The 56,326-nt window shown below is 71.5% G+C and carries 51 protein-coding genes, 2 pseudogenes and 1 riboswitch (2 of these 54 running past the window's edge); of the genes and pseudogenes, 28 read left to right on the top strand and 25 right to left on the bottom strand.

Features of this window, described 5'->3' with window-relative positions; translation table 11 throughout:
- Positions 1–164 carry the 5' portion of an RNB domain-containing ribonuclease gene (locus ACOKM3_RS28685; protein ID WP_426903905.1) on the bottom strand. Its footprint begins 1,279 nt before the window's first position, so 164 of the gene's 1,443 nt are visible here — the first part of the coding sequence; it begins with the start codon at positions 162–164; its stop codon lies beyond the left edge, outside the window.
- A 99-nt stretch (positions 165–263) separates the two neighbouring features.
- On the opposite strand from ACOKM3_RS28685, the gene yaaA reads away from it, so the two are divergent.
- Positions 264–1,055, top strand: coding sequence for a peroxide stress protein YaaA (gene yaaA / locus ACOKM3_RS28680; protein ID WP_426903904.1), 792 nt, complete (start codon positions 264–266; stop codon positions 1,053–1,055).
- Between the two features lie 106 nt (positions 1,056–1,161).
- Positions 1,162–1,815, top strand: coding sequence for a bifunctional 4-hydroxy-2-oxoglutarate aldolase/2-dehydro-3-deoxy-phosphogluconate aldolase (gene eda, locus ACOKM3_RS28675; protein ID WP_426903903.1), 654 nt, complete (start codon positions 1,162–1,164; stop codon positions 1,813–1,815).
- A 10-nt stretch (positions 1,816–1,825) separates the two neighbouring features.
- Here the strand turns inward: eda and ACOKM3_RS28670 are convergent.
- The 3 genes and pseudogenes from ACOKM3_RS28670 to ACOKM3_RS28660 form a co-directional block, all read right to left on the bottom strand.
- Positions 1,826–2,464 (bottom strand): annotated as a pseudogene (locus ACOKM3_RS28670) (histidine phosphatase family protein); the annotation flags it as partial.
- Between the two features lie 67 nt (positions 2,465–2,531).
- Positions 2,532–3,275, bottom strand: coding sequence for a zinc ribbon domain-containing protein (locus ACOKM3_RS28665; protein WP_426906920.1), 744 nt, complete (start codon positions 3,273–3,275; stop codon positions 2,532–2,534).
- Positions 3,272–4,132 carry a Nif3-like dinuclear metal center hexameric protein gene (locus ACOKM3_RS28660; protein ID WP_426903902.1) on the bottom strand — a complete coding sequence of 287 codons (861 nt, stop codon included), beginning with the start codon at positions 4,130–4,132 and terminating at the stop codon, positions 3,272–3,274. Before ACOKM3_RS28660 ends, ACOKM3_RS28665 begins: the two co-directional genes overlap by 4 nt.
- Positions 4,133–4,333: 201 nt before the next feature.
- On the opposite strand from ACOKM3_RS28660, the gene ACOKM3_RS28655 reads away from it, so the two are divergent.
- A complete protein-coding gene (locus tag ACOKM3_RS28655; protein ID WP_426903901.1) occupies positions 4,334–5,485 on the top strand; it encodes a hypothetical protein in 1,152 nt (383 codons plus the stop codon).
- A 55-nt stretch (positions 5,486–5,540) separates the two neighbouring features.
- Complete coding sequence (locus ACOKM3_RS28650) at positions 5,541–5,711, top strand: hypothetical protein (protein WP_426903900.1); 171 nt, start codon at positions 5,541–5,543, stop codon at positions 5,709–5,711.
- An 87-nt stretch (positions 5,712–5,798) separates the two neighbouring features.
- On the opposite strand, the gene ACOKM3_RS28645 is transcribed toward ACOKM3_RS28650, so the two are convergent.
- Genes ACOKM3_RS28645 through ACOKM3_RS28635 form a run of 3 tightly spaced genes read right to left on the bottom strand, consistent with a single transcriptional unit; the run spans position 5,799 to position 8,751 of the window.
- Positions 5,799–6,737: a 3-oxoacyl-ACP reductase gene (locus ACOKM3_RS28645; RefSeq protein WP_426903899.1), complete on the bottom strand. Its 939-nt coding sequence runs from the start codon at positions 6,735–6,737 to the stop codon at positions 5,799–5,801.
- 46 nt (positions 6,738–6,783) lie between these two features.
- Positions 6,784–7,860: a Zn-dependent alcohol dehydrogenase gene (locus ACOKM3_RS28640; protein ID WP_426903898.1), complete on the bottom strand. Its 1,077-nt coding sequence runs from the start codon at positions 7,858–7,860 to the stop codon at positions 6,784–6,786.
- A gap of 36 nt (positions 7,861–7,896) precedes the next feature.
- A complete protein-coding gene (locus tag ACOKM3_RS28635; RefSeq protein WP_426903897.1) occupies positions 7,897–8,751 on the bottom strand; it encodes a MaoC/PaaZ C-terminal domain-containing protein in 855 nt (284 codons plus the stop codon).
- Between the two features lie 261 nt (positions 8,752–9,012).
- On the opposite strand from ACOKM3_RS28635, the gene ACOKM3_RS28630 reads away from it, so the two are divergent.
- From ACOKM3_RS28630 to ACOKM3_RS28615, 4 genes are read left to right on the top strand one after another with little or no spacing between them, the layout of a single operon-like run.
- Positions 9,013–9,957: an ABC transporter ATP-binding protein gene (locus ACOKM3_RS28630; RefSeq protein ID WP_426903896.1), complete on the top strand. Its 945-nt coding sequence runs from the start codon at positions 9,013–9,015 to the stop codon at positions 9,955–9,957.
- Positions 9,957–10,673: an ABC transporter permease gene (locus ACOKM3_RS28625; protein WP_426903895.1), complete on the top strand. Its 717-nt coding sequence runs from the start codon at positions 9,957–9,959 to the stop codon at positions 10,671–10,673. Before ACOKM3_RS28630 ends, ACOKM3_RS28625 begins: the two co-directional genes overlap by 1 nt.
- A 24-nt stretch (positions 10,674–10,697) precedes the next feature.
- Positions 10,698–11,975 (top strand): sensor histidine kinase, encoded by a 1,278-nt coding sequence (locus ACOKM3_RS28620; protein ID WP_426903894.1) that lies wholly within the window; start codon positions 10,698–10,700, stop codon positions 11,973–11,975.
- 47 nt (positions 11,976–12,022) lie between these two features.
- On the top strand, positions 12,023–12,655 hold the full coding sequence (locus ACOKM3_RS28615) for a response regulator transcription factor (protein ID WP_426906919.1): 633 nt from the start codon (positions 12,023–12,025) through the stop codon (positions 12,653–12,655).
- Between the two features lie 40 nt (positions 12,656–12,695).
- Here ACOKM3_RS28615 and ACOKM3_RS28610 read toward each other — a convergent pair whose 3' ends face one another.
- From ACOKM3_RS28610 to ACOKM3_RS28580, 7 genes are all read right to left on the bottom strand, one after another.
- Positions 12,696–14,192: a DHA2 family efflux MFS transporter permease subunit gene (locus ACOKM3_RS28610; RefSeq protein WP_426903893.1), complete on the bottom strand. Its 1,497-nt coding sequence runs from the start codon at positions 14,190–14,192 to the stop codon at positions 12,696–12,698.
- 123 nt (positions 14,193–14,315) lie between these two features.
- Positions 14,316–15,506, bottom strand: coding sequence for a lipid-transfer protein (locus ACOKM3_RS28605; protein WP_426903892.1), 1,191 nt, complete (start codon positions 15,504–15,506; stop codon positions 14,316–14,318).
- Between the two features lie 85 nt (positions 15,507–15,591).
- Complete coding sequence (locus ACOKM3_RS28600; protein ID WP_426903891.1) at positions 15,592–16,776, bottom strand: CaiB/BaiF CoA transferase family protein; 1,185 nt, start codon at positions 16,774–16,776, stop codon at positions 15,592–15,594.
- The gene (locus ACOKM3_RS28595; protein WP_426903890.1) at positions 16,769–18,421 is read right to left on the bottom strand and encodes an acyl-CoA dehydrogenase family protein; all 1,653 of its coding nucleotides are present in this window, start codon (positions 18,419–18,421) and stop codon (positions 16,769–16,771) included. Before ACOKM3_RS28595 ends, ACOKM3_RS28600 begins: the two co-directional genes overlap by 8 nt.
- A 111-nt stretch (positions 18,422–18,532) precedes the next feature.
- Complete coding sequence (locus ACOKM3_RS28590; protein WP_426903889.1) at positions 18,533–19,930, bottom strand: MFS transporter; 1,398 nt, start codon at positions 19,928–19,930, stop codon at positions 18,533–18,535.
- Positions 19,931–20,084: 154 nt separating this feature from the next.
- Positions 20,085–21,008 (bottom strand): LysR substrate-binding domain-containing protein, encoded by a 924-nt coding sequence (locus tag ACOKM3_RS28585; protein WP_426903888.1) that lies wholly within the window; start codon positions 21,006–21,008, stop codon positions 20,085–20,087.
- A 196-nt stretch (positions 21,009–21,204) separates the two neighbouring features.
- Entirely contained in the window at positions 21,205–23,406 is a 2,202-nt protein-coding gene (locus ACOKM3_RS28580) for an acyl-CoA dehydrogenase (RefSeq protein ID WP_426903887.1), read from the bottom strand.
- 291 nt (positions 23,407–23,697) lie between these two features.
- Between ACOKM3_RS28580 and ACOKM3_RS28575 the strand changes: the two genes are divergently transcribed.
- Positions 23,698–25,431 carry an MFS transporter gene (locus ACOKM3_RS28575; protein ID WP_426903886.1) on the top strand — a complete coding sequence of 578 codons (1,734 nt, stop codon included), beginning with the start codon at positions 23,698–23,700 and terminating at the stop codon, positions 25,429–25,431.
- 108 nt (positions 25,432–25,539) lie between these two features.
- Here the strand turns inward: ACOKM3_RS28575 and pepE are convergent, their stop codons facing one another.
- Positions 25,540–26,265 (bottom strand): dipeptidase PepE, encoded by a 726-nt coding sequence (gene pepE, locus ACOKM3_RS28570; protein ID WP_426903885.1) that lies wholly within the window; start codon positions 26,263–26,265, stop codon positions 25,540–25,542.
- A 69-nt stretch (positions 26,266–26,334) separates the two neighbouring features.
- A complete protein-coding gene (locus ACOKM3_RS28565; RefSeq protein ID WP_426903884.1) occupies positions 26,335–27,156 on the bottom strand; it encodes an IclR family transcriptional regulator in 822 nt (273 codons plus the stop codon).
- Between the two features lie 151 nt (positions 27,157–27,307).
- On the opposite strand from ACOKM3_RS28565, the gene ACOKM3_RS28560 reads away from it, so the two are divergent.
- The 7 genes from ACOKM3_RS28560 to ACOKM3_RS28530 all read left to right on the top strand — a co-directional run bounded on the left by ACOKM3_RS28560 (position 27,308) and on the right by ACOKM3_RS28530 (position 34,936).
- A complete protein-coding gene (locus ACOKM3_RS28560) occupies positions 27,308–28,267 on the top strand; it encodes a DUF1177 domain-containing protein (protein ID WP_426903883.1) in 960 nt (319 codons plus the stop codon).
- Between the two features lie 4 nt (positions 28,268–28,271).
- Positions 28,272–29,633 (top strand): cytosine permease, encoded by a 1,362-nt coding sequence (locus tag ACOKM3_RS28555; protein WP_426903882.1) that lies wholly within the window; start codon positions 28,272–28,274, stop codon positions 29,631–29,633.
- Positions 29,630–30,949, top strand: coding sequence for a M20/M25/M40 family metallo-hydrolase (locus tag ACOKM3_RS28550; protein ID WP_426903881.1), 1,320 nt, complete (start codon positions 29,630–29,632; stop codon positions 30,947–30,949). The genes ACOKM3_RS28555 and ACOKM3_RS28550 overlap by 4 nt, the downstream gene beginning before the upstream one ends.
- 113 nt (positions 30,950–31,062) lie before the next feature.
- Entirely contained in the window at positions 31,063–31,728 is a 666-nt protein-coding gene (locus tag ACOKM3_RS28545; protein WP_426903880.1) for a class I SAM-dependent methyltransferase, read from the top strand.
- Between the two features lie 22 nt (positions 31,729–31,750).
- On the top strand, positions 31,751–32,791 hold the full coding sequence (locus ACOKM3_RS28540) for an N-acetylmuramoyl-L-alanine amidase (protein WP_426903879.1): 1,041 nt from the start codon (positions 31,751–31,753) through the stop codon (positions 32,789–32,791).
- 128 nt (positions 32,792–32,919) lie between these two features.
- Positions 32,920–33,801 (top strand): hypothetical protein, encoded by an 882-nt coding sequence (locus tag ACOKM3_RS28535; RefSeq protein WP_426903878.1) that lies wholly within the window; start codon positions 32,920–32,922, stop codon positions 33,799–33,801.
- 124 nt (positions 33,802–33,925) lie between these two features.
- Entirely contained in the window at positions 33,926–34,936 is a 1,011-nt protein-coding gene (locus ACOKM3_RS28530) for an LLM class F420-dependent oxidoreductase (protein ID WP_426903877.1), read from the top strand.
- On the opposite strand, the gene ACOKM3_RS28525 is transcribed toward ACOKM3_RS28530, so the two are convergent.
- Positions 34,933–35,496: a hypothetical protein gene (locus ACOKM3_RS28525; RefSeq protein ID WP_426903876.1), complete on the bottom strand. Its 564-nt coding sequence runs from the start codon at positions 35,494–35,496 to the stop codon at positions 34,933–34,935. The genes ACOKM3_RS28530 and ACOKM3_RS28525 overlap by 4 nt on opposite strands.
- A gap of 117 nt (positions 35,497–35,613) precedes the next feature.
- On the opposite strand from ACOKM3_RS28525, the gene ACOKM3_RS28520 reads away from it, so the two are divergent.
- Positions 35,614–35,910 carry a hypothetical protein gene (locus ACOKM3_RS28520; RefSeq protein ID WP_426903875.1) on the top strand — a complete coding sequence of 99 codons (297 nt, stop codon included), beginning with the start codon at positions 35,614–35,616 and terminating at the stop codon, positions 35,908–35,910.
- Here the strand turns inward: ACOKM3_RS28520 and ACOKM3_RS28515 are convergent.
- Genes ACOKM3_RS28515 through ACOKM3_RS28505 form a run of 3 tightly spaced genes read right to left on the bottom strand, consistent with a single transcriptional unit; the run spans position 35,907 to position 39,051 of the window.
- Positions 35,907–36,992, bottom strand: a complete 1,086-nt coding sequence (locus ACOKM3_RS28515) for a prenyltransferase (RefSeq protein WP_426903874.1) — start codon at positions 36,990–36,992, stop codon at positions 35,907–35,909. The two genes, ACOKM3_RS28520 and ACOKM3_RS28515, sit on opposite strands and share 4 nt — an antisense overlap.
- Positions 36,989–37,729, bottom strand: coding sequence for a class I SAM-dependent methyltransferase (locus tag ACOKM3_RS28510; RefSeq protein WP_327663571.1), 741 nt, complete (start codon positions 37,727–37,729; stop codon positions 36,989–36,991). The genes ACOKM3_RS28515 and ACOKM3_RS28510 overlap by 4 nt, the downstream gene beginning before the upstream one ends.
- Positions 37,723–39,051, bottom strand: coding sequence for a glycosyltransferase family 4 protein (locus tag ACOKM3_RS28505; protein ID WP_426903873.1), 1,329 nt, complete (start codon positions 39,049–39,051; stop codon positions 37,723–37,725). The genes ACOKM3_RS28510 and ACOKM3_RS28505 overlap by 7 nt, the downstream gene beginning before the upstream one ends.
- A 177-nt stretch (positions 39,052–39,228) precedes the next feature.
- On the opposite strand from ACOKM3_RS28505, the gene ACOKM3_RS28500 reads away from it, so the two are divergent.
- The gene (locus ACOKM3_RS28500; RefSeq protein ID WP_426903872.1) at positions 39,229–39,861 is read left to right on the top strand and encodes a TetR family transcriptional regulator; all 633 of its coding nucleotides are present in this window, start codon (positions 39,229–39,231) and stop codon (positions 39,859–39,861) included.
- A gap of 106 nt (positions 39,862–39,967) precedes the next feature.
- On the opposite strand, the gene ACOKM3_RS28495 is transcribed toward ACOKM3_RS28500, so the two are convergent.
- Both ACOKM3_RS28495 and ACOKM3_RS28490 read right to left on the bottom strand, forming a co-directional pair.
- A complete protein-coding gene (locus ACOKM3_RS28495) occupies positions 39,968–40,201 on the bottom strand; it encodes a ferredoxin (RefSeq protein WP_426903871.1) in 234 nt (77 codons plus the stop codon).
- Between the two features lie 2 nt (positions 40,202–40,203).
- On the bottom strand, positions 40,204–41,670 hold the full coding sequence (locus ACOKM3_RS28490; protein WP_426903870.1) for an aldehyde dehydrogenase: 1,467 nt from the start codon (positions 41,668–41,670) through the stop codon (positions 40,204–40,206).
- A 205-nt stretch (positions 41,671–41,875) separates the two neighbouring features.
- Here ACOKM3_RS28490 and ACOKM3_RS28485 point away from each other — a divergent pair, with 205 nt between their 5' ends.
- From ACOKM3_RS28485 to ACOKM3_RS28445, 9 genes are all read left to right on the top strand, one after another.
- On the top strand, positions 41,876–42,943 hold the full coding sequence (locus tag ACOKM3_RS28485; RefSeq protein WP_426903869.1) for an MBL fold metallo-hydrolase: 1,068 nt from the start codon (positions 41,876–41,878) through the stop codon (positions 42,941–42,943).
- A 166-nt stretch (positions 42,944–43,109) separates the two neighbouring features.
- Positions 43,110–43,355 (top strand): hypothetical protein, encoded by a 246-nt coding sequence (locus ACOKM3_RS28480; protein WP_426903868.1) that lies wholly within the window; start codon positions 43,110–43,112, stop codon positions 43,353–43,355.
- Positions 43,356–43,369: 14 nt separating this feature from the next.
- Positions 43,370–44,533: a flotillin family protein gene (locus ACOKM3_RS28475; protein WP_426903867.1), complete on the top strand. Its 1,164-nt coding sequence runs from the start codon at positions 43,370–43,372 to the stop codon at positions 44,531–44,533.
- A 335-nt stretch (positions 44,534–44,868) separates the two neighbouring features.
- Positions 44,869–44,944: riboswitch (adenosylcobalamin-variant (AdoCbl-variant) riboswitch) on the top strand.
- A gap of 103 nt (positions 44,945–45,047) precedes the next feature.
- Positions 45,048–46,268, top strand: coding sequence for a prenyltransferase/squalene oxidase repeat-containing protein (locus ACOKM3_RS28470; protein WP_426903866.1), 1,221 nt, complete (start codon positions 45,048–45,050; stop codon positions 46,266–46,268).
- 62 nt (positions 46,269–46,330) lie between these two features.
- Positions 46,331–46,960, top strand: a complete 630-nt coding sequence (locus ACOKM3_RS28465) for an SCO2322 family protein (RefSeq protein WP_426906918.1) — start codon at positions 46,331–46,333, stop codon at positions 46,958–46,960.
- A 3-nt stretch (positions 46,961–46,963) separates the two neighbouring features.
- On the top strand, positions 46,964–48,133 hold the full coding sequence (locus ACOKM3_RS28460; protein ID WP_426903865.1) for an energy-coupling factor transporter transmembrane component T: 1,170 nt from the start codon (positions 46,964–46,966) through the stop codon (positions 48,131–48,133).
- Positions 48,130–49,791 (top strand): ABC transporter ATP-binding protein, encoded by a 1,662-nt coding sequence (locus ACOKM3_RS28455; protein WP_426903864.1) that lies wholly within the window; start codon positions 48,130–48,132, stop codon positions 49,789–49,791. Before ACOKM3_RS28460 ends, ACOKM3_RS28455 begins: the two co-directional genes overlap by 4 nt.
- Positions 49,788–50,633 (top strand): ECF transporter S component, encoded by an 846-nt coding sequence (locus ACOKM3_RS28450; protein WP_426903863.1) that lies wholly within the window; start codon positions 49,788–49,790, stop codon positions 50,631–50,633. Before ACOKM3_RS28455 ends, ACOKM3_RS28450 begins: the two co-directional genes overlap by 4 nt.
- A gap of 216 nt (positions 50,634–50,849) precedes the next feature.
- The gene (locus ACOKM3_RS28445) at positions 50,850–51,260 is read left to right on the top strand and encodes an aggregation-promoting factor C-terminal-like domain-containing protein (RefSeq protein WP_327663561.1); all 411 of its coding nucleotides are present in this window, start codon (positions 50,850–50,852) and stop codon (positions 51,258–51,260) included.
- 65 nt (positions 51,261–51,325) lie between these two features.
- Here ACOKM3_RS28445 and ACOKM3_RS28440 read toward each other — a convergent pair whose 3' ends face one another.
- Both ACOKM3_RS28440 and ACOKM3_RS28435 read right to left on the bottom strand, forming a co-directional pair.
- Positions 51,326–52,618 (bottom strand): alpha/beta hydrolase family protein, encoded by a 1,293-nt coding sequence (locus tag ACOKM3_RS28440; protein WP_426903862.1) that lies wholly within the window; start codon positions 52,616–52,618, stop codon positions 51,326–51,328.
- 95 nt (positions 52,619–52,713) lie between these two features.
- Entirely contained in the window at positions 52,714–53,883 is a 1,170-nt protein-coding gene (locus tag ACOKM3_RS28435) for a steroid 3-ketoacyl-CoA thiolase (RefSeq protein ID WP_426903861.1), read from the bottom strand.
- 254 nt (positions 53,884–54,137) lie between these two features.
- Here ACOKM3_RS28435 and ACOKM3_RS28430 point away from each other — a divergent pair.
- Positions 54,138–55,379: pseudogene (locus ACOKM3_RS28430) on the top strand (cytochrome P450); the annotation flags it as partial.
- Here ACOKM3_RS28430 and ACOKM3_RS28425 read toward each other — a convergent pair.
- Positions 55,273–56,326: the 3' portion of a bifunctional glycosyltransferase 87/phosphatase PAP2 family protein gene (locus ACOKM3_RS28425; protein ID WP_426903860.1), read on the bottom strand. Its footprint extends 1,001 nt past the window's final position; only the last 1,054 of its 2,055 coding nucleotides appear in the window; its start codon lies beyond the right edge, outside the window; the stop codon is at positions 55,273–55,275. The pseudogene ACOKM3_RS28430 and the gene ACOKM3_RS28425 sit on opposite strands and share 107 nt — an antisense overlap.

The raw sequence follows: 56,326 nt of genomic DNA, 5'->3' as shown, positions 1-56,326 counted from the left end.
TCACGGTCCGGCAGCCACGGCGGATCGGCAGCGACACGCTCCGCTTCCGCGACGACCTCGGCCGGGAATTCCTCGGGCACCTCCAGCTTCGTACGCAGTTCGCGCAGCACGGCACCGAGCGGCTCCCGTGCCGCGCCGGTCACTCGCAAGTGGCGGCGGGGCATGCGTCGAGCGTAGAAGCCGGTGGCGGGGTTGGCACGCCGTAGGGCCGTAGGCTGGGGCCTCGATCGACCGTTGTTCCGTACGTGCTTGAGGAGTGCCCCGTGCTTGTGCTGTTGCCGCCGTCGGAGGGTAAGGCCGCTTCCGGACGCGGGGCGCCGCTGAAGCTGGAGGCGCTCTCGCTGCCGGGGCTCACCGAGGCGCGGGCGGCCGTCCTGGACGAGCTGGTGGAGCTGTGCGGCGCCGACGAGGAGAAGGCGCGCGAGGTGCTCGGCCTGAGCGAGGGGCTGCGCGGCGAGATCGCCAAGAACACGGAGCTGCGCACGGCGGGCGCGCGCCCGGCCGGCGAGATCTACACGGGCGTCCTGTACGACGCCCTGGACCTGGCCTCCCTCGACGCGGCAGCCAAGAAGCGGGCGGCGAAGTCGCTCCTCGTGTTCTCCGGGCTGTGGGGCGCGGTCGGCGTCACCGACAGGATCCCCTCCTACCGGTGCTCGATGGGCGTGAAGCTGCCGGGCCTCGGCGCGCTCGGGGCGTACTGGCGCGGGCCGATGGCCGAGGTGATGCCGGAGGCCGCCGGGGACGGGCTCGTCCTGGACCTCCGCTCCTCGGCGTACGCGAGCGCGTGGAAGCCGAAGGCCTCGGACGGCACGGTCGCCAAGCGGACGGCGACGGTGCGCGTGCTGCACGCGCCGACCCGCAAGGTCGTCTCCCACTTCAACAAGGCGACGAAGGGGCGGATCGTCCGGTCGCTGCTGATGGCGGGGGCCGCGCCGGCCGGACCCGCCGAGCTCGTCGACGTACTGCGCGACCTCGGTTACGACGTGGAGGTCGAGGAGCCCGCGAAGGCCGGGCGGCCCTGGAACCTGGACGTGCTGGTGGACGAGATCCACTGAGACCCGGCGGGCGGCCCATTGATTGCGGCAAGACCCAGCAACCCGCTTATTGCAGCATGCGCAACGCCCTTTGCGCATGCTGCTGCGGGCGGGGCAGGATGGCCCCATGACCTCCTCCTCTGACGCCGCCGCCACCTCGGCCGCCTCCGCCTCCGTGCTGGATCTCGCCCCCGTCGTCCCCGTCGTCGTGGTGGAGGACATCGCCGACGCGGTGCCGCTCGCGCGGGCGCTCGTCGCGGGCGGCCTGCCCGCCATCGAGGTGACCCTGCGCACGCCCGCCGCGCTCGACGCGATCAAGGCGATCGCCGCGGAGGTCCCGGACGCCGTCGTGGGCGCGGGCACCGTGATCAACCCCGCGAACGTCGCCGACTCGGTGGCCGCGGGCGCCCGCTTCCTGGTCAGCCCCGGCTGGACGGAGGCGCTGCTCGACGCGATGAAGGGGTCCGGCGTGCCGTTCCTGCCCGGCGTCTCCACGACGTCGGAGGTCGTGGCGCTGCTGGAGCGCGGCGTGCAGGAGATGAAGTTCTTCCCGGCGGAGGCCGCGGGCGGCACCGCGTACCTGAAGTCGCTGGCGGGCCCGCTGCCGCAGGCCCGCTTCTGCCCCACGGGCGGCGTCTCCCCCGCCAACGCGCCCGGCTACCTGGCGCTGAAGAACGTCGGCTGCGTGGGCGGCAGTTGGATGCTCCCGGCCGACGCGATCGCGGCGAAGGACTGGGGCCGGGTGGAGGCCCTGGCCCGCGAGGCGGCGTCGCTGCGCTGAGCGCTTACGACTACGACCCGAGGTGCGCTGTCTCGTTGAGGCAGCGCACGCTCGCGTTCCCGTCCGCGTAGTACGCGACCGTGGTCAGGGACGCCGCCGCGAGCTCCATGCGGAACATCGCCTCGGCGGGCGCGCCGAGCGCGAGCCGCACCAGCGTCTTGATCGGCGTCACATGGCTGACCAGCAGCGCGGTGCGCCCCCGGTACGCGGCGGTCAGCCGGTCCCGCGCCTCGGCGACCCGCTCCGCGACCTCGGCGAAACTCTCGCCGCCACCGGTCGGGGCGGCGTCGGGCGAGGCGAGCCAGGCGTTCAGGTCGTCCGGGTAGCGGGCGCCGGCCTCCTTGAACGTGAGCCCCTCCCACGCCCCGAAGTGCGTCTCGCGCAGCCCCTCGTCGACCTGTACGTCGAGCCCGAGCCGCGCGGCGGCGACCTCGGCGGTCTGGCGGCAGCGGGCGAGCGGTGAGGCCACGACCACGTCGACGTCACCGCGGGCGGCCAGGGCGTCGGCGGCCCGCTCGGCCTGCCGCCGCCCGACCTCCGACAGCTCGGGGTCCCCGCCCCCGCTCCCGGAGAACCGCTTCTCGGGGGTCAGCGCGGTCTCTCCGTGCCGCAGCAGCACGAACGTGGCGGGCGGGCTGAGGTCAGGTTTATTAAGCCCCTGCGGCGATTGAGCAGCGGGGCCCGGGGCAGAGCCCCGCGACCGCAACGCCATCCGCCTACAGCCCCGACTCCGACGTACGCACCAGAATCCGCCGACAGTTCTCACACCGCACCACGGCATCCGCGGCCGCCGCCCGGACCTCGTTCAGCTCCGTGATGTTGAGCTCGAGCCGGCACCCCTCACAGCGCCGCTGGAACAGCTTCGCCGCACCGACGCCGCCCTCCTTCTCGCGGAGCTTGTCGTACAGCTTCAGCAGGTCCGCCGGGATCGACCCGGCGACGACCTCACGCTCCTTGGTGGCGGCGGAGATGTCGGCGTCGAGGACGGCGGCCGCCTCGTCGCGCCGCGCGGTCGCGTCGTCGACCTTGGCCTGCACCGAGGAGAGCCGCTCGGCCAGCTCACCCGCGCGCTCCTGCGCGGACTCACGGCGCTCCATGACCTCGAGGACGACGTCCTCCAGGTCACCCTGGCGCTTGGCGAGCGAGGCGATCTCGCGCTGCAGGTTCTCCAGGTCCTTGGGGGACGTGACCGCGCCGGAGTCGAGGCGCTTCTGGTCGCGGGCGGCACGCTGGCGGACCTGGTCGACGTCCTGCTCGGCCTTGGTCTGCTCGCGGGCGCAGTCGCTCTCCTCGGTCGTCGCGGCGACATGCAGGTCGCGCAGCTGCGTGAGGTCCTTGGTCAGCGACTCGATCTCGGCGTGCTCCGGCAGCGACCGCTTCTTGTGCGCGAGCTGCTGGAGGCGGGTGTCCAGGTCCTGGAGGTCCAGGAGACGGATCTGGTCGGCGGGCGCGGCGTTCAGTTGGGGGCTCCAAAAGTAGATAGAGATTCGGGGTTGGAAGCCGCGTGGGCGGTCCAGGGATCGGTGACCGTGTTCGAGACGTGGACCCGCAGGCCCCATCCCTCGCGGTCGGAGATCTCGTCGAGCTGAGCTGCGGCCAGCTCGCACCAGGGCCACTCGGTGGCCCAGTGCGCCGCGTCGAGCAGCGCGAGAGGCGTGGTTTCGCGGGCCTCGCTCACCGGGTGGTGGCGCAGGTCCGCGGTGAGGAAGGCGTCGACGCCCGCGGCACGCACCTCGTCGAAGAGGCTGTCGCCGGAGCCACCGCTCACGGCGATCGTACGCACGGTCGCGTCGAGGTCCCCCGCGACGCGGATGCCCTGCGCGGTGGCCGGCAGCCGGTCGGCGGCGCGGCCCGCGAGCTCGCGCAGCGTCAGCGGGTGCTCGAGCTCGCAGACCCGGCCGAGGCCGCGGCGGCCCGCGGGGTCGGTGGGGTCCGGGACCAGCGGGCGTACGACGCGGACGTCGAGGGCGCCCGCGAGTGCGTCGGAGACGCCGGGGTCGGCCTTGTCGGCGTTGGTGTGCGCGACGTGCAGCGCGATGTCGTTCTTGATCAGCGTGTGGACGGCGCGGCCCTTGAACGTGGAGGCCGCCACCGTCGTCGTACCGCGCAGGTAGAGCGGGTGGTGCGTGACCAGCAGGTCCGCGCCCAGCTTCACCGCCTCGTCGACGATCTCCTGGACCGGGTCGACGGCGAACAGGACCCGGCCGACCTCGGCGTCCGGGTCGCCGGCGACCGTGCCGACCGCGTCCCATCCCTCGGCGAGGGCCGGGGGCCAGAGGGCTTCGAGCGCGGTGGTTACTTCAGACAGACGGGGCACGCAGACAGGTTACCCGCGCCGCCCGCCCCACCCCCAAGTCCGGCCGGTTCCGGAAGAAGGGAGCAGGAGAGCACACGGGACTCACGGTTCACAGCCAATTCGGGGCATGGCCCACCTTTCGTGTGAAACGGCGGGCGCGAGGTGCCACGGAGGTTCGTGCGAAAACTAGCGTCGGCCCGAACAAGCGGAGGTGACTGATCCATGACGGCCCTGGCCACCGAACCCACGCCGGAGACTCGGGCACGACCGCCGCACACCGGATGTGTGCTCACGATGGACGCGACGTACGCGGCACGCCTCGCGCGGCACGACGCGAGCCCCGACTCATGGTTTCCCGAGCGCTGGACCCTGGACGGACCCGAGCCGTACGCGGTCCCGCTGCCCGGCCCCCAGCCGGAGGAGCCCGGCACCGCCGTGCTGCCCCTGACCGACGGCCGGGTGCTGATCCACCGCGCCGGCGCCGGGCGCCAGATGTTCTCGCTGCTCTACCCGACGGGCCCCGGCACGGGCGAGGTGCCGCTCGGGGCCGTGGAGTGCGAGGAGCTGACCCTGCTGCCGCCCGCGCCCGACGGGCGGTGCGCCTACGCGCTGGCGGCCGGCGAGGAGTCGACCGCGGTGTGGCAGGTGGCGGGCGCCGGCTTCGGGCCCGAGCTGCTCGCCGAGGTGCCGGGGCGCTGCTCGGGCGGCGTCTGGCTGTCCCGCGAGGCCCGGCTGCTCGCGCTCGACCGCGCACCGTCGGAGGCGGACGGCGGCGGCCCGGTGAAGACGGTCGTGGTGGATCTGGACCGGGGCGGCGAGGTCTCCCCGCTCCTCCAGATCGCCGAGGACAGCGAGGACCGGCTGCTCCTCGCCGATCTCGACAGCGGCCTGATCCTGCTCCGTTCGGACGCCCCGACGCCGGGTGAACTCCGCCTCGGCTGGGGCGTGTTGGGCAGTACGCTGCCGATCCGCTTCCCGGAGTCGCTGCGTCTCGCCGACTGCGAGCTGACGCCGTTCGCCATCCAGCCCGGCCAGTCGCTGATGCCGGAGGGCTGCGCGGTGGCGCTGCACGTGGCGAGCGCGGAGGGCGGCTCCCCGTGGCTCGGCCTGTGGCGGCCCGCGGAGGGCCGGATGCACCAGGTGGCGGCGCCGGCCGGATGGCTCGCGGGCAGCGGCTTCTTCGCGCGCGACGGGGAGCTCTCCCTCCCCTGCGTCACCGAGGACGTGCCGTGCGGCCTCGCGCGGATCCCCGCACCCGAACCCGCCGCGCGGCAGCGGGAACCGAAGGAGGAATCCGCACCGCCGGAGCCCGCCGCGACACGCCCCGTCCCACTGGCGCAGGCACCCCTCGGTGGCCGTACCACGGACCGTTAGACTCGCCCGGCTGCAACTGAAGGATCTTGTACGTGTTTACGGGGTGAATGTTCCGATGGCGGAAGGCAACGGCACGGATGTCGAGTTCGACTCGGAGGCCGCGCGCCATGCGCGGGGCGGCTCGGGTCGGCACCGCGGCGAGGTGTCCTCGCCGCCCACGGCGGGCGGCGACCAGGAGTCGAGGCCGCGCGGGCGGCATCGTGGGCCGCGCGCCGATGAGGCGTAACGCTCCACACTCGATGTGAGGAAACGTATCTCTGAGGGGCCCGGCGGAAGCCGGGCCCCTCAGTGGCGTGTCCGGCTTCCGCCGGGCTCAGCCGTGCTTGAGGCCGAGCACCTCGGCGGCCGCGAACGTCTCGTTCGGGGGCCGGTCCTTGTAGTGCGGCGTGAGCACCGCGTCGAGTTCCTCGTACGTGAACGCGTCCTTGGCCGTGTCGAACTTCGCCTGCACCCTGGGCCGGTCGACGACGGCGACCATGCCGCCGTGCACCACGAGCAGTTGGCCGTTGACGTTCCCTGCGGCGGGCGAGGCGAGGTAGCCGACGAGCGGGGCGACGTGTTCGGGCGCGAGCGGGTCGAGCCCGTCCTCCGGCTCGGCGAACCCGGCGAAGACGTCCTCCGTCATACGGGTACGGGCCCTGGGGCAGATGACGTTGGCGGTGACGCCGTACTTGGCGAGGGCGAGCGCGGTGGAGGTGGTGAGCCCCACGATGCCGCCCTTCGCGGCGGCGTAGTTGGGCTGGCCGGCCGAGCCCGCGAGGAACGCCTCGGACGAGGTGTTGATGATGCGCCCGTACACGGGACCGCCGGCCGCCTTCGAGGCCTCGCGCCAGTGGCGGGCCGCGAAGTGGCTGGTGTTGTAGTGCCCCTTGAGGTGGACGTGGATGACCGAGTCCCACTCCTGCTCGGTCATCGAGAAGATCATGCGGTCGCGCAGGATGCCGGCGTTGTTGACGAGGATGTCGAGTTGGCCGTACGTGTCGATCGCCAACTGGACGAGCTCCTGGGCCTGTTGGTGATCGGCCACGTCACCGGTGTGCGCGGTGGCGGTGCCGCCCGCGGCCTCGATCTCGGCGACGACCTGTTCGGCGGGGCCGGCGGCGGCGTCACCGGAGCCGTCCCGGCTGGGCTGGCCGAAGTCGTTGACGACGACGTTGGCGCCGAGGCGGGCGAGTTCGAGGGCCTCGGCACGACCGAGGCCGCGCCCGGCTCCGGTCACGATGGCCGTGCGGCCGTTGAGCGGCGTTGACATACGTTCGGCTTCCTCTCGAATCTTTGAGCCGCGACAGTGCTGGTGGCTACAGCTCGATGCACGTCCGCAGCGCGGAGCCCGTCCGCATCTGGTCGAGCGCCTCGTTGATCTCCGCCAGCGGCACCCGGTGCGTGATCAGCGACTCCAGGTCGATCCGCCCCGCCCGCCACAGCGCGATCGCCCGCTCGTAGGACTGGAGCACATCCCCGCCCCCGTACATCGACGGCAGGATCTTCTTCTCGTCGAAGAACAGCTCGAACATGTTGAGTTGAAGGAAGTCGTCCATGGCGCCGGCGCCGACGACGCAGAGCGTGCCGCCGCGCCGCGTCGTCTCGTACGCCGTGCGGGCGGTGGCGGACTTGCCGACGACCTCGAAGACGTAGTCGAAGCCCTCGCCGCCGGTGATGTTCTGCTTGGCATCGGCCAGCTCGTCGGGCGAAATCGCCTTCGTCGCACCGAACTTGAGGGCCGCCTCGCGCCGCGACCCGACCGGGTCGACGGCGACGATCTCCGCCGCGCCCTTGAGCCGCGCGCCCTGGATCGCGGAGATGCCGACGCCGCCGCAGCCGATGACCGCGACGGACGAACCCGCCGCCACATCAGCGGTGTTGATCGCGGCGCCGAGCCCGGTGGTGACGCCGCAGCCGATGAGCGCCGCGATGTCGAAGGGCACGTCGTCGGGGATCGGCACGGCGCAGGCCGCGTTGACCACGACCTCCTCGGTGAACGTACCGGTCCCGGCGAAGCCGAAGACGTCTCCGCCGGGGCGCTTGAAGTTGGGGGTGCCCGCGTTCATGAATCCGGCGAGACAGAGCTCGGTCTGGCCGCGCTTGCAGGCGGGACAGGTGCCGCAGGCGGGCAGCCAGCACATCAGGACCCGCTGGCCGGGGGCGAGGTTCGTGACGCCGTCACCGACGTCGATGACCTCGCCCGCGCCCTCGTGTCCCGGGATGAACGGGGCCGGCTGCGGCAGCACCCCGTTCATCGCGGAGACGTCGGAGTGGCACAGACCCGTGGCGCGCAGCCGGACCCGCACCTTGCCCGGCCCGAAGCCGACCGTCTCGACGTCGTCGAACACCTCGAGTTTGTCCTGGCCTATCTCCTGCAGTACGGCTGCTCGCATGGCGTGCGGCTCCTTCGTACGTCGTTGTACCGGTGGTCAGTTGTGCTCGACGAGCGTGTCCGCGAGCACCGGGGCGTCCTCGCGTTCCACGGCCGTGGCCGTCACCTGCACCCGGCCCGGCTGCTCCCACATGCGGATGCGCAGCGTCTCGCCCGGGAAGACGATCCCGGCGAAGCGGGTGCTGTAGCGGGTGATGCGGGAGACGTCGCCGCCGAGTGCCGTGTCCGCGACCGCCTTCAGCGTCATTCCGTAACTGCACAGGCCGTGCAGGATCGGCTTGTCGAAGCCGGCCAGCTTGGCGAACTCCGGGTCGGCGTGCAGCGGGTTCCAGTCGCCGGAGAGGCGGTAGAGGAGGGCCTGGTCCTCGCGGATGGTCCGCTCGACGGTGCGGTCGGGGGCGCGCTCGGGGACGTCGAGGCGTGCGGAGGGCCCGCGGTCACCGCCGAATCCGCCCTCCCCCCGTACGAAGATCTGCGAGTCGCTGGTCCACAACGGGCCGTCCGCGTCGGTGACTTCGCTGCGCAGGACGAGCACGGCCGCCTTCGTCTTGTCGTAGACGGCGGCGACCCGCGAGGTGGTCGTGGCCTTTCCCTTGACCGGGATGGGGCGGTGCAGCTCGATGGTCTGGCCGCCGTGCAGCACGTGGGCGAGGTTCACGTCGATACCGGGCGCGGAGAGGCCGCCGACCACGCCCATGCCGGCGCCCGCGACGGTCGCGAAGCTCGGCAGGACGTGCAGCTTCGACTCAAGGGTGTAGCGCAGCTCGTCGGGGTCGGTGGCGGGGATGCCGGCGCCGAGGCCCAGGTGGTAGAGCTGGATGTCCTTGTGGTCCCAGGTGATCTCGGCGGACCTGGGCTCGGCGGCTACGGCCTTCGCGGCGTCGATGGGCATAGAGGCAAACGCTCCTAAGGCTGGTCAAGACCTCGGTGCGACCGTCCGCACCGTCGGCCGCACCGAGGTCGTCACGGGCCGGGTAGAACCTGTTCCAATTCACCCGGCGACCTCATGTATAACCAAGAGCGCATGGCTTGGGAAGAGCCCCGGAAGGCATTTCTGACGGAACGTCAGACAGACGGTTGTGACATTTGTACCGGCAAGGTGCGGACAACCGCATCTGCCGCCGGGCGCTCCGCGCCCCGTAGCTTCAGGGCCATGAAGACGAAGACGACAGACGCGGCACCGGCCCCGGCCGTGTCGCTCACGGGGGCTGTCAGGGCATTCGGGGACGTCCGCGCGGTCGACGGGCTCGACCTGGAGATCACTCCGGGCGAGACCGTGGCGCTGCTCGGCCGCAACGGCGCGGGCAAGTCCACCGCCATCGGGCTGCTGCTCGGCCTGGACGAGCCGGACGAGGGACGCGTGGAGCTGTTCGGCACGGCGCCGACGGCCGCCGTACGGGACGGGCGGGTCGGCGCCATGCTGCAGGAGGGGCGGGGTGTCGCCCGGGTGACCGTCGGCGAGCTGGTCGGCTTCGTGGCCGGGCGGTATCCGAAACCCATGGACGTACGGGAAGCGCTGCGGCTCGCCGGGATCGAGGAGCTGGCGGGGCGGCGCGTGGACAAGCTGTCGGGCGGCCAGACGCAGCGGGTGCGGTTCGCCGTGGCGCTCGCCGGGAACCCCGCGCTGCTCGTGCTCGACGAGCCGACGGCCGCGCTCGACGTCGAGGCCAGACACGCGTTCTGGGCGTCGATGCGGGCGTACGCGAAGCGCGGGCACACGGTGCTGTTCTCCACGCACTACCTGGAGGAGGCCGACGCCAACGCCGACCGGATCGTGGTGATCGACCACGGCCGGGTCGTCGCCGACGGCACCGGGGAGGAACTGCGCAGGGCGGGCGGCGGCAGTACGGTCTCCTTCGACCTGGCCGGGCGCGGCACGGAGGGCCTCGCGCTGCTGCCGGGCGTGACGGCGGTGGAGGTGCGCGGGGACCGGGCCCTGCTGCGCAGTGAGGACTCGGACGCCACGGTGCTGGCGCTGGCCGCGCTGGACGCCGTACGGAACCTGGCAGTGCAGCCCGCGTCCCTCGACGACGCGTTCATGGCACTGACCGCCGCCCGCGCCGACCTGGACGGCCTCGACGACCTGGAGCGTGTGTGATGGGTGACTACCTGCGGCTCGAAATACGGCGCACGCTGCGCGACGGGCGGTTCGTGGTCGGCACGATCGCGATGCCGGTGATGATGTATCTGCTGTTCACCAACATCGGCGACAACGCCGGGAGTTGGAGGACGGCCTCGATGATCGGCATGGCCGCGTACGGGGCGCTCGGCGCGGCCATGAACACCGCGGGAGGCGTCGCGGAGGACCGGGCGGTCGGCTGGCTGCGGCAGCTGCGGGTGACGCCGATGGCGCCGCGCGAGGTCGTCATCGGGCGGGCGCTGACCGGCGCGGTGACCGTGCTGCCCGCGATCGCCGCCGTGCTGCTCTCGGGCGCGCTCGTGAACGGCGTACGGCTCGACGCCTGGAAGTGGCCGGCCATCGCGGTGCTGCTGTGGCTGGGCTCGCTGCCCTTCACGATGCTCGGCCTCGGCAACGGCTACCGGATGACCTCGCAGGCCATGGGCGGCGTCAACATGCTCTGTTACCTGGGGCTCGCGGTCCTCGGCGGACTGTGGTTCCCGGTGACGCTGTTCCCCGACTGGCTCCAGAAGGTCTCCTCCTTCACCCCCACCAACCGGTTCGCGCAGCTCGGCACGGCGGTCGCCGACGGACACGCGCCGACACTCGCGGCCCTCGCGGTGCTGATCGCCTGGCTGCTGGCCTTCGGTTCCTACGCCGTGGTCTCGTACCGCAGGGCCGCCCGCACCATCTGAAGCAAGCAACGGAGAAGGATCGACATGACGTGGTGGCGACGGTTCACCGGGCAGGTGCGGGCGGGGCTCGCGGCGCGCGACGCGTGGAAGGCGAACCGCGACGAGTGGAAGGCCGAGTACAAGCGCACCAAGGCGCAGCGCAAGGCGTGCGGCGAGCAGCACTGGCCCGGTGAGCACCTCGGCGGCCCCCGGATGAGCGGGTTCACGCTGCTGCCGTGGCTGCTGCTCGGGATGGGCGCGTTCTCCAACCTGGTCCAGGGCGACACCCCGAACCCGTGGATCGGCGGCATCGGCCTGCTCGTCTTCAACTCGCTCTACATCGGCGTGGTGTTCCGCTCGTTCGACCCGGCCAGGCGGGACTCCCGCGCGACCCGTGTGGCCCTGCTCGTGATGACGGCGGTGACCTGCACGCTGTCGCTGCTGTACGGCGGGAGCTGGGTGGCGTTCTTCCCGCTGCTCGGCCTCGCGACGGGCGCGGCGGTACGCGGGCGGAACCTCGGGAAGATCGGCATCGCGCTCGCCGTGCTCGGCGGCGCCATCGCCGGCGCGAAGGACCCGAGCACCGGGGCGAGCATCGGCTACGGCACGTTCCTGTCCACGATGGTGACGGCGGCGATCCTGTCGCTCTCCGAGACCGTACGGGAACTGCGCGCGGCCCGCGAGGAGTTGGCGCGCAACGCGGTGGCCGAGGAGCGGCTGCGCTTCTCCCGCGACCTGCACGATCTGCTGGGTCACACCCTGTCGGTGATCGTCGTGAAGTCGGAGGCAGCGCGACGGCTCGCGCCCCGCAGCATCGACGCCGCCCTGGAACAGGTCGGCGACATCGAGGCGGTCGGCCGGCAGGCGCTCACGGAGATCCGCGAGGCCGTCACCGGCTACCGCGAGGGCAGCCTCGCCCTGGAACTGGACCGGGCCCGCTCCGCCCTCTCCGCCGCCTCCATCGAACCCGTCGTACGGCAGTCGGGCCCGCCCCTCTCGGCACGCACGGAGGCCCTGCTGGGCTGGGTGGTGCGGGAGGCCGTGACCAATGCGGTCCGCCACAGCGCGGCCACGACCTGCACGATCGCCGTCCAGGGCACGGACGAGCGGGTCCGGCTGCGGATCACCGACAACGGTGCGGGCCCCGCCCCCACCACCACCCCCGGCTCCGGCCTCAAGGGCCTGACCGAACGCCTCGCCGCGGCGGGCGGCTCCCTGGAAGCGGGCGAGGGGCCCGGCGGTGGCGGCTTCGAGGTACGGGCCGAGCTGCCCACCGGCGACCGGGACACGGTGACCGGCGGCGCGCTGACCGCGCCCGCGTGAGCGCGCCCGGCGGCCCCGCTCCCCGTACCCTCTGCACCGTGACCGAGATGCCGCAGGACCACCGCCCGGCCAAGTGCATCCGCGTGCTGCTCGCGGAGGACCAGGGGATGATGCGGGGCGCGCTCGCGCTGCTGCTCGGGCTCGAGGCCGACCTGGAGGTCGTCGCGCAGGTCGGCACCGGTGACGTCATCGTCGACGCGGCGCTCACCCACCGCCCCGACGTCGCCCTCCTCGACATCGAACTGCCCGGCGGCAACGGCCTCGACGCCGCGGCCGAACTGCGCGACCAGGTGCCGGACTGCCGGGTGCTGATCCTGACCACGTTCGGCCGGCCCGGATATCTGCGCCGCGCCATGGAGGCGGGGGCCGCGGGGTTCCTCGTCAAGGACGGCCCGGTCGAGGAGCTCGCGGAGGCGATCCGCAAGGTGCTGCGCGGCGAGACGGTCGTCGATCCGGCGCTTGCCGCGGCGGCGCTGGGCGCCGGGCCGAATCCGTTGACCGCGCGGGAGGCGGACGCGTTGCGGGCGGCGGCGGACGGGGCGACCGTCTCCGACATCGCCGGGGAGCTTCATCTGTCGGAGTCGACCGTGCGCAATTACCTGTCGGCGGCGATCGGGAAGACGGGGGCGCGGAATCGGACGGAGGCGTTGCGGACGGCGTCCGAGAACGGGTGGCTGTAACGGGGTTACGGCCTCGGGGCTCCGCCCCGGACCCCGCTGCTCAATCGCCGCAGGGGCTTGATTTACCGGAACCGCTCGACGTTGCAGCGGCACTTGATTTGCCCAGCCCACCCAGCAGCAGCACGCCCACCGCCACCACCAATATTGCCGCCCCCGTGGCGAACGCCCCCGCGTAGCCGCGGGTGAGTGCGGCGGGGTCCACCGAACCCGCGGCGCGACTCGTCGCCACGGTCGACAGGATCGCCAGGCCGAGCGAACCGCCCAGCGTCCGCGACGTGTTGACCAGGCCGGAGACGAGGCCCGCGTCGCCCGGCGCGGCGCCGGATGTCGCCAGCGACGCCAGCGGGGTCATCGCGCACCCCGCCCCCGCCATCATCACGATTCCGGGCAGCATGATGGTCGTGACGTACCCACCGTCCGCGCTCATCGTCGACTGCCACAGGAACCCGGCCGCGGTCACGAGCACGCCCGCCGTCGCCACGTTCCGCGCGCCGTAGCGGGGCATGAGGCGCGGCGCGAACTTCGAGCCCAGGACCACCGCGAGGGAGCTCGGCACCAGCGCGAGCCCCGCCTCGATCGGCGTGTAGCCGAGCACGTTCTGCGCGTACAGCGTCATGAAGAACCACATGGCGAACGAGCCCATGCCGCACACGAACATCGCCGCGTTCGCGACCGCCACCGACCGCACCTTGAACAGGCCGAGGGGCATCAGCGGCACCCTCGTACGCGCCTCCACCACCAGGAACGCGACGATCAGCAGCAGCGCGACCCCCAACGGCACCAGCGTCGCCGCATCGCCCCAGCCCTGCTCCTCCGTCTGCACGATGCCGTACGCGAGGACCGCCGTGCCCGCCGTCACGAGCACCGCGCCGGGCAGGTCGAGCCGGCGCTCGCCGCCCGCGCGGGACTCCCGGATCCAGCGGGCCGCCGCCGCGAGGACGACCGCGCCCAGCGGAACGTTGATCAGGAGCACCCAGCGCCAGTCGAGCCCCTCCGTGAGGACACCGCCGACGAGCCCGCCGGCCGCGCCGCCGCCCGCCCCGACGGCGGTCCACGTCGCGATGGCCCGCGCCCGCGCCGCCCCTTCGGGAACGGCCGACGTGAGGATCGTCAACGTAGAGGGAGCCAGAACCGCCGCGCCGAGGCCCTGCACCGCGCGCGCCGCAAGAAGCTGCCAGCCCTCCTGCGCGAGCCCGCCCGCGAGCGACGCGAGCGTGAACAGGCCGAGCCCCACCAGGAACATCCTCTTGCGGCCGAAGAGATCGCCCGCCCGGCCGCCGAGCAGCATGAACCCGGCGAACGCGATCGAGTACGCGTTCACCACCCACTGCAGTCCGCTCGCGCTGAGCCCGAGGTCGGCGCGCATCGACGGCAGCGCCACGTTCACCACGGACACATCGAGGACGACGAGGAACTGCCCGGCGCAGGCAACGGCCACCACCAGCCAGGCGGGCGGAACACCGGCCGCCCGGCCACGGGAACGTATCGCGTCGTCGGAGGCCGCTTCGGAAGCGGCGTCGGGGGGAGTCTGGGCCATGCGTGTCATGGTCTCAGCCGCCCGACACCCCGTACATCCGGATTTCGCCGCAGCCGCCGTGGGCCGCCGGGCATAGGTCTCTGGACCTACGCCCCCATAACGCCTGCTCCGAACCCGTAGGCCTCACCCGCGTCGCAGCATCGTCACCACCGCCGCGCCGCCGAGCCCGATGTTGTGCGCGAGGCCGACCCGCGCGCCCGCCACCTGCCGAGCGCCCGCCTCGCCCCTCAGCTGCCAGGTCAGCTCGGCCGCCTGGGCGATGCCGGTCGCGCCCAGCGGGTGTCCCTTGGAGATGAGGCCGCCGGAGGGGTTCACCACCCACTTCCCGCCGTACGTCGTGGCGCCCGACTCGACGAGCTTGCCGGACTCGCCCTCCGCGCACATGCCGAGCGCCTCGTACGTGAGCAGTTCGTTGACGGAGAAGCAGTCGTGCAGCTCGACGACGTCCACGTCCTCGATGCCGAGCCCGGACGTCTCGTAGACCTGCCGTCCCGCCTCCCGCGACATGGGCTGTCCGACGACGTCGATGCAGGATCCGGACGCGAAGGACTCCTCCGTGTCCGTCGTCATCGACTGGGCCGCGATCTCGACCGCCTTGTCGCCCAACCCCCGTTCCTCCACGAAGCGTTCGGAGACCACGACAGCCGCTGCCGCGCCGTCCGAGGTCGGTGAACACTGGAGCTTCGTCAGCGGCATGTGGATGGTCTTGGCCGCGAGGATCTCGTCGACCGTGTACGCGTCCTGGAACTGGGCGTACGGGTTGTTCACCGAGTGGCGGTGGTTCTTGGCGCCCACCGCCGCCAGCTGTGCCTCGGTCGTGCCGTACCGCTCCATGTGCTCGCGCGCGGCGTCGCCGAAGATCTGGGCGGTGGGCGGGGACATCTCGAAGCCGTGACGGGCCGCCATGATGCCGTAGTGGCGGGCGACGGGTGACGTCTTGAAGTCGCCGCCGTCCGCTCCCCCGCCCAGCGCGCCGCGCTGCATCTTCTCGAAACCGAGCGCGAGCACGCAGTCGCTGATCCCGCCCTCGACGAACTGCCGCGCCATCATCAGCGCGGTCGAGCCCGTCGCACAGTTGTTGTTGACGTTGTAGACGGGGATGCCGGTCAACCCCAGCTCATATGCGGCCCGTTGGCCTGCCGTGGAGGCCTGGAAGCAGTAGCCGACGGGGGCCTGTTGGACGTCCGCGTACGCGACGCCGGCGTCCGCGAGCGCCGCCGTTCCCGCCTCCTTCACCATGTCCCAGTACTGCCAGTCCCGGGACTCGGGCTTCTCGAACTTGGTCATGCCGACGCCGACGATGTACGACTTCATGGCTGCGGGCCCTCCTGCCGTTGCCTGACGCTTTAGCTGACGATGCGTCAGATAGTGGCAGGAGGGGCGGCTCGACGGAAGAGGCTCAGGCCTTCAGCAGCCGGTCGATCTCCGCCTCCCCGTAACCGAGTTCGGCCAGCACCTCCCTGCTGTGCTGCCCCAGCGTCGGCGGCGCGGAGCGCACCGCCGGGCGGGCGCCGCGGAACGTGACGGGGAACGCGACCTGCCGCAACGGCCCCACGTCCGGGTGGTCGACCTTCCGCACCATGTCGAGGGCCGCCGTCTGCGGGCAGTCGTAGACCTCGTCGAGGGTGCGGATGGCCGTGACGGGCACGCCGAGCGGCTTGAGCAGGTCGACCCAGTGGGCCACCGACCCGTCGACGAGGACCGACTCCAGCTTGGCGTTCAGGGCCGTACGGTTCGCCACCCGGTCCCGGTTGCTCGCGAAGCGCTCGTCGTCCGCCCACTCCGGGTGGCCGAGGGCAGTCACGAGGCGCCGGAAGAGCGCGTCGTTGCCGACCGCGATCACGAAGTGCCCGTCGGCGGCCCGGTACGCCTGGTACGGGACGAGGCTGGGGTGCCCCGAGCCGAGGCGCCCCGGCCGCTCGCCCGTCGCGAAGTAGCCCGTGGCCCAGTTGATGTGCAGGGCGAGTTGGGACTCGTAGAGGGAGGTCGTGACGTACTGGCCGCGGCCCGTGCGCTCGCGTTCGACGAGGGCCGCGTTCACGCCGATGAGGCCGAAGAGGGCGGCGCCGAGGTCACCCATCGCGTAACCGGCCTTGACCGGGGGCCCGTCCGGCTCACCGGTCAGCGACATCAGTCCGGCGGACGCCTGCGCCACCATGTCGTAGCCGGGTTCGTCGCGCAGCGGCCCGGTGTCGCCGAAGGCGGAGATGTGCAGGATGACCAGGCGCGGGTAGCGCTCGCTCAGCTCGCGGTAGTCGAAGAGGCGGGCGAGCGAGGAGCCGGGGCGGAAGTTCTCCACCATGACGTCGGCGTCGGCGAGCATCCGGTGCACGGCCTCCTGCCCCGCCTCCGACTTGAGGTCGAGGGCGACCGAGCGCTTGTTGCGGTTGGCCGCCAAGTAGTAGGTGGCGTCGGGTCCGTTGAAGGGCGGGCCCCAGGAGCGGGTGGGGTCGCCGCCCTCGGGGTGCTCGACCTTGATGACGTCGGCGCCGAGGTCGGCGAGGGACATGGTGACGTACGGGCCCGCGAGGATCTTCGAGAGGTCGACGACCTTCATACCGGTCAGCGGCGTGTGCTCAGGCACGGCGGGTCTCCTGGAGGTCGGCGAGCGGGATCTGTCCACCGTCGGCCAGCGCGGCGAAGTGGTCCAGGGCGGTGCGGGGCAGCGCGGCAGGGTCGTCGGCGAGCGCCGTGTACGCGCGGGCGACGAGGAGGGCGCGGCCGTCACCGCTCGTACGGGCCTCGTGGTCGGCCTGGTCGTACAGGAGGGTCTCCATGACGGCGCGGGTGAGCTCGTCGGCGTACCGCCCGACCCTCATCTCCTGCTCGTCCTGCGGGAGTTGGACGATTTCATCTCCCTTCTTGCGCAGCGTCTCCCAGCGGTCGGCGGTGGCGGGGCGGTCGCCGTAGGTGTCGGCGAGGGTGTTGTGGGCGCTCTGGCGGCGCATGCAGCGCAGGACGTCGAGGGCGATGACGTTCGACGAGCCCTCCCAGATGGAGCCGAGGTGGGCGTCGCGGACGAGGCGGGGGTTGACCCAGTCCTCGATGTAGCCGTTGCCGCCGCGGATCTCCATGGCCTCGCCGGTGACGGTGCGGGCGCGCTTGCACAGGGTGTGCTTGGCGAGGGGGGTGAGGACGCGGACGAGCGCGCGGGCCCCCGCGTCCCCCTCGTCGGAGGCGGTGAGGCGGGCCGCGGCTTCCAGCACCAGGTGCAGGGCGGCCTCCGTGTCGAGGATCATCGGCAGCAGCGTGGCCCGCATCAGCGGCTGGTCGAAGAGGGGCTTGCCGAAGACCTCGCGTACGCGGGTGTGGTCGACGGACTCGCGGACGGCGCGGCGCATCAGGGCGGTGGCGCGCATGGCGTTGGAGAGGCGGGAGACGTTGAGCATCTCTGCCATCTGCCGGAATCCGTTGGTGAGTTGACCGACGGGCGTCGCGTACGCCTCGTCCAGTGTCACCTCGCCGCTGGCGATGGAGCGCGACCCCAGCTTGTCCTTGAGCCGGTCGATGCGGATGGCGTTGCGCGTGCCGTCGGGTCGCAGGCGCGGCACGAGGAACATGCCGAGGCCGCGCGTCCCCTCCCCCTGCCCGGGGACGCGGGCGAGGGTGAGGACGACATCGGCGGACGGGTTGGAGGCGAACCACTTCTTGCCGGTGAGGATCCAGTGGTCGCCGCGGTCGGTGGCGAGGGTCTCCGTCAGGCCTACGTCCGTTCCGCCCTGCTTCTCCGTCATGAACATCGCGCCGGTGGCCCGGAGTTCGGGGTCGGTGGAGGAGAGCGCGGCGATCTCGTCGGCGTACCTCTCGGGGTCGAAGAGGCGCAGGATGCGGGCGGCGGAGTCCGTCATGGACAGCGGGCAGGCCATGCCGAACTCGGACTGTACGTAGAGGTAGGACAGGGCGTACTTGACGGTGTGCGGGACCTTGGTGGGCCAGCCGAGGACGCCGGGCCTGTGGGACATCGCGGCGAGGCCGAAGCGTTCGTAGGCGATGGCCGCGGCCTTGTCGTGGGCGGGGTGGAAGTCGACCTCGTCGATCCGGGTGCCGTCGGGGGCGTACTGGACGAGCCGCGGCGGGTTGGCGTCGGCGAGGGCGGCCTGGCGGTCGAGCTCGCCGGCGGCAAGTTCACCGAGTTCGACGAGGAGCGGTTCGACCCGATCACGATCCGCGGCGGACAGCACGCGGTCGAGGGCGGGACGCAGGACGGGGTCACGGTCGGCGTAGTTCATGGAACCTCCAGGTCCAAGTCAGGCTCATGCGGCGATTGAGCAGCGGGGGTCGGGGCCAATCAAGCCCCTCCGGCGATTGAGGAGCGGGGCACGGGGCGGAGCCCCGATCTTTCAAGCCCCGCCGGCGCTTGAGGCGCGGGGTCCGGGGCGGAGCCCCGGGGCGTGGTCGGCGGAGGGCGCGCCCTCGCCCGTCCGGGCCAGCAGCGGCAGCACACCCGCCAAAGTGATCCCCGTGTAGCCGAGGCCGAGCGCCACGACCGGCCAGATCGAATCGAACGACGTGAGGAGGTACTGGGAGACGATCGGCGCCGTACCGGCGAAGAGCGTCGTACACAGCTGGTACGACAACGACATCCCGGTGTACCGGACCTCGACCGGGAAGACCCGCGCAAGGATCCCCGCAAGCGCCGCGTAGTACATCGCATGCGGGAACGTCGCGAGCCCCATCCCCAGCACCGCAAGCCAGAAGTTCCCCGTCCCCACCAGCACGAACATCACCGGCAGCACCACGAATTCAGGCAGCAGCATCCACAACACGGCCTTGCGCACAGGCCACTTGCTCGCCAGCACCGCACCGAAGGGCTGCACGATCACCTGCACCACGAGCGCGAGCGCGATGACGGTGAGGAACGTCGACCGGTCGAAGTCCAGGTCGGACGTGGCCCACGACAACGCGAACGTCGTCTTCACGTAGGTGATGGCGACACCGGCGGTCCCCGCGAGCACGCCCAGGAATACCAGCAGCGGATAGCGGCTCAGCACGGTCTTGATGGGCAGCTTGACCGGCTTGTTGCGGGCGAGCGCGGCCCGCATCTCGGGCGTCTCGGCAAGCTTCAGCCGAATGAACAGCCCGACAGCGACAAGCACCGCCGAGAACAGGAACGGCACCCGCCACCCCCACGACTCGAAGGCCGAGTCCGGGAGTTGGGCGATGCCGAGGAAGGCGAGCGTGGCGAGCAGATTACCGACCGGCGAGCCCTGCTGGGCGAACGCCCCGTACAGCAACTTCCGCTTGGGCGGCGCGTATTCGGTGGCGATGAGCACGGCGCCGCCCCACTCGCCGCCCATCGCGACGCCCTGGATCATCCGCAGCAGCACGAGCAGGATCGGCGCGGCGGCGCCTATCCGGTCGTATCCGGGCAGCAGCCCGACGCAGAAGGTGGCGCCGCCCATCATGGTGAGCGTGGTGATCAGGGCCTTCTTGCGGCCGTACTTGTCACCGAAGTGCCCGAAGATCAGGCCGCCGAGGGGGCGGGCGAGGAAGCCGACCCAGAACGTGGCGAAGGCGGCGAGCGTGCCGACGGCGGGCGAGGCGTCGGCGAAGAAGATCTTGCCGAGGACCAGCGCGGAGGCCGATCCGTAGATGTAGAAGTCGAACCACTCGATGGTGGTGCCGACGAACGCGGTGACCCCGGCACGGCGGGCGTCCTTGGCGAGAGCCGGGTCGGGGGCGGGCGCCGCAGGCTCGGCGGCGGGGACCTCGTTCGGGGCGGGGGCGTCGTGCTGCATGCGAGCGTCCTCTCGGTGCGGCGGGTCCCGCCCGTCCGGCGCGGACACCGCGGCCCGTGCACGCTCCGTCGCGAGACGTGGATCACTCTGCCCCCACGCATTAGGCGCTGTCCAAGACCAATTCCGGGTCCGATTGAGCTGCGATCGCGCGCAATCAGCTACCGGGCTCCGAGGCCGCCGGGGCGTCCTCCGGTGTCGGCAGCACCTCCTGCGCCACCCGCAGCACCGCCTGCAACGCCGCCGACGGGTTGCCGCTGCGCCAGCCGAGCGCGATCGGCAGGACCGGCACCTCGTCCCCGGCCAGCGGCCGGAACACCACATGTTCCAGGTGGATGTTGCGGGCCGACTCGACGACGACCGCGACGCCGACGCCCGCGCCGACCAGCGCCAGCATGTTGTACGAGTCCGGGGCCTCCTGCGCGATCCGGGGCGCGAACCCGGCGTCGTGGCACGCCTGCACCATGGCGTCCCGCACCGCCGACTCGCGGGAGAGCGGGAAGGTGACGATCGGCTCGTCGGCGAGCGCGCGCACGGGGACCTCGGCGCGGTCCGCGAGCGGGTGACTGTCGGGCAGGGCGAGGACGAGGCGCTCCATGCGGACGACGCGGGCGGTGATGCCGCGCCGCACCGGAAGCGCCACGAACCCGATGTCGAGCGTGCCGTCGGTGACCCGGCGCAGCGCCTCGCCGCTGTAGGTCTGCCCCTCCAACACGAGCTCGATCCCGGGCAGTTGAGACGTCACGGCCCGAGTGAGCAACGGCAACGCCGCATAACTACTGGCCCCGGCGAACCCCACCGAAACCCGCCCCACCTCCCCCAGATGCGCGGCCCGCACCGTCCTGCGCACGGCGGAGGCATCCGCGAGCAGCCTCCGAGCCGGCTCCACGAGCGCCTGGCCGGCGGGGGTGAGGCGGACGGTACGGGTGGTCCGGTCGAAGAGCTTCACGCCCAGGTCGCGCTCCAGCAGCTTGATCTGCTGGCTGAGCGGCGACTGGGCGATGTGCAGCCGCTCGGCGGCCCGCCCGAAGTGCAGCTCCTCCGCGACCGCCACGAACCCGGTGAGGTGTTTCAGTTCCACGGGGGTGACCTTACGGGTGCGGCTGCCGGGGGCAGGTGGTCCCCGTGCGCGCTCACACGTGGCTGGGCGCGCAGTTCCCCGCGCCCCTTCTGGCCCACCTTCCGCCTCGGCCAGCGGGCCCGGGGCGGTGCCCCGCATTTTCAGCCCCTGCGGCGATTGAGCAGCGGGGTGCAGGGGCGGAGCCCCGCCGGTTCCGCTAATCCCTCGGCAACCCCAGGATCCGCTCCGCCACCACGTTCAACTGCACCTGCGTCGTGCCCCCGGCAATGGTCAGGCACCGCGACAGCAGGAACCCGTGGAGAGCCCGCTCGCCCGGTCCCTCGCGGAGCGCACCCGCCGGGCCGAGGAGTTCGAGGGCCAGTTCCGCGACCTTCTGCTGGTGCGGCGTCTGCACCAGTTTCCGTACCGAGGCGCCGGCGCCGGGCTCCTCCCCCGCCACCTGGAGCATGGTCGTACGCAGTCCGATGCAGCCGAGCGCATGCGCCTCCGCCGCGAGGGCGCCGATGCGGGCCCGGTACGCCCCGTCGAGGTCGCCCGAGCGCCCGAGCAGCGCCTCCAGACCCGTGTCGAACGTCAACTGGTCGGCCATGTGCACCCGTTCGTTGCCGAGCGTGTGCCGGGCGACCCGCCAGCCGTCGTCGACCTCGCCGACCACCGCGTCGGCGGGCAGCACCACGTCGTCGAAGTAGACCTCGTTGAAGAGGGAGTCGCCGGTGATCTCGCGCAGCGGCCGGATGTCGATGCCCTCGGTGTTCTTCATGTCGAGGACGAAGTAGGTGAGGCCCTTGTGCTTGGGCGCGTCCGGATTGGTGCGGGCGAGCAGGATGCCGTGGTCCGCCCACTGCGCGGCGCTCGTCCACACCTTCTGCCCGTTGATCCGCCACCGCCCGTCGGGCATCCGCTCCGCCTTCGTACGCAGCGAGGCGAGGTCGGAGCCCGCGCCCGGCTCCGAGAACAGCTGGCACCACAGCGTCTCGCCGCGCAGGGTCGCCGGGAGGTGACGGTCGCGCTGCTCCTGGGTGCCGTACGAGATGAGGGAGGGCACGACCCACGTGGCGATGCCGAGGTCGCTGAGCTTCACCCCGGCCGCCTTCAACTCCTGCTGCACGGCGAGCTGTTGGACCGGCCCCGCGCCGAGTCCGTAAGGCGGCGGCAGGTGCGGCGCCGCGTACCCGGTGGGCGCGAGGGCCCGCCGCGCGGCCTTCGGGTCGAGCCCCCGCGCCCCCTCGATGACGCCCCGGGCCGCCTCCCGGTACCCGTCCGCCTCGGCGGGCAGCGCGAACCGCAGCTCACGGCGGACACCCGACTCCGCGAGCCGCACGGCGCGCAGCCGATGCGTGTCCCCCGCGCCGAGCAGCTGGCGGGCGACGACGGCTCTGCGCAGATAGAGGTGCGCGTCGTGCTCCCAGGTGAAGCCGATACCGCCGAGGACCTGGATGCAGTCCTTGGCGCAGGAGTACGCGGCGTCGAGCGCGGTCCCGGCGGCGAGCGCGGCGGCGAGCCCACGCACGTCCTCCCCGCAGTCCTCGTCCAACGCCCGCGCCGCGTCCCAGACCAGCGCCCCCGCCTGCTCCACCCGCACCAACATGTCCGCGCACAGGTGCTTCACGCCCTGGAACTGCCCGATCGGCCGCCCGAACTGCTCGCGCACCTTGGCGTGTTCGGCCGCGGCGTGCAGCGCCCAGACAGCGGTGCCACAGGCATCGGCGGCCAGCAGCACACCCGCCAGGTCGCGCACCAGCGTGCCGTCCACAGCGAGGACCCGGTCGGCGGGCACGACGGCGCCGGTCGCCGTCACCTCGGCGGTGGGCCGGGTGGGGTCGCCGCTCTCGTGCGCGCGCACGGTGAGGCCGGGGGTCTCGGCGTCGGCGGCGAACCACACCACGCCGTCGGCGCTCTCCGCCGCGAGGATCAGCAGGTCGGCGTCGGCGCCGGTGAGGACGGGTGGCGCGGCGCCGTCGAGCACGAGCCCGTCGGGTCCCGCGACGGCGCTGAGCCCGCCGGGCCCGAACGCGACCGCGCCGATCCGCTCCCCTTCGGCGAGAGCACGGGTGAGCGCGCGGGTGAGCTCGCGGGTGGGCCCGCGCCGCCCCGACCTGCGCAGCACTTCCGCAGCCAGCACACTGCCGACGAACGGCCCGGGCAGCGCCGCGCGCCCCGCCTCCTCCACGACCACCGCGAGATCGAGCAGGGTCCCGCCCCCGCCGCCGTACGACTCGGGGAGGTGCACCCCGAGGAGGCCCTGCCCGGCGAGACCGTCCCAGTAGGAGGGGCGGTGACCCGGGGCGGCCGGGGCGTCGAGCAGCTTGCGCACCTCGTCGGGCGGTACGGCGCGCGCGATCCAACCGCGCGCGGCGTCCGCGAGTTCCCGCTGTTCCTGCGTGATGGCGATGCCCATGCGGCGCACGGTAGAACACGTTCCAGTAGACCGGAAGACCAAATCTGACACCGAGTCAGAAACAAGCGTTCACCGAACGGCGACGTAATGAAGAGGTAAAGGATTCCGCTCGTACGACGACCGTCGGAATAGTCGCCCCAGCAGACCGGTTCGACATACACACAACCTGCCCGCACCACGACCGCACACCGATCGCACAACGCGCGCCCCGAACCTGGCGGCGCGCGTTCGCCGTCCTCAGTGACACGTCCCAGTATGTGGACCGAGACCGCCTTCCGGAGGCCTTCCTTCATGTCCCAGCCGACGACTCAAGCCCGCCCGTCAGGCGGCGTCGTCCCCGTCCTCGCCTTCGCCGGCATCACCGTGGCGGTCATGCAGACGCTGCTCGTGCCGGTGATCAAGGACCTGCCCGAGCTGCTGAGCACCGCCCCCTCCAACGCGACCTGGGTCATGACCTCGACCCTCCTCGCGGGCGCCGTCGCGACCCCCATCATGGGCCGCCTCGGCGATCTGGCCGGCAAGCGCCGGATGCTGCTCACCAGCCTCGCCATCATGGTGTTCGGCTCACTGGTCTGTGGCTTCACGGACAACCTGCTCGTCATGATCGTGGGCCGCGCGCTGCAGGGCTTCGCCATGGGCGCCATCCCGCTCGGCATCGGCCTGATGCGCGACATGCTGCCGCGCGAGAAGCTCGGCTCGGCGATGGCCCTGATGTCCTCCTCCATCGGCGTCGGCGGCGGGCTCGCCCTCCCGGTGGCCGCGCTCGTCGCCCAGCACGCCGACTGGCACGCGCTGTTCTTCGGCGCGGCGGGCCTCGGCGTCGTGGCCATGGCACTCACCCTCTTCTTCGTCCCGGAGAGCCCGCTGCGCGCCCAGGGGACGTTCGACGTCGCGGGGGCCATCGGCCTCACCGTCGGCCTCATCCTCTTCCTGCTACCCATCACCAAGGGCAGTGACTGGGGCTGGAGTTCGGGCACGACGCTCGGCCTGTTCGGCGCGGCGCTCGTCGTCCTCCTCGCCTGGGGCGCGATGGAGCTGCGCCTGAAGGCCCCGCTGGTCGACCTGCGCACGACGGCCCGCCGCGAGGTCCTGCTCACGAACCTCGCCTCAATCATGGTCGGCGTCGCCTTCTACGCGATCTCGCTCGTCCTGCCGCAGCTGCTCCAGCTCCCGAAGGAGACGGGCTACGGCCTCGGCCAGTCGATGGTCGTCGCGGGCCTGTGCGTGGCGCCGCTCGGCCTGACGATGATGCTGACGGCGCCGGTCTACGCCCGGCTCTCCGCCAAGTTCGGCCCGAAGGTCACCCTGCTCCTCGGCCTGCTGATCATCGCGATCGGCTACGGCGCGGGCCTCGGCCTGATGAGCGCCGCCTGGCAGACCATCATCATCTCGGTCCTGGTCGGCGCGGGCATCGGCCTCGCCTACTCCTCGCTCCCGGCCCTGATCATCGGCGCGGTGGACGCGTCCGAGACGGGCGCGGCCAACGGCCTCAACACCCTGATGCGCTCCATCGGTACGTCGGTGTCCTCCGCGGTCATCGGCATGGTGCTGGCCAACACGGCGAACAACGTCGGCGGCGTCGCCGTCCCGACGATGCACGGCTTCCGCGTCTCCTTCCTCATCGCCACGGGCGCGGTCGCGGTCGGCGTACTGCTCGCCTTCGGCCTGCCGGGCCGCCGCAAGCCGACGGTCCAGCTGCGCGCCAGCAGCGAGGAGGACGCGATCCTGGAGCGCGTGGAGGAGGCCCTCGCCGCCCAGTTCCACGGCCGCGTCCTCGACCCGGAGGGCCTGCCGGTGCCCCGTGCCAAGGTCACCCTGATCGACCGCCGCGGCCGCCAGGCGGGCTCGGCCCTCACGGACACGGACGGCGAGTTCGCCCTCGACGTCCCGACGGGCGGCTCCTACGTCCTCGCCACCACGGCCTCCGGCCACGCCCCGCGCGCCTCGGCCGTCACCCACCACGGCGAGAACCGCCCGGTGCGGGTGGAACTGGCACTGGAGTCGCTCGCCGAGACGGTCCGGTAGGCGGCAGTCGGTAGTCGGGTCTGCGGGAGGCCCTGTACGCAGGAGGCGCGGCACGCTTGAGCGTGCCGCGCCTCCTGCGTTTCTTGTCCCCGGAATCTCGTAGGGCCGTCAGCTCCCCACGTCGAACTTCGCCTCCGCACCCAGCAGTTCGGACACGTCCGACCCCGCCGCCAGCTCCTCCGGAGCGGCCCCCCGCCGGAACAGCCGCGCCGCATACGCGCCCTCCACGGACGCACGCGCACCCGCGACCCGCAGCCACGAGCCCTCCCGCAGCCCGAGCACCGGCACGTCGTTCTCCTCGAGGAACTCCGTGAGGCGCTGCTCGCGGGTCTCGCCCTTGTGGGTGGAGGACGGGTCCGGGTCCAGGTAGTGCGGGTTGATCTGGAACGGGACCAGGCCCAGCGTCTCGAAGGACGGGGGCTGCACGATGGGCATGTCGTTGGTCGTACGGAGGGTGGGCGCGGCCATGTTGGTGCCGGCGCTCGCGCCCATGTACGGCAGGCCCGCGCGGACCGCCTTCGTCACCGCGTCCCGCAGCCCGGTGCGGTACAGCGCGCTCAGCAGCCGGAACGAGTTGCCACCGCCGATGAACACCGCGTCCGCCGCCGCCAGTTGGGCCAGCGGGTCGCCGCCCTCGTGGACGCCGTGCACCTCGATCCCCGCACCCTCCAGCGCGCCGCGCACCTTCGCCGTGTACGCGTCGTGGTCCGCGAGCGCGTACGGCACGAACGCGAGGCGGGCGTTCGGCGGCAGGAAGCCGGTCACGGTGTCGAGGGCGTGCTCCAGGTACCCCTGGCCGTGCTGGGTGGAGTTGGAGAGCAGCAGAAGGTTCACGACGGGGTCGCTCCGATCAACGTAATCAACAAGCTGTGCATGACGTAATCAACAGGCTGTGCACAAAGGTCAGTTGGCGGCGGCACGGCCGCGGCGCGTGCGCTGGGGCGGATGCGTGAGCCTGCGCTCAAGGAGGTGCGCCGCCTTGCGCAGCGCGTCGAGGCGGTCCTCCGGTCCGTCCGGGAAGCTCTCCTTCGCGCCTCCGAGGCTGAGGCTCCCGTACGGCTCGCGGCCGAGGAAGACGGGCACGGCGACCGTGCCGATCCCGGCGTCGTACTCGCCGACCGTCCACGCGTAGCCCTGGGCGCGGACCTGGAGGAACTCCCGCTCCAGCTCGTCCGCGTCGGTCACCGTGCGCTCGGTGAAGCGGGCCATGGGGCGGCCGCGGAACAGCCGGTGGCGCTGGTCGTCGGGCAGGAACGCGTAGTACGACTTGCTCGTCGCGCCCGCGTGCGCCGGGTACAGCTCGCCGACCAGCGGGTAGTAGCGCAGCGGCCCCGACTCCCCCTCGACCGCCGCGACGCAGCGCATGTGGAAGCTGTCGGGCAGGCAGAACAGGACCGTGTCGCCGGTCGCCGCCCGCAGCTCCTCCAACACCGGCCCCGCCAGCAGCTCCAGCGAGCCCGAGCGCTCCCACAGCCGGCCGAGCCGCAGCACCGCGGGCCCGATCCGGTAGCGCCGCGTCACCGGGTCCGAGACCAGGAAGCCGCGCCCCGCCAGCGTGGAGAGCAGCCGCTGCGCGACCGAGGTGTCCCAGCCGAACTCGGCGGCGACCTCCGTCACGCCCCAGTCGGGCCGCGTCCGCTCGAACGCGAGCAGCACGAGGAGGGCCCGGTCGACGGTCTGAAGCGCGCCGGCCGGGGTCTTCCGGTCGAGCGGGATCTCCGGCACGCCATCTCACCATCCAGACCTGCATTGCAAATAACGGGAAATACTTGCGGACAACGCTATCCGATCCGGAATCTGCTGTCAGTACCGGTGGAAACCGCGACCGGACGCAGCGCGGTGAGCGCGCCGCAGTGAGCAGTGAGAGGGACCCCGCATGTTGAAGTACGTCCTCGATGTCGTCGATCTGCTGGACGACCCCGACGCCGACGGCAAGCGCGCCGTCGCGTATCTCGACTCGGTCGCGGGCCCGGAGGGCTCGGGCGCCGAGATCACCACCGTCGAAGGCGAGCGCGGCTCCACCGACTTCGTCCTCGTCCGCATCCCGGGCGCCAAGGGCCGCGCCGGCGGCGGCGACGCCCGCACCCTCGGCGTCGTCGGCCGCCTCGGCGGGGTCGGCGCCCGGCCCGAGATGACCGGCCTGGTCTCCGACGCGGACGGCGCCGCCGCCGCGCTCGCCACCGCAGCGAAGCTCCTCGACATGCGCCGCCGCGGCGACGTACTCGACGGGGACGTGGTGATCGCCACGCACATCTGCCCGGACGCGCCGACCGCCCCGCACGACCCGGTCCCGTTCATGGACTCGCCCGTCGACATCGCCACGATGAACCGCCACGAGGTGACCGCCGACATGGAGGCCGTGCTCTCCATCGACACCACCAAGGGCAACCGCGTCATCAACCACAAGGGCCTCGCCCTGTCCCCCACAGTCAAGGAGGGGTGGGTGCTGCGCGTGAGCGAGGAGCTGGGCGAACTGCTGGCCGTCGTCACCGGTGAGCCGTTGGTCACTTATCCGGTGACAACGCAGGACATAACGCCATACGGTAACGGCGTCCACCACATCAACTCGATCCTCCAGCCGGCCACCGCGACCCCCGCCCCGGTCGTCGGCCTCGCGGTCACCTCGGCCGCCGCGGTCCCCGGCTGCCAGACCGGTGCCAGCCACGAGACCGACATCGCGGCCGCGGCCCGGTTCGCCGTCGAGGCCGCGAAGGCGTACGGCGGCGGGCGCCTCGACTTCCACGACGCCGAGGAGTTCGACGCCCTCGTGAGCCGCTACGGCCCGCTCACCCACCTCCAGACCCTCGGCAACGCAAACGCACCTACGGAGTCGTGACGCCATGGCCACCACCAAGAAGAGCGTGGGCAGCGACGACTACGCGCTGTCCAGAGTCCCTAAGGACAAGCGGCTCGGTTTCTGGACGATGCTGCTCCAGTGGCTCGCCCAGTCCGGCTCCATCTCGCAGTTCACCCTGGGCGCCACGATCGGCGTCGGCATGACCTTCGGGGACGCCTTCCTCGCCTTCACGCTCGGCGCGGTCATCCTCGAAGTCGTCATCTTCCTGATCGGCATGGCGGGCATGCGCGAGGGCCTCGCGACGCCGCTCCTGACCCGCTGGGTCGGCTTCGGCCGCAACGGTTCGGCGCTGGTCAGTTTCATCATCGCGGTCAGCCTCGTCGGCTGGTTCGGCGTCCAGAACACGATCTTCGGCGACAGTGTCTCGTCACTGGTCGGCGGCCCGTCGTGGCTGTGGTGCATCGTCGCGGGCCTCGCCATCACGGTCCTGGTGATCTTCGGCTTCCGCTACATGGCGGTCATGGCGAAGATCGTGACCCCGCTCTTCTTCGCGATGGTCGCCTGGTCGGTGATCGACGCCCTCAGCGCGCACTCGGTCGGCGACCTCATCAGCTCCCCGCCGCCCGGCCAGGCCATCCCGCTCTCGGTCGCCGCGACCGCCATCGCGGGCGGCTACATGACCGGCGCGATCGTCTCCCCGGAGATGACCCGCTACAACAAGAAGGGCGCGCACGTCTTTCTCCAGTCGGCGTCCTCGATGATCCTCTCCGAGTACATCGTCGGCCTGACCGGCGTCCTCCTCGGCCACATGGTCAAGAGCGACCAGGTCTCGCAGATCGTGCTCTCCACGTCCGGCGTCTTCGGCGTCCTCGTCGTCCTGATGTCCACCGCGAAGATCAACGACTGGAACCTGTACGGCTCCTCGCTCGGCGTCGTCAACTTCTTCCAGGTCGTCTTCAAGAAGCGCCTGCACCGCGGCGCCGTCACGATCGCCCTCGGCGTCGCGGGAACGGCCCTCTCCGCGGTCGGGATCATGACCCACTTCACCGAGTTCCTCTCGGTCCTCGGCGTGGCCATCCCGCCCATCGGCGGCATCGTCGTCGCCGAGTACTGGGTGGTCCGCAAGATGCGCAAGCCGCTCGACGAGACCCGCGAGGCCGGCACCCTCCCCGCCACCTCCCCCACCTGGGTCCCCGCGTCCCTGGTCATCTGGGCCGTCGCCTTCTGCGTCGGCAAGTTCTACGACGGCGGCATCCCGGCCCTGAACTCCCTGGCCACCGCGTTCGTCCTCTACGCCGTGCTCGGGCTGCTCGGCTGGATCAGGACGTACGGCACCACGACCCTGGCCGACGACGAGGAAAGCCACCCCGCCGCGGCCGAGCACACCCCCGTAGGAGCGGCATGACCACCCCGGCCACCCTTGCCTCAGACGACGCCCAGCGCGAAGTAGTCGAACTCTGCGCCGAGTTGATCCGCTTCGACACCTCCAACCCGACCAGCGACGAGCGGGCCTGCGCCCGCTGGGTCGAGGACAAGCTGGCCGAGGTCGGCATCAAGTCCGAGTTCGTCGAGAGCGCCCCGGGCCGCTCCAGCGTCATCGCCCGCATCGAGGGCGCCGACCGCACCCGCGGCGCGCTCCTCGTCCACGGCCACCTCGATGTCGTCCCCGCCGACGCCACCGAATGGCAGGTCCCGCCCTTCTCCGGCGAGATCCGCGACGGCTACCTCTGGGGCCGCGGCGCGATCGACATGAAGGACACGGTGGCCGTCATGCTGGCCACCGCCCGCCACTTCGCGCGTACGGGTACGAAGCCGTCCCGCGACCTGGTCCTCGCGTTCCTCGCCGACGAGGAGGCGGGCGGCAAGTTCGGCGCGCACTGGCTCGTCGAACACCGACCCGACCTCTTCGAGGGTGTGACGGAGGCCATCGGCGAGGGCGGCGGATTCTCGTACGCCCTCGACGACACCCGCCGCCTCTACCCGATCGAGAACGCCCAGCGCGGCATGGCGTGGATGGAACTGACGTCGACGGGCCGGGCCGGCCACGGTTCCTCGCCCAACGCCGAGAACGCGGTCACGGACCTCTCCGAGTCCCTCACCCGCATCGGCCGCCACACGTTCCCCATCCACCTCATCGAACCGGTACGCGCCCTGCTCCAGAAGGCCGCGGACCTCCAGGGCGTGGAGATCGACTTCGAGGCCGAGGACCTGGACACGGAACTCGCCAAGCTCGGTCATGTGGCGGACTTCATGCAGGTGGTGCTCCGCAACTCCGCGAACCCCACCATGTTCACGGCCGGTTACCAGACCAACGTGATCCCCGGAAAGGCGACGGCCCGCGTCGACGCCCGCTTCCTCCCCGGCCACGAGCAGCAACTCCTCGACGCCGTCGACGCGTTGCTCCTCCCCTCCGTCTCCCGCGAGTGGGTCAACCACGACATCGCGATGGAGACGACCTTCGACGGCCCGCTCGTCGACGCCATGTGCGACGCCGTCCGCGCCGAGGACCCGGACGGCCACCCCGTCCCGTACTGCAACCCGGGCGGCACCGACGCCAAGGCCTTCACCCACCTCGGCATCCGCTGCTTCGGCTTCAAGGGCCTGAAGCTCCCGGCCGACCTGGATTACGGGCGTCTGTTCCACGGCGTGGACGAGCGGGTGCCGTTGGAGGGGCTGCGGTTCGGGGTGCGGGTGATGGTGCGGCTTTGGCAGGCGTGCTGAGGGCCTCGCCGGGTGGGACTGTGACGTGTAAGGGCGGCGGGTCCGTCATCACACGTCACAGTCCCCTCCCCCCTCCGCCCTCCGCCCCGCCCGCGTAGGGCAAAGTGATCAGCATGAGCATCACAAGCCGCAGCCATACCCCCTCCCCGGAGATCCTCGCCGCCTTCGAGGCGGCCAAGGGCTTCATGCCCATGGACGAAGGGCTCGCGCTGTACGGCGCCGCCGTCGACGCCGGGGCGCTCGGGCTGCCGCTGCTGGAGGTCGGGACGTACTGCGGCCGCTCCACCATCCTGCTCGCGGACGCCGCACGCGCGGCCGGCGTGAGCGCGCTCACCGTCGACCACCACCGCGGCAGCGAGGAGCAGCAGCCGGGCTGGGACTTCCACGACCCGGAGACCGTGGACCCGGAGGTGGGGCTCATGGACACCCTCCCCACGTTCCGGCGCACGCTGCACGCGGCGGGCCTCGAGGACCACGTGGTCGCGCTCGTCGGGAAGTCGCCGCGGGTCGCGAAGGCCTGGGGCGGGCCGCTCGGGCTCGTCTTCATCGACGGCGGGCACACCGACGAGCACGCGAACGCCGACTACGAGGGCTGGGCCCCGCACGTCGCCGACGGCGGCTACCTCGTCATCCACGACGTCTTCCCCGTGAAGCACGACGAGTGGACGGGGCAGGCGCCGTACCGCGTGTACCAGCGGGCACTCGCGTCCGGGGCGTTCACCGAGGTCTCGGAGTGCGACTCGCTGCGCGTCCTGCGTCGAAGTGGCGCAGGGATCTGAGCCCACGGTTAAGGTCAGCAACGTGTCGTATGTAGGTCCGGAACCCGATGGCTTCGATCCCGATGGGTGGGACGGCGGTGGCGGGGCGCCACGCCGCCGCTTCGGCGGGCGTCCCGTGCTCGTCGCCTTCGCCGCGCTGGTGCCGACGGCGCTCGCGGCGTGGCTGGTGTGGCAGGTGGTGAGCGGGCCGGGTGAGAGCGAGCCGCCGAAGGTGATGCCCGCGCCCGGCCAGTCCTCGCCCGTCTCGCCCTCGCAGGACGAGACGGGCGAGAAGGACGGGAAGGCCTCGGCGAGTCCGGCGCGGTCGAAGTCCGAGGAGGACTCCGCCTCGCCTTCCGAGTCGAAGTCGAAGGCCTCCAAGGACCCCGCCAGGCCCGCCGGCGGCTCCGGTCCCCTCAGGGGCAAGATCGTGGTCATCGACCCCGGCCACAATCCGGGCAACTTCCAGCACACCACCGAGATCAACCGGTCCGTGAACGTCGGCAACGGCTCCAAGGAGTGCGACACCACGGGTACGTCGACGAACGCGGGCTACACCGAGGCCCGGTTCACGCTGGACGTGGCGAAGCGCATGCGGACGGTCCTCGAACGGCAGGGCGCGACCGTTCAATTGACCCAGAACGGGAACCGCGCCTGGGGCCCCTGCGTCGACGAGCGCGCCGAGATCGGCAACACCGCGAAGGCCGACGCCGTCGTCTCCGTCCACGCGGACGGCTCGGGCGAGGGCAACCGCGGCTTCCATGTGATCCTTCCCGCATCCGTGCGCGCGGGAGCCGCCGACACCACCCCGATCGTGAAGCCCTCGCGCGACCTCGGCGAGCGGATCGCGGGCCGCTACGTGAAGGCGACGGGCCAGGCCCCGTCGAACTACGTCGGTGGTGGCACGGGCCTCGACACCCGCAGTGACCTGGGAGGACTCAACCTTTCCAAGGTTCCGAAGGTCTTCATCGAGTGTGGCAACATGCGGGACTCGCAGGACGTCGAGCGACTCACCTCGGGCGCCTGGCGGCAGAAGGCGGCGCAGGGCATCTCTGAGGGAATCATGAGTTTCCTCGGCGGGTAACTGTCACCCTATGGATCTCGGCAGACACTCCCCGGACCCGGGCGATAGTGTCCTCCGTACGATGTGGGGCCACCCCTGCGCTATGCGCCGCCTCCACCGATGACCGGACGACTGACGAAGGACTTGAAGTGAATATCCGCTCCCTCACTCGAGGCGACGGCGTGGTGATCGGAGCAGCGGTATTGCTGTTGATCGCCTCGTTCCTCGATATCTACTCCGCCGACGGGGCGCCCGACAGCGTCGAGTTCCCGAATGCCTGGGAGAGCGGCCCGCTTCTCATGAGCGTGGTGCTCGCGGGCGTCATCGGCGCCGTGCTCATCGTGCTCAGCCGCGGTACGGCGCAGCCTCGTAAGGTCGCGGGGATCGACCTCGGCCAGTTCGGCATCGCGGCCACGGTGCTGGCGGCGTGGGCGGCGCTCGGCAACGTCTTCGACCCGGCGGGTGGCGCCAACAACGTCAGCACCGGCCTCAGCTCCGGATCCGGCTCCGACGGTCCGGACGCCGGGATCGGCCTGATCCTGGCCCTCGTCGCCACCCTCATCATGGCCGCCGCCGCGATCGCGACGCCGCTGGTCCCGGCCCTGAAGGGTGCCCTCCTCGGCGCCCCGCGTCCGCAGCAGCCGCAGCCGTACGGCGGCCAGCCGCAGCAGGGCTACGGTTACCCGGGCGCCCAGCAGCAGCCCGGCGGCCCCGGCCAGCACCAGCCCTATGGCGCGCAGCAGCCCGGCCCGGGCCAGCAGCAGCCGTACGGCGGCCAGCCGCAGCAGGGCGGCGCCCCGGCGCCGCAGGCCGCCGCGCAGCCGCCCGCCGCGGACTTCTCGCCGTTCTGGTTCGCCGTGCCGGTGCCGCGCCCACTCTTCGCCGAGGACGGCTCGCAGGCGCAGATCGCGGAACTGGCGCCCGGTACCTGGTACTTGGCGGTCGAGCAGCGGGGCCCCGGCCTCGTCGCCCAGACCCAGGACGGCCGCCGCGGCGTGCTCCAGGACACCTCGGGGATCCAGCGCGGCTGACCCCGGCCCATGGCACGTGAGGCCCCTCGCCCGTCTTCCGGGTGGGGGGCCTTTCGCGTACAGTCGCGCACCGAAAGCCTGAACTGATGGGGCATCAGATATGGCCTCGGACATGGGGGTGCACATGCGGCTCGGAATCGCACTCGGCTACTGGGGTCGCGGGCCGAACCCCGATCATCTGCAACTCGTGCGCGACGCCGAGGAGTTGGGCTACGACTCGGTGTGGACGGCGGAGTCCTGGGGCAGTGACGCGTTCACCCCGCTCACCTGGTTCGCCGCGCACACCTCGCGGATCAGGCTCGGCACGGCGATCGCGCAGATGGCCGCCCGCTCCCCCACCACGACCGCGATGCACGCGCTCACCCTGGACCACCTGTCGGGCGGCCGGATGATGCTGGGCATGGGGCTCTCCGGGCCGCAGGTCGTGGAGGGCTGGTACGGGCGCCCGTTCCCCCGCTCCCCGCTGACGGCCACCCGTGAGTACGTGGACGTGGTGCGGCAGGTGCTGCGGCGCGAGGGGCCCGTCGAGGTCGACGGGCGGTTCCACTCGCATCCGTACCGGGGCGAGGACGGCACCGGGCTCGGCAAGGCCCTCAAGCCGATCACGCACCCCCTGCGTCCCGATCTGCCGATCCTGCTCGGCGCGGAGGGGCCGAAGAACATCGCGCAGACCACGCGGATCGCGGACGGCTGGCTGCCGCTGTACTGGTCGCCGACGCGGACGGACGTGTACGAGGCGTCGCTCACCGACCTGCCGGAGGCCTTCACCATCGCGCCCATGGCCCGCGCGAAGGTCTGTGACGACGTCGCCGAGGGGCTGCTCCCGGTGAAGGCGATGCTCGGCTTCTATATCGGCGGCATGGGGCACGCGACCCGCAACTTCCACGCCGATCTCATGGCGCGCATGGGGTACGAGGCCGAGGCCCGGCACATCCAGGAGCTGTTCGCCGAGGGGCGCAGGGAGGAGGCGGTGCTCGCCGTCCCGGACGCGTTCGCCGACGAGATCTCGCTCGTCGGGCCGCGTGAACGGATCGCGGAGCGGCTGGAGTTGTGGCGCAAGGGCCCGGTGACGGACCTGCTGGTCCTGTCCCCGGACCCGCACACGCTGCGCGTACTGGCGGAGCTGAACTCCTAGGAGTTCTTCGTGAGTTGCGAGGCCGACGGGACCTTGTTCGTCACTTCGGCGCCCGCACTCTTGCCCGCGTCCTTGACGCCGCCGATGACCTCGTTGAAGGAGGAGGTCACGTCGCCGAGGCCCTCGCCCTTGCGGAGCTTGGTCGACAGGCCCTTCAGCGACGCGATGCCGGCCGACAGCGGCCCGACCGCCTTCGACAGCGTCGGGTCGCCCTTGGCGTTCTTCACCGCGGCGTTCAGCCTGTTGTACGTGAACGCGCCCGCGAGGCCCGCCTTGACGAGCGCGAACTTCCGGCCGTCCGCTCCGGCCTTGAACTTGCCCGCGCGGTACGGCTTCACGATCCACTGATACGTGGCCCCCGCCGCGAGCCCCGCGTTCGCCGCGAACCTGGTCTTGGCGAACTTCTGCTTCTCGGCCTTCGTGGTGGCGCTGGCCGACGCCTTGGTCGCGGACGCCGAGTCGCTGTCGGAGCCGCACGCGGTCGCGCCCGCGAGCAGCGCGCCGCACAGCAGCAGGGCCGTGAGCAGGCGTCGCAGGGGAAGAGAGGAACGGGTTACCACCGACTACCTCCGTGGCTGGAGTGACACTCGTGGCAGCGTCACCCGGCCGCTGCGTGTGCGCCACTTGAGGAAGCCCGTACGGGTTTCATCGGGGTCGGCGGGGCAACCCGGAGGAACATGTCTGCGAATCGGCATTACCGAGGGACCAACGAGGCCGCCCGGACCGTGGCGATCGTCGCCGATGCACTGGCCCTGATCCTGGGCCTGTGGATCCTGATGTACCTACTGGACGCCAACCGCGGCAACGACCTGGTCCAGGTCGTCCACGACGCGTCCGCATGGCTGGCCGCCTGGTCCCATGACCTCTTCACGTTCGACGCGGACTGGGCCCGCGTCGTCGCCGGATACGGCCTCGCCGCCGTCGTCTACCTCTTCGTCGGCCACGCGATCGCCAACCGACTGCGCCGGTACTAGGGCCTGTCGGCCGGGCAGCAGTCCGGCTCGACGCCGGTCGGGAGGAGCTGGCCGCCGAACACGGAGCACGTGGCCTCGTCGCCGCCGAGGGCCGCCACCGCGAGCAGTACGGAGCCCGCGGTCCACGTGGTCAGTTCCTCCGGCCAGATGGCCTTGTCGTCGAACACGTAGCCCGTCCAGTACAGGCCGGTCTTCGGGTCGCGCAGGTGCTGGATGTCCTGGAGGATCTCGAGCGCCCAGTCGGACTCGCCCACCGCCCAGAGCGCGAGGGCGAGTTCGGCGCTCTCGCCGCCGGTCACCCACGGGTTGGGGACCACGCAGCGCACGCCGAGGCCGGGGACGACGAACGTGTCCCAGTCGGCCTGGATGCGGGCCTTCGCCTCGGCTCCGCGCAGGGCGCCGCCGAGGACCGGGTAGTACCAGTCCATCGAGTAGCGGCCCTTGTCGAGGAACCGCTCGGGGTGGCTGCGGATGGCGTGGCCGAGCGCGCCGAGCGCCAACTCCCAGTCGGGCTGCGGCTCTTCGCGCTGTTCGGCGATGGCGAGCGCGCAGCGCAGGGCGTGGTGGATGGACGAACTGCCGGTGAGGAGCGCGTCGTTGACCGGCGCGCCGTCGGGCTCGCGCTTCCAGCCGATCTGGCCGCCGGGCTGCTGGAGGCGGAGCACGAACTCCGTCGCCGCGCACACGGCCGGCCACATGCGGTCGAGGAAGGCGTCGTCACCGGTGGACAGATAGTGGTGCCAGACGCCCACGGCGATGTACGCGACGAAGTTGGACTCGCGGCCGCGGTCCGTCACGTCGTCCGGGTCGCCGTCGCGGTAGGCGGCGAACCAGGAGCCGTCCTCGCCCTGGTGCCGGGCCAGCCACTCATAGGCGCGCTCGGCGGCCTCGTGCTCGCCCGCGACGTCGAGCGCCATCGCGGCCTCGGTGTGGTCCCACGGGTCGAGGTGGTGCCCGCGGAACCACGGGATGGCCCCGTCCGCGCGCTGCACGGCGAGTATCCCGGCGACGGTCTGCGCGGCCTGATCAGCCGTCAGCACACCGGGGAGTACGAGGAGTTCGGTCCGCTCCGGGCTGCTCACTCAGCGGCCCCGTCGGCCTTCGGCAGGTGCGGCTTCGTGGCGTACGCGACGAAGCTCTTGCCGACGACGGGGTTGAGGAGGCCCTCGGCGACCCGGGTGAGCGCCGGCTTCTTCATGATGTCCCAGACCAGGAGCTTGTGGTACGCCTTCACCGGCAGCGCCTTGTCGTTGTCGACGCCGAACGCGCACTTGAGCCACCAGTACGGCGCGTGCAGCGCGTGCGCGTGGTGCGTGCCGTACGGCTTGAGACCCGCCTCGCGCATCTTGCCGAGGAGTTCGTCGGCCTTGTAGATGCGGATGTGGCCGCCCTCGACCTCGTGGTACTCGTCGGAGAGCGCCCAGCACACCTTCTCGGGGCCGTAGCGCGGCACGGTGACCGCGATCCGGCCGCCCGGCTTCAGCACGCGCACCATCTCGGCGAGCACCCCCTTGTCGTCGGGGATGTGCTCCATCACCTCACTGATGATGACGACGTCGAACGACTCGTCGGGGAAGGGGAGTTGGAGCGCGTCCCCCTCCATGGCCGTCGCCGTGGCGCCCGCGGGGGCCTCGCCGGCCTCCTTCATCGCGGCGAACCACTTGGCGACCTCGGCGATCTCGTCCTTGTTCTGATCGAGGGCGACGACCTGCGCCCCGCGCCGGTAGCACTCGAACGCGTGCCGTCCGGCCCCGCACCCGAGATCGAGGACGCGGTCGCCCGCGGCGAGCGGGAAACGGGTGAAGTCGACGGTCAGCACGTGGCCCTGCTTTCCTGGGGGGTTTCGGTGACAACTTCGTTGCGTATGGGGCGAGTCGACCGGGGAGCGGTCTCCATCGCCTCGCGGTAGAGCTCTGCGGTGCCCTGCGCGGCGCGCGCCCACGTGAAGCGTTCCAGGACGCGGGCGCGGCCCGCCGCGCCGAGCCGGGCGCGCAGTTCACGGTCGCCGAGCAGCCGGGCGAGGGACTCGGCGAGCGCGCCCGGGTCGGCGGTCGGCACGGCGAGGCAGGTCTCGCCGTCGGGACCCGCGACCTCGGGGATCGCGCCGCCGGTGGTGGCGACGAGCGGGGTGCCGGTGGCCATGGCCTCGGCGGCGGGCAGCGAGAAACCCTCGTAGAGGGAGGGCACACAGGCGACCTGCGCCGAGCGCACGAGGTCGACGAGCTCCTGGTCGCTGATGCCCTTGACGAACTCGACGGCGCCTTCGAGCCCGTACCGCGCGATGGCCCCGGCGACCGGGCCTTCCTCGGGCCGCTTTCCGACCACGACCAGATGCGCGTCCGGCTGCTCGGCCCGCACCTTGGCGAGCGCCTCGACGAGGTACACAAGCCCCTTGAGCGGTACGTCGGCGCTGGAGGTCGTCACGATCCGGCCCGGCACCTCCGCCACGGCCGGATTCGGCGAGAACAGGTCGGTGTCGGCGCCGATGTGCACGACGTTGATCCGCCCCGGGCGTACGCCCAGGTGCTCGACGATCTCGTCGCGGGACGTGCCGGAGACGGTGACCACGGACGGCAGCCGGCGCGCGACGCGCTTCTGCATGCGCGTGAAGGAGTACCAGCGGCGCTTGGACATCCGCTGCTGCCAGTTCTCGGCGGCGTCCAGCTCCAGCTGCCGGTCCACGGTGATGGGGTGGTGGATGGTGGTGACGAGCGGGCCGCCGATGTCCCCCAACAGCCCGTACCCGAGCGTCTGATTGTCGTGCACGACGTCGAACTCGCCGCGTCTTGCCCGCAGATGACGGCGGGCGCGCAGCGAGAACGTCAGCGGCTCAGGAAAGCCGCCGGTCCACATGGTTCCGACTTCAAGAGCGTCGACCCAGTCGCGGTACTCGGCGAGCTTGGGTGTACGAAAGGGGTCGGGGCTGCGGTACAGATCGAGGCTCGGCAGCTCGGTCAGCGAGAGCCCCGCCAGGTCCTCACCCTCGTCGAGCACGGGGTACGGCTGGGAGCCGATGACCTCCACGCGGTGCCCGAGCCGGACCAGCTCCCGCGAGAGGTGCCGGACATACACGCCCTGACCACCACAGAACGGGTTGCCTTTGTACGTGAGGAGAGCGATACGCAAGGACTCCGCGGTCACTCCAGGCCACCCTTCTTCCTGCTTGCCCGTGGACACTACGTGGGGACGCTAATCTAGAACAAGTTTCAGACTTGATCGTTCAAGAGCATCGAATCTACCGGCTGGTAGCCGGGCCGTAAGAGGTGGATCGGGTGATTCACGCCACGGCAGGCTCCACGGGACACGGAAAGCTTTCTGATGACAGCTCCGGACGCGAGAACCACCACCCGCACGACCCCCGCGCTCACCGAGCGTCAGGAGGCCAGGCGCCGTCGCATCCTGCACGCGAGCGCGCAGCTCGCGGCGCGCGGTGGCTTCGACGCGGTGCAGATGCGGGAGGTCGCCGAATCGTCCCAGGTCGCGCTCGGCACGCTGTACCGCTACTTCCCGAGCAAGGTGCACCTCCTGGTCGCGACGATGCAGGACCAGCTCCAGCACATGCACACCACCGTCCGTAAGCGGCCGCCGTCCGGCGACTCCCCCGCGGAGCGGGTGGCCGAGACGCTGATGCGGGCCTTCCGCGCGTTGCAGCGGGAGCCGCATCTCGCGGATGCGATGGTGCGGGCGCTGACCTTCGCGGACCGGAGCGTGAGCCCTGCGGTGGACCAGGTGTCGCGGCAGACCACGGCCATCATTCTCGACGCGATGGAGCTCGACGACCCGACCCCGGAGCAGTTGTCCGCGGTGCGGGTCATCGAGCACACGTGGCACTCCGCGCTCATCACGTGGCTCTCCGGCCGCGCCTCCATCGCCCAGGTCAAAATCGACATCGAGATGGTGTGCCGCCTCATCGACACGACCGGGCCCAAATCCAGCCCCGCCGGCGATTGAGGCGCGGGGTCCGGGGCAGAGCCCCGATCTTTTCAGCCCCTGCGGCGATTGAGCAGCGGGGTCCGGGGCAGAGCCCCGAGACCTCAGCCACGGTGCGGGCCGCGCGTCAATCCTCCGGAGGAAAAACGACCTCACCCGTATCCGCCAGCGCCAGCGTGATCGCCTCGACGGGGCAGCCCTCCGCCGCCGCGAGGATCTTCTCGTTGGCGTCGGCCTCCGGGTCGACCGGGTGCGACTGCCGCGCGCTGTCGAGGCGGAACCCGTCCGGCGCGGTGTTCACACACATCGCCGAGCCGATGCACACGCTCCGGTCGACCTCCACATGCCACCGGTCACCCATGCTCAGCTCGCCTCCGGCTCGTACCCCGCGGGCAGGTGGATCATCTTGTGCTCGAAGTACTCCCCGTACCCCTCGGGCCCGAACTCCCGCCCCAGGCCGGAGTTCTTGTAGCCGCCGAAGGGCCCGAGCATGTCGAGGCTGAACGTGTTCACGCTGTACGTACCCGTACGCACCTGCCGCGCGATGTCGACGCCGTGCGCGGTGTCGGCGGTCCACACGCTGCCGCTGAGGCCGTAGTCCGAGTCGTTGGCGATCTTGATGGCCTCGGCCTCGTCCCCGTACGGGAGCAGGCAGATGACCGGGCCGAAGATCTCCTCGCGGGCGATCCGCATGGAGTTGTCGACGTCGCCGAAGAGGGTCGGCTCCACGTACCAGCCCTGCTCGAAGCCCTTCGGGACCCCGCCGCCGGTGAGGATCTTGGCGCCTTCGTCCTGGCCGATGCGGATGTAGTCGAGGGAGCGCTGCTGCTGGCGCTTGGCGACGAGCGGGCCGAGTTCGGTCGCCGGGTCGAGCGGGTCGCCGACCTTCAACGCCGACGCCGCCGTGGAGAACGCGTCGGCGAACTCGTCGTAGCGTGAACGCGGTACGAGGATCCGGGTCTGCGCCACGCACGCCTGGCCGTTGATCATCCAGGCGAACGGGACGATGCCGGAGACGGCGGCGCCCGCGTCGGCGTCCTCCAGGACGACGGCCGCGGACTTGCCGCCGAGTTCGAGGGTGACGCGGGTGAGGTTGCGCGAGGCGACCTCCATGACGCGCTTGCCCGCGGCGACGGACCCGGTGAAGGAGACCTTGTCGACGCCGGGGTGCCCGACCAGGTACTCGCTGACCTCGCGGTCGGCGGGGAGGATGGAGAGCACGCCCTCCGGGAGCCCGGCCTCGGTGGCTATCTCGGCCAGCAGATACGCGTCGAGGGGCGTCTCCGGCGAGGTCTTCAGGATCACGGGGTTGCCGGCGAGCAGCGCGGGCGCGAGCTTCGCGGCGGCGGTGAACTGCGGGACGTTCCACGGCACGATGGCCGCGACGACGCCCACCGGCTCGCGTCGCACGAGGAGCTTGCCGAGGGCGCCGTCGCGGGTCTCCTCGTACGTGAAGTTGCGGGCGACGTTGATCGCGGAGTCCCAGACCATCATCGCGGCGAGCGCCTGCACCATGACGCCCGAGGTGTACGGGGTGCCGTTCTCGCTGCTGATGACGCGGGCGATCTCCTCGTGCCGGACCGCGAACGCGTCCTTGATCTTCGTGATGATCTCGATGCGCTCGTCGAGGCTCATCCGCGGCCAGGGGCCGTCCTCGAAGGCGCGGCGGGCGACGGCCACGGCGCGGTCGACATCGGCGGGCGCGGCGTGCGGCACCCGGCCGAAGACCTCGCCGGTGTGCGGCGAGACGACCTCGATGACGTCCTTGCCGAGCGGGTCGGTCAACTCCCCGCCTATGAACAGCTGTCCGTACTCCAAGAGCTCGGTCATGGCTGGCATCCTCCCGGCACGGCTTTTCTGACGGTGTTTCAGAACTGATACCAGTTCTAGTTGCGATCCGGAAGGGTGGTGCACGGGCCGCGACCACCCGCTGAGACGCTCTCGCGGATACGGTTCGCCGGGGCGACCATTGAAACGAGTTCTACAAGTTCCCGTACAGTGACCGCAGTTCGGCTGGAGCGGCGGAGGGTGTCCGATGGCAGAGGCGACAGAGGCGACGCAGGTGACCGACCACAGCGGGGGCGTGCACAGCATCCGCGTTCCGATCCCCGACAACCCGCTCGGCTACACCCTCGTCTACCTGGTCGACACCGACGCGGGCCCGGTCCTGATCGACACGGGCTGGGACGACCCGACGTCCTGGGACTCCCTGTCCACCGGCCTGACCGCGTGCGGCACGAGCGTCGGCGAACTCACCGGTGTCCTGATCACCCATCACCACCCGGACCACCACGGCCTGTCGGAGAAGGTGCGGGAGGCGTCCGGTGCCTGGATCGCGATGCACGAGGCGGACGTGGCGGTGGTCCGGCGCACCCGGGAGAACAAGCCGGAGCGCTGGTACGCCTACATGGTGCGGAAGTTGGTCGCGGCCGGTGCGCCCGAGGAGCACATCGCCCCGCTGATCGCGGCCCGCGACTCCGGAAAGCAGCGCCAACTACCGGGCTTCGCCCCCGCGTTGCCCGACCGCACCATCACCCCCGGCGACCTCCTCGACCTGCCGGGCCGCAGGCTGCGCGCGATCTGGACGCCGGGCCACACCCCGGGGCACGTCTGCCTGCACCTGGAGGAGGAGCACCCCGCGGGCCGCGCGGGCAACGGCCGCCTCTTCTCCGGCGACCACGTGCTGCCCGGCATCACCCCGCACATCGGCCTGTACGAGGACCCCGACGACGCCACCGTCACCGACCCGCTCGGCGACTATCTCGACTCGCTCGAACGAGTGGGACGGCTCGACCCGGCGGAGGTCCTCCCGGCGCACCAGCACCCGTTCACCGACGCCCCGGCGCGCGTGGCCGAACTGCTGGACCACCACGAGGACCGCCTGACCGGCCTCCTCACCCTCCTCTCCTCCCCCCTCACCCCATGGCAGCTCGCCGAACGCATGGAGTGGAACCGCCCGTGGGCCCAAATCCCGTACGGGTCACGGACGATCGCGGTGTCGGAGGCGGAGGCGCACTTGCGCCGCCTGCAGAAGTCGGGCCGGGTGGAACAGGTCTCGGGCAGCGACCCGGTGACGTATCAGTCAAGCCCCTGCGGCGATTGAGCAGCGGGGCCCGGGGCAGAGCCCCGCGACCGCAACACCGGTGCCGCGCAACAAGTTCCCGCCCCGGAGGATCTTTGCCGCGCCCTGATGGAAGGCCCGCCCCCGCAGGCGTATGTTCTGGCCACAAGAGCTCGCACGAGCTGGAACGACAAGGGGGCGCCCGCCGATGACGCCGGACGAGGCAGTGGTCGGCCAAACGGGGAAGCTGGTCCTCGGCACGCGTGGGGCCGGTGGTCCGGGTGAGGTGTTGGTGCAGGTCAGGGGCGGGACCGAGACCTTTCTCGCGTACTCGGACGAGCCCCTGGAGCGGGGCGCCACCGTGCTCGTGATCGAGTCCCGCGGATGCCGGCAGGTCGTGGTCATGGCCTGGTCCGACCCACTTCTCCCCGGCGGCGAGGGCGACGCCCGCTAAGGAGACGTACAGGCATGTTCGGATATCGCGTTCCCGCGCCCGACGAGGCGATGCTGATCTCGGGCGGCAGGCGGGGACTTGGGGGAGCGCCGTTCCGCGTCGTCACGGGGCACGGGAAGTTCGTGCTCCCCGTGTTCCGCAAGACCCGCTTCCTGTCGCTCGCGATGAGCGAGGCGGAAGTCGTCGAGAAGTGTGTGACCAAGCAGGGCATCGCCCTGACCGTGCGCGCCGTGATCGCCTTCAAGGTCGGCAACGACCACGAGTCGATCGTCAACGCCGGTCAGCGCTTCCTCTCCGACCAGGACCAGATGTCGGTCCTCACCGGGCGCATCTTCGCCGGTCATCTGCGCTCGATCATCGGCTCGATGACGGTCGAGGAGATCGTGACCGAGCGGCAGAAGCTCGCCACGGAGGTCCTCGACACGTCGAAGGCCGAGATGGCGAAGATCGGGCTGCACGTCGACTCGCTGCAGATCCAGTCCATCGACGACGGCCAGACCGGGTACATCGAGGCGATGTCGCGCCCGCACAAGGCGGCCATCCAGCGGCAGGCGCAGATCGCCCAGGCGCAGGCCACGCAGGCGTCCGCCGAGGCGGAGCAGGCGGCTGCCCGTAAGCAGGCCGAGTACGCGCGGGAGACCGCGGTCGTGCAGGCCGAGTACAACGCGCAGGTCGACCGGGCCAAGGCGCAGGCCGAGCAGGCGGGCCCGCTCGCGCTCGCGCACGCCCAGCAGGAGGTCCTCGCGGCGCAGACGGAACTTGCCATGAAGCAGGCCGAGTTGCGGGAGAAGCAGCTGATCTCGGAGGTCGTGAAGCCGGCGCAGGCCGACGCGGAGCGCATCCGCGTGCTGGCCCTCGCCGAGGCCGAGCGGATGAAGATCCAGGCGGAGGCGGCGGCGTCGTACGACCGGGTCGCCCTCGACCGCATGCTCATCGACCAGCTGCCGCAGATCGTGAAGGAGGCGTCGGCGGGGCTCGCCGGAGCGAACGTCAACGTCCTGAACGGGGCGGACGGCCTGGGCGAGATCGCGGCGGGCCTGGTCGGCCAGGGCCTCACCATCCTCGACTCGGTCCGCAAGAACCTCTCCGGTGAGGGTGCGGACGGGTTCGGCTCGGCGGTCGAGCCCTACGTAGGCGCTCCGCGCGGCAGCGACGACGGCCCGGTCGACGTCCGCTGACCACCGGCACCGGCGTTACGGCCTCGGGGCTCCGCCCCGGCCCCCGCGCCTCAATCGCCGGCGGGGCTGAATTTGCCCACCCGCCGCAGGGCTCGACAGGCCCATCGCCGGCGGGGCTTGATCGGTCTTTCGCCGGCGGGGCTTGATCTATCAAGCCCCTGCGGCAATTGAGCAGCGGGGTCCGGGGCAGAGCCCCGAGGCCGTCACGCCGGTGCGGCATTTCCAGCCCCGCCGGCGTTTGAGGCGCGAGGTCCGGGGCGGAGCCCCGCGCGGGTGGCCGGGGCGGAGTCCGGGGGCCGGGGCCACCCCGCCGGGTACAGTAAAGACGTCGTCAGTACGTACGTACGAGGGGAAGCCGGTGCAAATCCGGCGCTGACCCGCAGCCGTGACAGCCGGAATGCCTCATACGTACGCGCTCGGCTCAGGACCGTCGAGGAATACGGAGCCGGAGCCGCCCGGTACCTCCGTGTGCCGCGCCGCCCCGCTCCCCGCAGGGAGAGGCACCCGCCCCACCATGAACATTCGCCGCAGCGCCGCGCTCGTCGCCGCGACCGTCGCCATCGGCGCCATGGGCGCGCAGGCCGCGAGCGCGGACAGTGCCTCCCCCTCGCCGAAGACGGCCGTCCCGTCGGGCCTCTACGGCAAGAGCGACCCCACGTACGACGGCGTCTGGCGGCAGTCCCTGGCGCTGGTCGCGCAGGACACCGTGGGCGTCAAGCCCGCCAAGAAGGCCGTGGACTGGCTGGCCGGGCAGCAGTGCGAGAACGGCGGCTTCGCCGCCTTCCGCGCCGAGCCCACCAAGCCCTGCGACGCCAAAACCAAGATCGACAGCAACGCCACCGCGGCCGCCGTCCAGGCCCTCGCCGCGGTCGGCGGCCGTGACGGCGAGGTCGCCAAGGGCGTCGACCGGCTGAAGAAGACCCAGAACGCCGACGGCGGCTGGGGCTACAGCCAGGGCATGGACAGCGACGCGAACTCCACGTCCGTCGCCATCGGCGCCCTCGCCGCGGCCGGTGAGAAGCCGTCCGAGGTGAAGTCGGGCAAGGGCAAGACCGGCACCGACGCCCTCGCGTCCCTCGCCCTCCCCTGCGCCAAGGGCAAGGACGGCGGCGCCCTCGCCTACCAGCCGGACAAGAAGGGCGAGCTCGCCGCGAACGCCGACGCCACCGCCGCCGGTGTGCTCGGCGCCCTCGGCACCGGCTTCGCACCCGGCAAGGGCACGGCCCCGGACGCGTACACCTGCGAGGACGGCAAGAGCGCGAAGGACATCGCGCACAACGGCGCCGTCTACCTCCAGAACCAGCTCGACACCCACCTCTACCTGAAGTCCCAGCTGGCCGGCGCCACGGACCAGCCCGACTACGGCAACACCGCCGACGCGGTCACCGCCGTCGCAGCCGCGGAGGGCGTCAAGGCCACGAAGGACTCGTACACCTGGCTGGAGAAGAACGCGAAGGGCTGGGCCGCGCAGACCGGACCCGCCGCCTACGCCGAGCTGATCTTCGCGGCGCACGCCACCGGCAACGACCCCCGCGACTTCGGCGGCACGGACCTGGTGAGCGCGCTCAACAAGACCGGCCCGGAGCCCGCCTCCACGAAGTCGTCCGCTTCGGACTCGGACGAGACGAAGGACGACGGTGGCAGCGGCGCCAACTGGTGGATCATCGGCGTGATGTTCATCGCGGCCGTGGGCGCCGGTTTCCTGCTCAGCGGCCGCAAGAAGCAGCAGCAGTGACCGCGCGCAGGTCGGCCGGGCTCGGCGGGCTCGTCATCGCGACTCTCGTGGCGCTCCTCGCCATGACCGTCGCCCCGGCGCAGGCCGCCGGGTACCGGTACTGGTCGTTCTGGGAGCGGGACGGTGGCTCTCAGAAGGCTTCCCAGAACGCATGGACGTACGCGACGGCGGGCCCCTCGCAGAGCAAGCCGGACGACGGTGACGTGCAGGGCTTCCGGTTCGCGGTGAGCGCGGACTCGAAGGACGCGAAGCAGCCGCGCGGCACGGCGTCCTTCGGTGACATCTGCGCCGATACGCCCGCCAAGGACGGCAAGAAGCGGATCGCGCTCGTCATCGACTTCGGCACGGCGGCCGACGCCCCCTCCGGCGAGACCCCGCCGAAGCCGCGCACCGCGTGCGCGCAGGTCGCCGATGACGCGACGAGCGCCGACGCACTCGCCGCCGTCGCGAAGCCGCTGCGCTACGACAGCAGCGCGATGCTGTGCGCGATCTCCGACTACCCGAAGTCGGGCTGCGGCGAGCAGGTGTCCAAGGAGACGCCCGACAAGACGCCCTCGACCCCCTCCGCGAAGGACTCCGCCTCGCAGACCGACGACGACGGCGGCCCCTCCGTCGGACTCATCGCCGGCATCGCCGTGGTCGTCGTGCTCGGCGTCGCGGCCGGCGTGCAGGCCCGACGCCGCCGCCTCTGACGCATGGCCGCCTCCCAGCTCCGCGCCCCCAGGGCCCACCGCTCCAACTCGCTGCACCCCGGCGCCTGGTGGATCTGGGCGCTCGGCCTCGGTACTGCCGCGTCCCGCACCACGAACCCGCTGCTGCTCGCGCTGCTGATCGGCGTCGCCGGGTACGTGGTGGCGGCGCGCCGCACGGAGGCGCCGTGGGCGCGTTCGTACGGGGCGTTCGTGAAGCTGGCGCTGGCCGTGCTCGGCATCCGCCTGGTCTTCGCGACGCTGCTCGGCTCGGCGATCCCGGGTACGCACCTGCTGTTCACGCTGCCCGAGATGCCGCTGCCGGACTGGGCGCAAGGGGTGCGGATCGGCGGCCCGGTGACACTCGAAGGCCTCGTCTTCGCGCTCTACGACGGCCTGAAGCTGGCCACGCTCCTCATCTGCGTGGGCGCCGCGAACGCGCTCGCCTCCCCCTCCCGGCTGCTCAAGTCGCTGCCGGGCGCGCTGTACGAGGCCGGGGTCGCGGTCGTGGTGGCGATGACGTTCGCCCCGAACCTGGTCGCGGACGTCCGCAGGCTGCGCGCGGCGCGGCGCCTGCGCGGCCGCCCGGACCGCGGCCTGCGCGGGCTGCTCCAGGTCGGGCTCCCGGTCCTGGAGGGCGCGTTGGAGCGCTCGGTGTCCCTGGCCGCCGCCATGGACGCGCGCGGCTACGGCCGGACCGCCGAGGTGCCGCCCGCCGTCCGCCGTGCCACGGCCGCGCTCACGCTGGGCGGCCTCATCGGGGTGTGCGCGGGAACGTACGGACTGCTCGCGGCGTCCGGAGCCGGATACGGGCTCCCGGTGCTGCTGGCCGGGGTGGCGGCCGCGCTCGGCGGACTCTGGCTGGGCGGTCGCCGCACGGTACGCACCCGCTACCGGCCCGACGTGTGGGGCGTGCGGGCCTGGCTGGTCGCGGCGTCCGGAGCGGTGGCCGCGGCGGTCATGATCTGGACCGGCACCCGGGACCCGGCATCCCTCCAGCCGCCGGTGGTCCCGCTCGCGGCGCCGGAGCTGCCGCTGTGGCCGGCGGCGGGCATCCTGCTCGGCCTGCTCCCGGCCTTCCTCGCACCCGCTCCCGACAGGCCGGCCGGGACGAATCCCGACAAGCCGACTTCCGACAAGCCGATTCCCTGCAAGCCGACGGAGGCGTCGTCATGATCCGCTTCGAGAACGTCTCCGTGACCTACGACGGCGCCTCACGCCCCACCGTCGACGGCATCCAACTCCACGTACCCGAGGGGGAGTTGATGCTCCTCGCGGGACCGTCAGGGGTGGGCAAGTCCACACTCCTCGGAGCGGTGAGCGGACTGGTCCCGCACTTCACGGGCGGCACGCTCGCGGGCCAGGTCACCGTCGCCGGCCGCGACACCCGTACGCACAAGCCGCGCGAACTCGCCGACGTCGTCGGCACGGTGGGCCAGGACCCGCTCGCGCACTTCGTGACGGACACGGTCGAGGACGAACTCGCGTACGGCATGGAGTCGTTGGGCCTGACCCCACCGGTCATGCGCCGCCGCGTGGAGGAGACCCTCGACCTCCTCGGCCTCGCCGACCTGCGCGACCGCCCCATCTCCACGCTCTCCGGCGGCCAGCAGCAGCGCGTCGCGATCGGCTCCGTCCTCACCCCGCACCCCCAGGTCCTGGTCCTCGACGAACCGACGTCCGCCCTCGACCCGGCAGCGGCGGAAGAGGTCCTCTCGGTCCTGCAACGCCTGGTCCACGACCTGGGCACCACGGTCCTGATGGCCGAACACCGCCTGGAACGCGTCATCCAGTACGCGGACCAGGTGGCACTGCTACCGAGCCCGGGCGAGCCCTTGACGGTGGGCGCCCCGGCCGACGTCATGGCGGTGTCCCCGGTCTACCCCCCGGTGGTCGGCCTGGGCCGCCTGGCGGGCTGGGACCCACTCCCCCTGACGGTGCGCAATGCGCGACGCGCGGCGACCGACCTGAAACTCCGGCTCGCGCAATCAACGCCGGGGGCCAATCGAGAAGCTCGGGCAAATCAAGCCCCGCTCTGGGACGAGAGCCAGCGGGGTCCGGGGCAGAGCCCCGCGACGTCAACCACGTTGGCCGCAACCAAGAACCTGGGCGTACGCCGCGGACGGATCGAAGCCATCCGCCACATCACCCTCACGGTCACCACCGGCGAGGTGCTCGCGCTGATGGGTCGCAACGGCGCCGGCAAATCGACCCTGCTCTCGACCCTCGTCGGCATGATCAAGCCGACCTCCGGCACAGTCACGACCGGCGGAGCCACCCCCCACAAGACCACCCCCCGCGACCTCATCCGCAAGGTGGGCCTCGTCCCCCAGGAACCCCGCGACCTGCTCTGCGCGGACACGGTCGCGGCGGAGTGCGCGGCGGCGGACAAGGACGCGTCCGCCACCCCCGGCACCTGCCGCGCGCTCCTGACCGACCTCCTCCCCGGCATCGCCGACGACACCCACCCCCGCGACCTCTCCGAGGGCCAGCGCCTCACCCTGGCCCTGGCGATCGTACTGACGGCGGCCCCGCCGCTGCTCCTCCTCGACGAGCCGACCCGCGGCCTGGACTACGCGGCCAAGTCCCGCCTCGTCACGATCCTGCGGAAGCTCGCGGCCGAGGGTCACGCCATCGTCATGGCGACGCACGACGTGGAGCTGGCGGCGGAGCTGACCCACCGCGTGGCGATCCTCGCGGACGGCGAGATCGTGGCCGACGGCCCCACCCCCGACATCGTCACGTCGTCCCCGTCCTTCGCCCCGCAGGTCGCGAAGATCCTGGCGCCGCAGCGCTGGCTCACGGTCTCCGAGGTAGAGAGGGCCCTGGCATGACGGGGACCACGACACCACTGCCCGTCACGGGCCGCGCGAACCCCGTACGCCTCGGCCCGCGCTCCATCGCCGCCCTGCTCCTGGTGAGCGCCGTCGGCGTGGTCGGCATCGGCTGGCCGCTGATCACAGGGCCCGGGTCCGAGGTGAACGCGCACGCGCAGGACGCGCCCTGGCTGTTCGCGGCGCTGCTCGTGCTGCTGGTCGCCGTGGTCGCGGCCACGATCTCGGAGTCCGGCATGGGCCCCAAGGCGGTGGCGATGCTCGGTGTGCTGGCGGCCGCGGGGGCGGCGCTGCGGCCCATCGGCGCGGGGACGGCCGGCCTGGAGCCGATGTTCTTCCTGATGGTCCTCAGCGGCCGGGTCCTCGGGCCCGGCTTCGGCTTCGTCCTCGGCTCGCTCAGCATGTTCACCTCGGCGCTGCTGACCGGGGGCGTCGGCCCCTGGATGCCGTTCCAGATGCTGTCGATGGGCTGGTTCACGATGGGCGCGGGACTCCTCCCCGGCGCCCACGCCCTGCGCGGCCGCGCCGAGCGCGTCATGCTCGCCGCCTACGGCTTCCTGGCCGCGTTCGCGTACGGCACGATCATGAATCTCGCGGGCTGGCCGTTCATGAACGCGCTGGCCTCCTCCGTGGCGTACCAGCCGGACGCCGCGCTGCACGAGAACCTGGCCCGCTTCCTCGCGTACTGCGCGGCGACCTCGCTCGGCTGGGACCTGGGGCGTGCGGCGCTCACCGTCGTCCTGACGCTGGTCGCGGGCGGCGCCGTCCTGAAGGCGCTGCGCCGGGCCACGCGGCGGGCCGCCTTCGAGGCCCAGGTCACATTCGACGAGCCGCGGGCGTGAAGCCCCCCACATGACCCACGTCACGTACTAAGCGGGACCGTAGTCCCTTGGCGCGCCTTCCCTACGTCACACAACGGACATTTACCCCAGACTCCATCGAGTCCGACTTTCCTTAGTAAAAGCCAACATTGCTTCCGCCCGTCGGTCTTTGTTTCTGTGGAGCAACCGCAAGGCACCACGCCCTGCGGCCCCCCGTCCCCCACGGAAGGTCACGTTTTGTCCGCCACGCTCCTGCGCCGTATCGCCACTCCGAAGAAGGCCATCGCCGGCGTCACCCTCGCCGCCGCCACGACCGGTTTCCTCTTCGCATCGGCCCCGGCCCAGGCCGCGTCGACGTCGGGCTCGGCGAAGGCCATCGCCCAGCAGAAGATCTCGAACTCGGCCCAGTTCAGCTGCTTCGACAAGATCGTGTCCCATGAGAGCGGCTGGAACCCGAACGCGACGAACGCCTCCACCGGCGCCTACGGCCTCGTCCAGGCGCTGCCCGCCAACAAGATGGCGTCGGCCGGCGGCGACTGGAAGACGAACCCCGAGACGCAGATCGAGTGGGGCGTGAAGTACATGAACGACCGCTACGGCAGCGCCTGCGGCGCGTGGAGCCACTGGCAGTCCAACGGTTGGTACTGACCGACCCCAAAACCTTGGCGAGGCGGCACCTTCCGGGTGCCGCCTCTTCTGTGCGTCGTGTCCCGTCACCGGCGCGCCTGCGCGATGAACCAGGTCGTCACCTTCGGTGCCGCCGACGCGAACGAGCCGAAGTGGTCCACCGGACCCTGGTCGAGGACCGGTACGTTCACCGCCCCTTCCCCCTTCAAGCGCGCCGCGCAACTGCGCGCGTTACCGATCGGGACATCCGTGTCGCCGGAACTCGCGTACAGCCGCACCGGAACGTCCGGCTTCCAGGCGCACGCCCCGTCGTTCGCCTCCATGGCCTCCTTCAGGGCGCCCGTCGGGTGCGCCATTCGCGCGTAGAACTCAGGGGTGAGCAGTTCCTTCACGGTCGCGGGGAGGCCCTTCGCCACGTCCTCCTCCGTGTGGTCCCCGTCGAAGAGCGACTCGACGCGGTCCGCGTACGGCGCGCGGAACACCTCGCCCGGGTCCTTGTAGAAGGGGTGCAGCCGGTTCTGGGCGACGAGGAAGTACGCGGTGTAGAAGCGGCCGCTGGTGTCGTTGACGCGGCCGTCGAAGAGTGCCGGGATCTCCACGCCCGACAGGTCGTAGGGGCCACTGACCGGGGCGAGCGCCCGCAGCCGCAAGGAGCGGTCCGCGCCGCGCTGAAGCGCGTCACCGAGCGCCATCGCGACCTGCCCGCCCTGGGAGAACCCGGTCGCGTAGACGTCGCCGGTGAGCGCGCGGCCGAGTCCGGGCGCGGCCTGCCGGGCGGCGCGCAGCATGTCGAGCGAGGCGGTCACGGACGAGGCGGTGTCCATGTACGGGTGGAGTCCGGGGCCTCGACCGAGTCCGAGGTAGTCGGGAGCGGCGACGGCGAACCCGGCGGAGGCGTTCAGGTACGAGGGGATGCGCCCGAAGTCGTCGCCTACGGACGGCGCGTAGTCGCGGTCGACCATGGTGCCGTGGGTGTCGGAGACGAGGCCGAGCCGGTGCGCGCCCGCGGTGGGGAGCGTGAACAGGCCGGTGGCGAGCGTGGGTTGTCCGTACGCGTCGACGGTCCGGTAGGTCAGCCGGTACGCCTGCACGCCGTACCGCACGGATGCGGTGTCCATGTCGCGCTCTGCGAGCCATCCCCGTACCCCCGCCCGGTCGAATCCCGCGACGGGCGTGACGGAGACGAGGCCGCCGCGCCGCGCGGCCGGGTCGTGCTGCCGTACTGCTGCCGCGGCGGAGGGGTCGAGGGCGACGGCGGCGGGAGCGGCGACGCCCCCGGCGAGCAGCAGCGCGGCGCCCACGCCGAGCGCCCTTCGGGACCACGAACCGCCCCTGGGTGAGGGGGAGTCGACCGAGGCGTCGTACGTGTCGTTTGTCATGACTCGAAGGTATGGATCGCCCCCGCGCCCCGACATCCGAACCGCCCCCGAACCCGGGGTGGGCATAACCCCACCCCGCGGACACCGGGGAACCCCTAGAGGCGCTGGATGATCGTGCCCGTGGACAGCGCCCCGCCCGCGCACATCGTGATGAGCGCGAACTCCTTGTCCCGCCGCTCCAGTTCGTGCAACGCCGACGTGATCAGCCGCGCCCCCGTCGCCCCCACCGGATGCCCGAGGGCGATCGCGCCACCGTTCACGTTCACCTTCTCCAGGTCCTGCTCGAAGACCTGCGCCCAGCTCAACACCACTGACGCGAACGCCTCGTTGATCTCGACGACGTCGATGTCCTTCAGGGACATCCCCGCCTTGCCGAGCACCGCCCGCGTCGCGTCGACCGGCCCGTCCAGGTGGTAGTGCGGGTCCGCGCCGACCAGCGCCTGCGCCACGATCCGCGCCCGCGGCTTCAGCTTGAGCGCCCGCGCCATCCGCTTCGACGCCCACATGATGGCGGAGGCCCCGTCGGAGATCTGCGAGGAGTTGCCCGCCGTGTGCACGGCCGTCGGCATCACCGGCTTGAGCTTCGAGAGGCCCTCCATGCTCGTGTCGCGCAGGCCCTCGTCACGGTCGACGAGCCGCCACATGCCCTGCCCCGCGGCCTGCTCCTCCTCCGTGGTGGGCACCTGCACCGCGAACGTCTCGCGTTTGAAGCGCTCCTCGGCCCAGGCGGTGGCGGCCCGCTCCTGGGATATGAGGCCGAGCGAGTCCACGTTCTCCCGGGTCAACTCCCGCCTGCGCGCGATGCGTTCGGCGGCCTCGAACTGGTTGGGCAGATCCACGTTCCACTCGTCGGGGAACGGCTTGCCGGGCCCGTGCTTGGAGCCGGACCCCAGCGGCACGCGCGACATCGCCTCCACGCCACAGCTGATCCCCACGTCGATGACGCCCGCCGCGATCATGTTCGCGGTCATGTGCGAGGCCTGCTGGGACGAACCGCACTGACAGTCCACCGTCGTCGCGGCCGTCTCGTACGGCAGGCCCATCGTGAGCCAGGCCGTGCGCGCCGGGTTCATGGACTGCTCGCCCGCGTGCGTGACCGTGCCGCCGACGATCTGCTCGACGCAGTCCGGCTGGATGCCCGTACGGCCGAGGAGTTCGCGATAGGTCTCGCCCAGTAGATAGGCGGGATGCAGATTGGCCAGCGCGCCGCCGCGCTTGCCGATCGGGGTGCGTACGGCTTCGACGATGACGGGCTCGGCTGCCATGACCTACGTCCTCTCCAGGATTCCCGGACCAGCGCGATCAGAACTGGACGAACTTCGCGCGAACTCCCCGCACGCGAAACTAGAACGCGTACCAGTTCTGCTTGCAGTCTCGGGTCCCTTACCCCCGGTACGCAAGGGGCGTGCACGCACAACGCACCGAACCGACACGGCCGCGGGCCTTGCTACTTCTAGAACCCGTTATTACCTTCCAAGCCATAACTGACGGCTCGTCAGACCACCACGGGAGTGACTCCATGCCGTGCCCCGCGCTGCCCGACGGGTTCGACTTCACGGACCCCGACCTCCTCCAACACCGCGTGCCCCACCCGGAGTTCGCCCAGCTCCGGCAGACCGAACCGGTCCGCTGGATCCAGCAGGAGACCGGCATCTCCGGCTTCGACGACTCCGGCTACTGGGCCGTGACCCGACACGCGGACGTCAAATACGTCTCCACTCACCCGGAGATCTACTCGTCCAACATCAACACCGCCGTGATCCGCTTCAACGAGTCGATCCAGCGCGACCAGATCGACGTACAGAAGATGATCATGCTCAATATGGACCCGCCCGAGCACACCCGGGTGCGCCAGATAGTGCAGCGCGGGTTCACTCCGCGCGCCATCCGGTCCCTGGAGGAGAAGCTCCGCAACCGCGCCGGCGACATCGTCGCCAAGGCAGTCCAACAGGCGGGTCCCGACGGCTCGTTCGACTTCGTCACGAACGTCGCCGTCGAGCTGCCGTTGCAGGCCATCGCCGAACTCATCGGCATCGAGCAGAAGGACCGCTCCAAGGTCTTCGACTGGTCCAACAAGATGGTCGCGTACGACGACCCGGAGTACGCGATCACCGAGGAGATCGGCGCCGAGGCCGCCATGGAGATCGTCGGCTACGCGATGAACCTCGCGGCCGACCGCAAGAAGTGCCCGGCCAAGGACATCGTGAGCCAGCTGGTCGCGGCCGAGGACGAGGGCAACCTGTCCTCCGACGAGTTCGGCTTCTTCGTGATCCTGCTCGCCGTCGCCGGCAACGAGACGACCCGCAATGCCATCACCCACGGCATGCACGCCTTCCTCACCCACCCCGACCAGTGGGAGCTCTACAAGCGGGACCGCCCGAGCACCGCGGCCGAGGAGATCGTGCGCTGGGCGACCCCGGTCGTCTCCTTCCAGCGGACCGCCACGCAGGACACCGAGCTCGGCGGACAGAAGATCAAGGCGGGCGACCGGGTCGGCCTCTTCTACTCCTCCGCCAATCACGACCCGGAGGTCTTCGAGAACCCGGACACCTTCGACATCACCCGCGACCCCAATCCGCACCTCGGCTTCGGCGGCGGCGGACCGCACTTCTGCCTCGGCAAGTCCCTGGCGATCCTGGAGATCGACCTGATCTTCAACGCCCTGGCGGACGCGGTGCCCGATCTGCGTCTCGCGGGGGATCCCCGCCGACTGCGTGCCGCGTGGCTGAACGGAGTGAAGGAACTTCAGGTCGCTGCTGCCGGGGCCCCGACAGCAGGTACGTAAGCCCGAACCCGGCCCCCACCACCACCGCCCCGCCCACCGCGTCGAGCACCCAGTGGTTCCCCGTCGCCACGATCGCGGACACCGTGAACAAGGGGTGGATGAGGCCGAGCGCCTTCATCCACCACTTCGGGGCGAGGGCCACGATGACGAGGCCGCACCACAGGGACCAGCCGAAGTGCAGCGAGGGCATCGCCGCGTACTGGTTGGTGACCGCGGTGAGCGTCCCGTAGTCCGGCTTGGAGAAGTCCTGCACGCCGTGGACCGTGTCGATGAAGCCCAGCGTGGGCATCAGGCGCGGCGGCGCGAGCGGGTACAGCCAGAAGCCGACGAGGGCCAGGACCGTCGCGAAGCCGAGGGAGGTGCGCGCCCAGCGGTAGTCCGCGGGGCGGCGCACATAGAGGACCGCGAGGACCGTCAGCGGCACCACAAAGTGAAAGGACGTGTAGTAAAAGTCGAAGAAATTGCGCAGCCATCCGACCGATACGACCGCATGGTTCGCCCAGTGCTCGATGTCGATGCGCAGGAACCGCTCCACCGCGTGCACCTGCGCCCCGTGCTCCTCGGCGCGCGGCCTGCCGCCCGCCGCGACGATCCTGACCTGCTGATACGCGGAGTATCCGACGCGGATCAGGAGCAGTTCGAGCAGCAGGTTGGGGCGGGCGAGCGCACGCCGCCACACCGGCAGCAGCGGCACCCACGCCCAGCGGGCGGGGACCGGCTCCGTATAGACGGTGGGCCGCGCGGCCCCGAAGGCCGGATCCGTACGCCGCAGGAAGGGGACGGCGCAGGCCGCGGCGAGCACGGCGACCAGCACAAGGTTGTCCCGCAGCGGCGCGAGCACCGGCATCTGCGGCAGTACCGCGGAGGCCGGCAGCGTCATCACCAGGACGACGGCGACCGGCCACACCGCCCGGTCGGCGGCC

Origin of the sequence: Streptomyces nidicola (assembly GCF_050106155.1) — a bacterium.
In the GTDB taxonomy this organism is placed as follows: domain Bacteria; phylum Actinomycetota; class Actinomycetes; order Streptomycetales; family Streptomycetaceae; genus Streptomyces.
Note: the sequence above shows the minus strand (reverse complement) of the source record. Positions and strands in the feature narration are given on the sequence as shown.

Excerpts from the sequence above, each read along its gene's own strand:
- eda (WP_426903903.1), top strand. The coding sequence starts at position 1,162 with ATGACCTCCTCCTCTGACGCCGCCGCCACCTCGGCCGCCTCCGCCTCC.
- ACOKM3_RS28655 (WP_426903901.1), top strand. The coding sequence starts at position 4,334 with ATGACGGCCCTGGCCACCGAACCCACGCCGGAGACTCGGGCACGACCG.
- ACOKM3_RS28650 (WP_426903900.1), top strand. The coding sequence starts at position 5,541 with ATGGCGGAAGGCAACGGCACGGATGTCGAGTTCGACTCGGAGGCCGCG.
- ACOKM3_RS28645 (WP_426903899.1), bottom strand. The coding sequence starts at position 6,737 with ATGTCAACGCCGCTCAACGGCCGCACGGCCATCGTGACCGGAGCCGGG.
- ACOKM3_RS28640 (WP_426903898.1), bottom strand. The coding sequence starts at position 7,860 with ATGCGAGCAGCCGTACTGCAGGAGATAGGCCAGGACAAACTCGAGGTG.
- ACOKM3_RS28635 (WP_426903897.1), bottom strand. The coding sequence starts at position 8,751 with ATGCCCATCGACGCCGCGAAGGCCGTAGCCGCCGAGCCCAGGTCCGCC.
- ACOKM3_RS28630 (WP_426903896.1), top strand. The coding sequence starts at position 9,013 with ATGAAGACGAAGACGACAGACGCGGCACCGGCCCCGGCCGTGTCGCTC.
- ACOKM3_RS28625 (WP_426903895.1), top strand. The coding sequence starts at position 9,957 with ATGGGTGACTACCTGCGGCTCGAAATACGGCGCACGCTGCGCGACGGG.
- ACOKM3_RS28620 (WP_426903894.1), top strand. The coding sequence starts at position 10,698 with ATGACGTGGTGGCGACGGTTCACCGGGCAGGTGCGGGCGGGGCTCGCG.
- ACOKM3_RS28615 (WP_426906919.1), top strand. The coding sequence starts at position 12,023 with ATGCCGCAGGACCACCGCCCGGCCAAGTGCATCCGCGTGCTGCTCGCG.
- ACOKM3_RS28610 (WP_426903893.1), bottom strand. The coding sequence starts at position 14,192 with ATGGCCCAGACTCCCCCCGACGCCGCTTCCGAAGCGGCCTCCGACGAC.
- ACOKM3_RS28605 (WP_426903892.1), bottom strand. The coding sequence starts at position 15,506 with ATGAAGTCGTACATCGTCGGCGTCGGCATGACCAAGTTCGAGAAGCCC.
- ACOKM3_RS28595 (WP_426903890.1), bottom strand. The coding sequence starts at position 18,421 with ATGAACTACGCCGACCGTGACCCCGTCCTGCGTCCCGCCCTCGACCGC.
- ACOKM3_RS28590 (WP_426903889.1), bottom strand. The coding sequence starts at position 19,930 with ATGCAGCACGACGCCCCCGCCCCGAACGAGGTCCCCGCCGCCGAGCCT.
- ACOKM3_RS28580 (WP_426903887.1), bottom strand. The coding sequence starts at position 23,406 with ATGGGCATCGCCATCACGCAGGAACAGCGGGAACTCGCGGACGCCGCG.
- ACOKM3_RS28575 (WP_426903886.1), top strand. The coding sequence starts at position 23,698 with ATGTCCCAGCCGACGACTCAAGCCCGCCCGTCAGGCGGCGTCGTCCCC.
- ACOKM3_RS28560 (WP_426903883.1), top strand. The coding sequence starts at position 27,308 with ATGTTGAAGTACGTCCTCGATGTCGTCGATCTGCTGGACGACCCCGAC.
- ACOKM3_RS28555 (WP_426903882.1), top strand. The coding sequence starts at position 28,272 with ATGGCCACCACCAAGAAGAGCGTGGGCAGCGACGACTACGCGCTGTCC.
- ACOKM3_RS28550 (WP_426903881.1), top strand. The coding sequence starts at position 29,630 with ATGACCACCCCGGCCACCCTTGCCTCAGACGACGCCCAGCGCGAAGTA.
- ACOKM3_RS28545 (WP_426903880.1), top strand. The coding sequence starts at position 31,063 with ATGAGCATCACAAGCCGCAGCCATACCCCCTCCCCGGAGATCCTCGCC.
- ACOKM3_RS28530 (WP_426903877.1), top strand. The coding sequence starts at position 33,926 with ATGCGGCTCGGAATCGCACTCGGCTACTGGGGTCGCGGGCCGAACCCC.
- ACOKM3_RS28520 (WP_426903875.1), top strand. The coding sequence starts at position 35,614 with ATGTCTGCGAATCGGCATTACCGAGGGACCAACGAGGCCGCCCGGACC.
- ACOKM3_RS28500 (WP_426903872.1), top strand. The coding sequence starts at position 39,229 with ATGACAGCTCCGGACGCGAGAACCACCACCCGCACGACCCCCGCGCTC.
- ACOKM3_RS28495 (WP_426903871.1), bottom strand. The coding sequence starts at position 40,201 with ATGGGTGACCGGTGGCATGTGGAGGTCGACCGGAGCGTGTGCATCGGC.
- ACOKM3_RS28490 (WP_426903870.1), bottom strand. The coding sequence starts at position 41,670 with ATGACCGAGCTCTTGGAGTACGGACAGCTGTTCATAGGCGGGGAGTTG.
- ACOKM3_RS28485 (WP_426903869.1), top strand. The coding sequence starts at position 41,876 with ATGGCAGAGGCGACAGAGGCGACGCAGGTGACCGACCACAGCGGGGGC.
- ACOKM3_RS28480 (WP_426903868.1), top strand. The coding sequence starts at position 43,110 with ATGACGCCGGACGAGGCAGTGGTCGGCCAAACGGGGAAGCTGGTCCTC.
- ACOKM3_RS28475 (WP_426903867.1), top strand. The coding sequence starts at position 43,370 with ATGTTCGGATATCGCGTTCCCGCGCCCGACGAGGCGATGCTGATCTCG.
- ACOKM3_RS28470 (WP_426903866.1), top strand. The coding sequence starts at position 45,048 with ATGAACATTCGCCGCAGCGCCGCGCTCGTCGCCGCGACCGTCGCCATC.
- ACOKM3_RS28465 (WP_426906918.1), top strand. The coding sequence starts at position 46,331 with ATGACCGTCGCCCCGGCGCAGGCCGCCGGGTACCGGTACTGGTCGTTC.
- ACOKM3_RS28460 (WP_426903865.1), top strand. The coding sequence starts at position 46,964 with ATGGCCGCCTCCCAGCTCCGCGCCCCCAGGGCCCACCGCTCCAACTCG.
- ACOKM3_RS28455 (WP_426903864.1), top strand. The coding sequence starts at position 48,130 with ATGATCCGCTTCGAGAACGTCTCCGTGACCTACGACGGCGCCTCACGC.
- ACOKM3_RS28450 (WP_426903863.1), top strand. The coding sequence starts at position 49,788 with ATGACGGGGACCACGACACCACTGCCCGTCACGGGCCGCGCGAACCCC.
- ACOKM3_RS28440 (WP_426903862.1), bottom strand. The coding sequence starts at position 52,618 with ATGACAAACGACACGTACGACGCCTCGGTCGACTCCCCCTCACCCAGG.
- ACOKM3_RS28435 (WP_426903861.1), bottom strand. The coding sequence starts at position 53,883 with ATGGCAGCCGAGCCCGTCATCGTCGAAGCCGTACGCACCCCGATCGGC.